The 56705-nt window shown below is 71.4% G+C and carries 49 protein-coding genes (2 of these 49 running past the window's edge); 18 read left to right on the top strand and 31 right to left on the bottom strand.

The features are described 5' to 3' along the window. Positions 1–1006, top strand: partial view of an FAD-dependent monooxygenase gene (locus ACIBI9_RS29940; protein WP_397226562.1) — the 3' portion only. It extends 401 nt beyond the left edge of the window; the window shows 1006 of its 1407 coding nt (coding positions 402–1407); its start codon lies off the left edge, out of view; it ends in the stop codon at positions 1004–1006. A 72-nt stretch (positions 1007–1078) separates the two neighbouring features. Here ACIBI9_RS29940 and ACIBI9_RS29945 read toward each other — a convergent pair whose 3' ends face one another. From ACIBI9_RS29945 to ACIBI9_RS29985, 9 genes are all read right to left on the bottom strand, one after another. After that, the gene (locus ACIBI9_RS29945) at positions 1079–1309 is read right to left on the bottom strand and encodes a hypothetical protein (protein WP_397226564.1); all 231 of its coding nucleotides are present in this window, start codon (positions 1307–1309) and stop codon (positions 1079–1081) included. A 168-nt stretch (positions 1310–1477) separates the two neighbouring features. Beyond that, entirely contained in the window at positions 1478–3772 is a 2295-nt protein-coding gene (locus ACIBI9_RS29950) for a discoidin domain-containing protein (RefSeq protein WP_397226566.1), read from the bottom strand. A gap of 56 nt (positions 3773–3828) precedes the next feature. Continuing rightward, the gene (locus ACIBI9_RS29955) at positions 3829–4920 is read right to left on the bottom strand and encodes a hypothetical protein (RefSeq protein ID WP_397226568.1); all 1092 of its coding nucleotides are present in this window, start codon (positions 4918–4920) and stop codon (positions 3829–3831) included. Continuing rightward, positions 4917–6329 carry an alpha-L-fucosidase gene (locus tag ACIBI9_RS29960; RefSeq protein ID WP_397226570.1) on the bottom strand — a complete coding sequence of 471 codons (1413 nt, stop codon included), beginning with the start codon at positions 6327–6329 and terminating at the stop codon, positions 4917–4919. The genes ACIBI9_RS29955 and ACIBI9_RS29960 overlap by 4 nt, the downstream gene beginning before the upstream one ends. Next, positions 6326–6505, bottom strand: a complete 180-nt coding sequence (locus ACIBI9_RS29965) for a DUF6903 family protein (RefSeq protein WP_397226572.1) — start codon at positions 6503–6505, stop codon at positions 6326–6328. The genes ACIBI9_RS29960 and ACIBI9_RS29965 overlap by 4 nt, the downstream gene beginning before the upstream one ends. Positions 6506–6534: 29 nt before the next feature. Continuing rightward, the gene (locus ACIBI9_RS29970; RefSeq protein ID WP_397226574.1) at positions 6535–7401 is read right to left on the bottom strand and encodes a carbohydrate ABC transporter permease; all 867 of its coding nucleotides are present in this window, start codon (positions 7399–7401) and stop codon (positions 6535–6537) included. An 11-nt stretch (positions 7402–7412) separates the two neighbouring features. After that, positions 7413–8318, bottom strand: a complete 906-nt coding sequence (locus ACIBI9_RS29975; protein ID WP_397226576.1) for a carbohydrate ABC transporter permease — start codon at positions 8316–8318, stop codon at positions 7413–7415. A 1-nt stretch (position 8319) separates the two neighbouring features. Beyond that, on the bottom strand, positions 8320–9642 hold the full coding sequence (locus ACIBI9_RS29980) for a carbohydrate ABC transporter substrate-binding protein (RefSeq protein WP_397226578.1): 1323 nt from the start codon (positions 9640–9642) through the stop codon (positions 8320–8322). A gap of 205 nt (positions 9643–9847) precedes the next feature. Beyond that, positions 9848–10861, bottom strand: a complete 1014-nt coding sequence (locus ACIBI9_RS29985) for a LacI family DNA-binding transcriptional regulator (protein WP_397226580.1) — start codon at positions 10859–10861, stop codon at positions 9848–9850. A gap of 91 nt (positions 10862–10952) precedes the next feature. Between ACIBI9_RS29985 and ACIBI9_RS29990 the strand changes: the two genes are divergently transcribed. Beyond that, positions 10953–12857 (top strand): glycoside hydrolase family 35 protein, encoded by a 1905-nt coding sequence (locus ACIBI9_RS29990; protein ID WP_397226582.1) that lies wholly within the window; start codon positions 10953–10955, stop codon positions 12855–12857. 12 nt (positions 12858–12869) lie between these two features. Here the strand turns inward: ACIBI9_RS29990 and ACIBI9_RS29995 are convergent, their stop codons facing one another. Beyond that, complete coding sequence (locus ACIBI9_RS29995) at positions 12870–14831, bottom strand: beta-N-acetylglucosaminidase domain-containing protein (RefSeq protein WP_397226584.1); 1962 nt, start codon at positions 14829–14831, stop codon at positions 12870–12872. Positions 14832–15015: 184 nt separating this feature from the next. On the opposite strand from ACIBI9_RS29995, the gene ACIBI9_RS30000 reads away from it, so the two are divergent. Further along, positions 15016–16833, top strand: a complete 1818-nt coding sequence (locus tag ACIBI9_RS30000; RefSeq protein ID WP_397226586.1) for a cytochrome c oxidase assembly protein — start codon at positions 15016–15018, stop codon at positions 16831–16833. A gap of 103 nt (positions 16834–16936) precedes the next feature. Here ACIBI9_RS30000 and ACIBI9_RS30005 read toward each other — a convergent pair whose 3' ends face one another. Both ACIBI9_RS30005 and ACIBI9_RS30010 read right to left on the bottom strand, forming a co-directional pair. Further along, complete coding sequence (locus ACIBI9_RS30005; protein ID WP_397226588.1) at positions 16937–17107, bottom strand: DUF305 domain-containing protein; 171 nt, start codon at positions 17105–17107, stop codon at positions 16937–16939. Positions 17108–17329: 222 nt separating this feature from the next. Continuing rightward, positions 17330–17941 carry a DUF3105 domain-containing protein gene (locus ACIBI9_RS30010; protein WP_397226590.1) on the bottom strand — a complete coding sequence of 204 codons (612 nt, stop codon included), beginning with the start codon at positions 17939–17941 and terminating at the stop codon, positions 17330–17332. Positions 17942–18288: 347 nt separating this feature from the next. Here ACIBI9_RS30010 and ACIBI9_RS30015 point away from each other — a divergent pair, with 347 nt between their 5' ends. After that, complete coding sequence (locus tag ACIBI9_RS30015) at positions 18289–18660, top strand: YciI family protein (protein WP_397226592.1); 372 nt, start codon at positions 18289–18291, stop codon at positions 18658–18660. Between the two features lie 43 nt (positions 18661–18703). Next, a complete protein-coding gene (locus ACIBI9_RS30020; protein ID WP_397226694.1) occupies positions 18704–19930 on the top strand; it encodes an RNA polymerase sigma factor in 1227 nt (408 codons plus the stop codon). 265 nt (positions 19931–20195) lie between these two features. Here the strand turns inward: ACIBI9_RS30020 and ACIBI9_RS30025 are convergent, their stop codons facing one another. Continuing rightward, positions 20196–21743 (bottom strand): PLP-dependent aminotransferase family protein, encoded by a 1548-nt coding sequence (locus tag ACIBI9_RS30025; RefSeq protein ID WP_397226594.1) that lies wholly within the window; start codon positions 21741–21743, stop codon positions 20196–20198. Between the two features lie 120 nt (positions 21744–21863). Between ACIBI9_RS30025 and ACIBI9_RS30030 the strand changes: the two genes are divergently transcribed. Next, positions 21864–22844 (top strand): aldo/keto reductase, encoded by a 981-nt coding sequence (locus ACIBI9_RS30030; protein WP_397226596.1) that lies wholly within the window; start codon positions 21864–21866, stop codon positions 22842–22844. A gap of 36 nt (positions 22845–22880) precedes the next feature. Here the strand turns inward: ACIBI9_RS30030 and ACIBI9_RS30035 are convergent, their stop codons facing one another. Genes ACIBI9_RS30035 through ACIBI9_RS30055 form a run of 5 tightly spaced genes read right to left on the bottom strand, consistent with a single transcriptional unit; the run spans position 22881 to position 26903 of the window. After that, the gene (locus ACIBI9_RS30035; RefSeq protein ID WP_397226597.1) at positions 22881–23570 is read right to left on the bottom strand and encodes an ABC transporter permease; all 690 of its coding nucleotides are present in this window, start codon (positions 23568–23570) and stop codon (positions 22881–22883) included. Between the two features lie 3 nt (positions 23571–23573). Then, positions 23574–24356 (bottom strand): ABC transporter permease, encoded by a 783-nt coding sequence (locus tag ACIBI9_RS30040; protein ID WP_397226599.1) that lies wholly within the window; start codon positions 24354–24356, stop codon positions 23574–23576. Continuing rightward, entirely contained in the window at positions 24353–25081 is a 729-nt protein-coding gene (locus tag ACIBI9_RS30045) for an ABC transporter ATP-binding protein (RefSeq protein ID WP_397226601.1), read from the bottom strand. The genes ACIBI9_RS30040 and ACIBI9_RS30045 overlap by 4 nt, the downstream gene beginning before the upstream one ends. A 54-nt stretch (positions 25082–25135) precedes the next feature. Continuing rightward, positions 25136–25789, bottom strand: a complete 654-nt coding sequence (locus ACIBI9_RS30050; protein WP_397226603.1) for a response regulator — start codon at positions 25787–25789, stop codon at positions 25136–25138. Then, complete coding sequence (locus ACIBI9_RS30055; protein WP_397226605.1) at positions 25782–26903, bottom strand: sensor histidine kinase; 1122 nt, start codon at positions 26901–26903, stop codon at positions 25782–25784. The genes ACIBI9_RS30050 and ACIBI9_RS30055 overlap by 8 nt, the downstream gene beginning before the upstream one ends. A gap of 291 nt (positions 26904–27194) precedes the next feature. On the opposite strand from ACIBI9_RS30055, the gene ACIBI9_RS30060 reads away from it, so the two are divergent. The 3 genes from ACIBI9_RS30060 (at position 27195) to ACIBI9_RS30070 (ending at position 28696) form a co-directional block, all read left to right on the top strand. Then, entirely contained in the window at positions 27195–27374 is a 180-nt protein-coding gene (locus ACIBI9_RS30060; RefSeq protein ID WP_397226607.1) for a hypothetical protein, read from the top strand. A gap of 173 nt (positions 27375–27547) precedes the next feature. Continuing rightward, positions 27548–27808, top strand: a complete 261-nt coding sequence (locus tag ACIBI9_RS30065; RefSeq protein WP_397226609.1) for an RICIN domain-containing protein — start codon at positions 27548–27550, stop codon at positions 27806–27808. A 225-nt stretch (positions 27809–28033) separates the two neighbouring features. Next, positions 28034–28696 carry a hypothetical protein gene (locus ACIBI9_RS30070; RefSeq protein WP_397226611.1) on the top strand — a complete coding sequence of 221 codons (663 nt, stop codon included), beginning with the start codon at positions 28034–28036 and terminating at the stop codon, positions 28694–28696. A 61-nt stretch (positions 28697–28757) separates the two neighbouring features. Here ACIBI9_RS30070 and ACIBI9_RS30075 read toward each other — a convergent pair whose 3' ends face one another. Together ACIBI9_RS30075 and ACIBI9_RS30080 are read right to left on the bottom strand one after the other, a co-directional pair. Further along, positions 28758–29549: an ArsR/SmtB family transcription factor gene (locus ACIBI9_RS30075; protein WP_397226613.1), complete on the bottom strand. Its 792-nt coding sequence runs from the start codon at positions 29547–29549 to the stop codon at positions 28758–28760. 135 nt (positions 29550–29684) lie between these two features. Next, entirely contained in the window at positions 29685–29981 is a 297-nt protein-coding gene (locus ACIBI9_RS30080; protein ID WP_364843262.1) for a DUF3817 domain-containing protein, read from the bottom strand. Between the two features lie 130 nt (positions 29982–30111). Between ACIBI9_RS30080 and ACIBI9_RS30085 the strand changes: the two genes are divergently transcribed. Beyond that, positions 30112–30750, top strand: a complete 639-nt coding sequence (locus ACIBI9_RS30085; RefSeq protein ID WP_397226615.1) for a pyridoxamine 5'-phosphate oxidase family protein — start codon at positions 30112–30114, stop codon at positions 30748–30750. A gap of 298 nt (positions 30751–31048) precedes the next feature. Here ACIBI9_RS30085 and ACIBI9_RS30090 read toward each other — a convergent pair whose 3' ends face one another. Further along, a complete protein-coding gene (locus tag ACIBI9_RS30090) occupies positions 31049–32320 on the bottom strand; it encodes a M1 family metallopeptidase (protein ID WP_397226696.1) in 1272 nt (423 codons plus the stop codon). After that, positions 32317–36156, bottom strand: coding sequence for a Pls/PosA family non-ribosomal peptide synthetase (locus ACIBI9_RS30095; RefSeq protein ID WP_397226617.1), 3840 nt, complete (start codon positions 36154–36156; stop codon positions 32317–32319). Before ACIBI9_RS30095 ends, ACIBI9_RS30090 begins: the two co-directional genes overlap by 4 nt. A 373-nt stretch (positions 36157–36529) precedes the next feature. Here ACIBI9_RS30095 and ACIBI9_RS30100 point away from each other — a divergent pair, with 373 nt between their 5' ends. Together ACIBI9_RS30100 and ACIBI9_RS30105 are read left to right on the top strand one after the other, a co-directional pair. Further along, entirely contained in the window at positions 36530–37999 is a 1470-nt protein-coding gene (locus ACIBI9_RS30100) for an RICIN domain-containing protein (RefSeq protein ID WP_397226619.1), read from the top strand. Positions 38000–38063: 64 nt separating this feature from the next. Continuing rightward, entirely contained in the window at positions 38064–39506 is a 1443-nt protein-coding gene (locus tag ACIBI9_RS30105) for a pectinesterase family protein (protein ID WP_397226621.1), read from the top strand. Here ACIBI9_RS30105 and ACIBI9_RS30110 read toward each other — a convergent pair. The 4 genes from ACIBI9_RS30110 to ACIBI9_RS30125 all read right to left on the bottom strand — a co-directional run bounded on the left by ACIBI9_RS30110 (position 39503) and on the right by ACIBI9_RS30125 (position 43701). Beyond that, positions 39503–40228: a FadR/GntR family transcriptional regulator gene (locus ACIBI9_RS30110; protein ID WP_397226623.1), complete on the bottom strand. Its 726-nt coding sequence runs from the start codon at positions 40226–40228 to the stop codon at positions 39503–39505. The genes ACIBI9_RS30105 and ACIBI9_RS30110 overlap by 4 nt on opposite strands. A 53-nt stretch (positions 40229–40281) precedes the next feature. Next, complete coding sequence (locus tag ACIBI9_RS30115; RefSeq protein ID WP_397226625.1) at positions 40282–41490, bottom strand: ROK family protein; 1209 nt, start codon at positions 41488–41490, stop codon at positions 40282–40284. Positions 41491–41544: 54 nt separating this feature from the next. Continuing rightward, positions 41545–42876: a cellulase family glycosylhydrolase gene (locus ACIBI9_RS30120; protein WP_397226627.1), complete on the bottom strand. Its 1332-nt coding sequence runs from the start codon at positions 42874–42876 to the stop codon at positions 41545–41547. 192 nt (positions 42877–43068) lie between these two features. Then, positions 43069–43701, bottom strand: coding sequence for a TetR/AcrR family transcriptional regulator (locus tag ACIBI9_RS30125; protein WP_397226629.1), 633 nt, complete (start codon positions 43699–43701; stop codon positions 43069–43071). An 85-nt stretch (positions 43702–43786) separates the two neighbouring features. On the opposite strand from ACIBI9_RS30125, the gene ACIBI9_RS30130 reads away from it, so the two are divergent. After that, positions 43787–44977 carry a family 1 glycosylhydrolase gene (locus ACIBI9_RS30130; RefSeq protein WP_397226631.1) on the top strand — a complete coding sequence of 397 codons (1191 nt, stop codon included), beginning with the start codon at positions 43787–43789 and terminating at the stop codon, positions 44975–44977. Next, positions 44977–46731: a beta-glucuronidase gene (uidA, locus tag ACIBI9_RS30135; RefSeq protein ID WP_397226632.1), complete on the top strand. Its 1755-nt coding sequence runs from the start codon at positions 44977–44979 to the stop codon at positions 46729–46731. Before ACIBI9_RS30130 ends, uidA begins: the two co-directional genes overlap by 1 nt. Here the strand turns inward: uidA and ACIBI9_RS30140 are convergent, their stop codons facing one another. Next, the gene (locus ACIBI9_RS30140; protein WP_397226634.1) at positions 46732–47970 is read right to left on the bottom strand and encodes an NAD(P)/FAD-dependent oxidoreductase; all 1239 of its coding nucleotides are present in this window, start codon (positions 47968–47970) and stop codon (positions 46732–46734) included. It lies immediately after the preceding gene. Continuing rightward, positions 47967–48140, bottom strand: coding sequence for a (2Fe-2S)-binding protein (locus ACIBI9_RS30145; protein ID WP_397226698.1), 174 nt, complete (start codon positions 48138–48140; stop codon positions 47967–47969). The genes ACIBI9_RS30140 and ACIBI9_RS30145 overlap by 4 nt, the downstream gene beginning before the upstream one ends. An 86-nt stretch (positions 48141–48226) precedes the next feature. Between ACIBI9_RS30145 and ACIBI9_RS30150 the strand changes: the two genes are divergently transcribed. Further along, positions 48227–48610: a GntR family transcriptional regulator gene (locus tag ACIBI9_RS30150; protein WP_397226700.1), complete on the top strand. Its 384-nt coding sequence runs from the start codon at positions 48227–48229 to the stop codon at positions 48608–48610. 7 nt (positions 48611–48617) lie between these two features. Here the strand turns inward: ACIBI9_RS30150 and ACIBI9_RS30155 are convergent, their stop codons facing one another. From ACIBI9_RS30155 to ACIBI9_RS30165, 3 genes are read right to left on the bottom strand one after another with little or no spacing between them, the layout of a single operon-like run. After that, entirely contained in the window at positions 48618–49421 is an 804-nt protein-coding gene (locus ACIBI9_RS30155) for an SDR family NAD(P)-dependent oxidoreductase (RefSeq protein WP_397226636.1), read from the bottom strand. A gap of 38 nt (positions 49422–49459) precedes the next feature. Next, positions 49460–52105 (bottom strand): family 78 glycoside hydrolase catalytic domain, encoded by a 2646-nt coding sequence (locus tag ACIBI9_RS30160; protein ID WP_397226638.1) that lies wholly within the window; start codon positions 52103–52105, stop codon positions 49460–49462. Next, positions 52102–53385, bottom strand: a complete 1284-nt coding sequence (locus ACIBI9_RS30165) for an MFS transporter (protein ID WP_397226639.1) — start codon at positions 53383–53385, stop codon at positions 52102–52104. Before ACIBI9_RS30165 ends, ACIBI9_RS30160 begins: the two co-directional genes overlap by 4 nt. 164 nt (positions 53386–53549) lie before the next feature. Between ACIBI9_RS30165 and ACIBI9_RS30170 the strand changes: the two genes are divergently transcribed. The 3 genes from ACIBI9_RS30170 to ACIBI9_RS30180 all read left to right on the top strand — a co-directional run. Then, positions 53550–54527: a LacI family DNA-binding transcriptional regulator gene (locus ACIBI9_RS30170; RefSeq protein ID WP_397226641.1), complete on the top strand. Its 978-nt coding sequence runs from the start codon at positions 53550–53552 to the stop codon at positions 54525–54527. Between the two features lie 135 nt (positions 54528–54662). Continuing rightward, positions 54663–56123, top strand: a complete 1461-nt coding sequence (locus tag ACIBI9_RS30175; RefSeq protein WP_397226643.1) for a serine/threonine-protein kinase — start codon at positions 54663–54665, stop codon at positions 56121–56123. Positions 56124–56326: 203 nt separating this feature from the next. Continuing rightward, on the top strand, positions 56327–56705 hold the 5' portion of the coding sequence (locus ACIBI9_RS30180; RefSeq protein ID WP_397226645.1) for a PadR family transcriptional regulator. It continues 167 nt past the right edge of the window; 379 of the gene's 546 nt are visible here — the first part of the coding sequence; the start codon lies at positions 56327–56329; its stop codon lies beyond the right edge, outside the window.

Genomic DNA, 56705 nt, shown 5'->3' on the forward strand with positions numbered 1-56705 from the left:
GAGCGTCGAAGGCCCCGACGGCCCGTACGCCGTCCGCGCCCGCTACGTCGCCGGGTGCGACGGGGCGGGCAGCACGGTGCGCCGCGCCGCGGGCGTCGACTTCCCGGGCACCGACGCCACGGTGTGGGGATTCCTCGGCGACGTCCACCTGGACGACCCGCCGTCCGGGCCCGCGATGTCCGCCCACACCGTCGACGGCGGGGTGATGGTCGTCGGGATGCCGGGCGGCTACCACCGCATCGTCGGCCTCGCGCCCGGCCGGCCCGACGGTGACCTGACCCTGGACGAGCTGCGCGCCACCGTCGCCCGGGTGATCGGGCGCGACCTCGGCATGCGCGACCCGGTCTGGCTCTCCAGGTTCGGCAACGCCTCCCGGCAGGCCGCGAGCTACCGCGCGGGCCGGGTCCTGCTTGCGGGCGACGCCGCCCACATGCACTTCCCGACCGGCGGCATCGGGCTCAACGTGGGCGTCCAGGACGCGATGAACCTAGGCTGGCGGCTGGCCGCCGTGGTCCGGGGCCGCGCCCCGGAGGCCCTGCTCGACGGCTACCACGCCGAACGCCACCCCGTGGGCGCCGACTTGCTGGAGAGCAGCAAGGCGCAGACGGCGCTGATCGCCGCGTTCACCCCCGAGGGGCAGGCGCTGCGGGCGCTGCTCGGCAAGCTCATCGCGGCGCACCCGGAGCTCTCGCTGGACCTCGCCGCCAGGCTGGCCGCGCTGAACGTCGCCTACCCGCCGGCCGATCCCGGCGCCCATCCGCTCACCGGCGTCCGCGTCCCCGACCTGCCGCTGCGCGACGGCCGTACCGTCTACGAACTGCTGCACGAGGCCCGTCACGTGCTGCTCGACCTGGGCGCCGGCATCCCCTCCTCGGTCGCCGGCCACGCCCGCGACCTGGGCGCGATCGCGTACGAGGGGGCGCTCGGGGACGACGTGCCCGCGGAGTGGCGAGCCGTCGGCGCGGCCCTGATCCGCCCCGACGGCCACGTCCACTGGGCTTTTTAGACGGCCCGACGGGAGCGGATCGAGCGGCTCAGGCGGCTCGGTGACCGCCGTCGGCCTGCGCGGCTGACCGCTTCATGGCCGAGCGGGGCTGAGCTCTCGGTTCCGGCCGATGGGGTCGCGGCGGCAGATCCGCTTGGTGGGGTGCCAGGTGCCGTGGCCGCGGGCGCAGTGGGGCCGGGGCGGCTGGAGGCTCGGCTGGGCGGGGGTCGGGACGGGGCTGAGGGCGGCGGTGACGAGGAACGTGGCGGTGGTCGTGAAGGCGCCGGTGATGACGGCGAGGGCTGCTCTCGTTCCAGTTCTCATGGTGCTCCCGGTGTTGTGGTCTGCCGGGTTTGATGCTCGGTTGTCGGTGGTTGTTCGGAGTGTTGTTGCAGGTCAGGCAAGATATCCGGGTTTGCGGCTTATGTCGGGGAGGGGTGCGTGGGTGAACGGGCGGGTTGGATGCCCACAGCATCCAACCCGCCCACGTCGCTAGGGGGCGTGGTAGACGGCGATCTCGGTCATCGTCGGGGTGTAGACCTCACTCGCCACCTTCCCGGTGAGTGACACCCGCAGCCGGGTGGTCGTGACGCTGCCGAAGCCGGTCACGGACCGGTCGTGCCCGATGCCGTCGGAGCGACTGGCGAACGTCACCCAGGCGCCCGTCCCGGCGTCCCATCGCTGCAGGTCGAATGTCTGGACCCGCGGGTTGGTGCCCGAGTCGGTGTACTCGTCCAGGTAGACCTCGTCGAAGGTGGTGGCCGCGCCGAAGTCGATGTCGAGCGTGATCGGGTAGGTCGCGTCGTCGGCCGCCGCCCAGCGGGTCGCAGGGTTGCCGTCGGTCAGGTTCTTCGCGACGAGCGTGCCGTTCGCGCCGGGGTGGGTCGAGCTCGCGGTGACCGGTTTGCCGAGGGCGAGGTTGACCCGGCCGTCGCCGGGCTCGTCCTCGATCGGGTCGTCGTCCACCGGATCGGTGACCTTCACGCCGATCGGGCTCTCCGCCATGCCGATGTCCGGCGCGTCGCCGTAGTAGATGTGGGTGCCGAGGAAGTCCTCGGTGCCCAGGTGGGGGTTGTAGCGGCCGGCGTCGATGAGCGGGGAGTCGTCGCGGAGCTTGAAGTGCGCCGCGGCCGTCCGGATCTGGTTCACGCCCGCTCCGGTGACGTACTTCGCCGGGTCGCCGACGAACTTCGGGTCGGCGCGCAGGCCGGCCCGGTCGGCCGGTTCCTGGGTGGAGTGGGTGCCGCCGGCCTCGTAGTAGTCGTTGTTGGAGAACACCGCCTGGCGCAGCGCGCCGGTACGGCGGTACCACGGCGTCGGCGTCGTGGAGGAGTTGTAGAAGATGTTGTTCAGGAAGTAGACGGTGCTCAGGAACGTCTCGTCGTGGACGTAGTCGAGGTCCGCGCCGTCGTACACGAAGGTGTTGTTCGTGAAGTAGGTCGGCGAGTAGTTCGTCGACAACATGTTCTTCACCAGCACGCCGTTGTCGTTGACGCTCAGGTTGTAGCGGGCGACCGAGTTGGAGCTGTTGCCCATGTACGCCATCCAGCCCGCGGCGTTGTCGTGCGAGTAGTTGAACTGGTAGGTGACGTTGAAGTTCGTGTACTCCAGGTCCCACGGGGTGCCGTCGAACTCGTTGTCCGGGCCGCCGTAGACCTCGTTGAACTGCATGACCGAGTCGGCCCCCGCCCACAGGTAGAGCCCGCAGGACACCGCGTTGTACCGCTTGAGAAAGCCGTTGACCTCGTTGTACTCGACCGTCATGTTCTTGGCGTTGGCGAACTGGAACGCGCCCTGGCCGATGCTCTCCGCGTAGTTGTGGCCGATGTAGACGTCACGGCTGTACAGGTCGCGGGTCCGCACCCAGAGCTGCTCCCAGCCCTCGTGGAACTTCCCGCTCTCGTCGTACTGGCCGGCGTCGGCTCCGTCGGCGGCGAACCAGTTGAACGAGAACTGCACGGCGTGCAGCTCCACCTTCACGAAGGTGTTGTTCTCGATCCGGACGTCCTTGAAGTAGTAGCCGCCGGTGCCGTACGACTTGTAGCTCTTGCTGCCGAAGACCTGGAAGTTGACGCCGCCGTAGTGGATCTTCTGCCAGGTGCTCGGGCCGTCGAGGTCGTGGACGTACACGTTGGAGACGCGGAAGTGGTCCATGATGCTGTCCGCGCCGGCCGGCAGCAGGTCGGCGTTGATGGAGACCATGATGCCGTCACGGACGTATGTCCCCGTGGTGATGTCGTTGGCGAAGTCGTCGTCGTTGGACAGCTCGACGTTGTCGATCTCGAAGTACTGCTGGTTGCGCAGCACGATGGCGCCGGTCCGGCCGACCGTGTCGGGGTTCTTCGTGCCGTCCGCCCGGAAGGGGCTCGGCACCCTGCCGTTCGTCGCGATGTACGGCCGGCGGGCCCGCGAGTCGCCGTAGGCGGAGATGGTGATCGGCCTGCCCGCGCTGCCCGAGCCCTTCGGCCACAGCTGCTCGTTGTTCCACTGCTCGCCGGCCTTGAGCAGGATGCGGTCGCCGGGCTTGAACGTCGTCGCGTTCGCCTTGGCCAGGGTGCGCCAGGCGGTCTGCGGCGAGGTCCCGGCCGCGCTGTCGCGACCGCTCGTGGCGTCGATGAAGTAGTCCTTGCCGCCCGTCGGGTTCGGCGTGTTGCCCGGGAAGTCCGCCTTCTTGGCGGCGGCGGGGGAGCGGTCCGGGGCCGTGGCGGCGGTCGCGGCGGGTGTGAGCGATCCCGCGAGCAGTGCGGCGAGCAGGGCGGCGAGGCCCATGCGGAGCGCTCGTGCCATGGGCCGCCGGCGGGCCGGCGCGGGTAATGCGGCGGGGGGTGCGGTACCGACAGGTTTCACTGTTGAACATCCTCTGCGTTGATGGCGTCCACCGCCGCCGTGTCGACCTTGAAGACGCTGCTGTCCACCCGGCGCTGGAGGAACTGGTCGAATTTCTCCTCGATGAGCGACTGCCGGATCCGCCGCGAGTACTCGGCGAACGCCGCGTCCTCGTCGACGGTCTTGCCGTTGAGCTGGTAGTAGGTGATCTGGCCGGTGCCCGGGACCGGGCCGGAGATCTGGCCCGGCGCGAGCTTGCTCAGCACGGCCATGAGCTCCTGGTCGTGGGCGGCCGAGCCGCCGCCGTGCTGCGTGGCGGTCGTGAGCCGGGCGCCGGGCTCGCGGTTCGCGAGCTCCGCCAGCCGGCCGGCGGCGGCCACCCGCCGCTGGAGGCCGGCCGCGTACCCGGCGGAGGCGCCGTCGGGCACCGGCACCACGAGCTTCGCGTACGTGTACGTGGTCGCGTTGGCGCTCCAGGCGTCCCGGTCGGCGTCGAACGCCCGCCGGACCTCGGCGTCGCTCACCCGGAGCGGGCCGTTCGCGCTGAGCCGCTGCTTCAGGCTCGTCGTGAGCCCGGTGAGCCGGTGCGAGTAGTACTCCTCGGGGGAGAACTCCGCCAGGCCGTAGACGACCTGGCGCCTGGCGATGGCGTCGGCGCGCCGCTCGTTCTCGGCGGCCAGCTCGGCGAGGAAGTCCGCGTGGTCGACGGAGCCGATCAGGTGCTGCTCCTTCGCGAGGATGAGCGCCGTCTTGTCCCGCCGGATCTCGTCGAGCGCGCGGGCCGCGAGCCGCCGGAGGGCGGTCTGGTCGCCGGCCTTGGCGTTCCAGTCGATCGCGCCCTGGAGCCGGTACTGGTTGCGTAACTCGTTCTCCACCTGAGGCGTCAGGCGGCGCATGTGGAAGAGCAGCTCGTCGCGGGTGACGGCGTGCCCGTCGAGGGAGGCGACCTCGTCGGTGCGATCGGCGAGCGCCACGCCGCCGATCACCAGCGCGGCGAGGGCGGCCACCACGCCGGCGACGAGGACGGCCGCGCGGGGTGACCGTCGACGGGCGGCGCTCTTTCCGGCGGCGTTCTTCCTGGCGGCGCTCTTCACGAGGACGGCCTTCATGGCGCTGCTCCGATCGCGGTCACGTGGGCGACGACGGGTGTGGCCCGGGCCTGCGGCACCTCGACCAGCACGGCGTCCACCTCGGCCGGCGGGAACGTCAGGACGCGCTGGTAGCCGACCGCGTTCGCCTCCGCGAGCGTCGTCCACCGGCCGTCCCGGCGGCCCCGCACGACGACGTGCTCGATCCGCTGCCCCTGCGTGATGTCCTCGCCCACGACGACCGCCTCGACCGGACGGGGGCCCGCGAACACGAGCTGCACGCCGGGCAGGGGGTCGGCGTCGTCCGGCCGCCACGGCGTACGGCCCCTGCCGGGCCACGCGGTCGCGACGTCGCCCGCCGTCCCGGACGACACCGTCGCGATCGCCGCCACGCGCCGCGCTCGGAAGCCCTCGACGAGCCGCCCGAGCTGCTCCAGCAGCGCCACGTCGGCGTCCCGCAGCAGCCCGTCGCGGGCGGGCGGGACGTTGAGCAGAAAACAGGAGTTGCCGCCGACGGCACGCAGGTAGATGCCGAACAGCTCGTCCGCGGAGCGGACCATGGCGTCCTCGGCCGGGTGGTGGAACCAGCCGGGCCGGATCGAGGTGTTCACCTCGGCCGGGTACCAGACCAGGTCGTCCTCGTGGCCCGCCAGGGCGGCGCGGCTGCCGAGGTCGAGGTCGTCGCTGCGGACGAGCCGGGCGAACGCGCCGTCGTCCGCCTGCTGCGAGCGGTCCGCGATCCGCTCGGCGTCCAGCAGGGCCCGCGGGACGACGCTCCACTCGTCGGGGCGGGTGCTCCCGGCCTCGTTGCCGCACCAGCGGACGTCGGGTCCGCACACGCTGATGACCGCGTCCGGCTGCAGCTCGCGGACCACCGCGTAGTACCGCTCCCAGTCGTACACCTGGCGCCTGCCGTTGGGGCCCTCGCCGTTCGCGCCGTCCAGCCACACCGTGAACACCGGCCCGTACCGGGTGAGCAGCTCGGTGAGCTGGGCGACGTAGAAGTCGTCGTACGCGCTCCCGCTGCCGTAGGAGGCCTCGGTGCGGTCCCAGGGCGACAGGTAGATCCCGAACCGCAGGCCGTGCCGCCGCGCCGCCTCCGCGACCTCCGCGACCACGTCGCCGCGGCCGCCGCGCCAGGGCGACGAGGCGACCGTGTACGTGGTGACGTCGCTCGGCCACAGGCAGAAGCCGTCGTGGTGCTTGCAGGTGAGGATCACGCCGGTCATCCCGGCGGCCTTGAGCGCCCTGATCCACTGGTCGGCGTCGAGCCCGGCCGGGTCGAAGGCGGCCGGGTCGTCGTGCCCCTCGCCCCACTCCCGGTCGGTCATCGTGTTCATGCCGAAGTGGATGAACCCGTAGAACTCCATCGCCTGCCACGCGAGCTGGCGCTCGCTCGGCCGGACCGCCGTCAGCGTCCGCGTGGTCACCGGAACCGCCGGTTGTACGAGGCCAGCACGGCCAGCAGCCCGACCAGTGCCGCGAGCATGATCGCGAGACTGCCCCACCCGATCGTCGTACGGGCGGCCACGACGACGGCCACGCAGCCGGCCGCGACGAGCGTGCGAGCGGTGACGAGCAGCAGGCTGCGCGTCGAATCCTTCATGACGGTTTCCTCTCTGGGAAACGGGCCGGTCAGCCCTTCACGCCGCCGGATGCCATGCCTTCGATGAGCCGGCGCTGGATGAGCGCGTAGAAGATGAGGACGGGGACGATCACGATGACCATGCCGGCGTACAGCCGCCCGTAGTCGGCCGCCGCCTTCTGCGCGGTCATCAGGTTGAGCAGGCCCACCTGCAGCGTCTTGCCCTCGCCGGGCAGCAGGGTGAGCGCGATGATGAAGTCGTTCCAGTAGGCCAGGAAGTTGAACAGGATCACGGTCGTGAGCGCCGGCCGCGCCATCGGCAGCATCACCCTGACCATGACCTGGAAGCGGGAGGCCCCGTCCAGGGCCGCGGCCTCCTCGTAGTCGGCCGGGATCGACCGGAAGTACGCGGTCAGCAGGTAGACGGTGAACGGGATCGACGTGGCCGCGTAGACGAGCGAGAGGACCCCGGGGTTGTCGATGAAGAAGCCGTCGGGGAACACGTCGGCGAGCGCGCGGTCCCAGCCGACGAGCATCAGGAAGATCGGCACGACGATGTAGTTGACGTTGACGAACAGCCCGGCCAGCATCGCGACCTCGACGAGGCCGCGGCCGCGGAACTCGTACCGGGCGATGACGTAGGCCGCCGGGACGGAGACGGCCACGACGAACACCAGCCCGAGCACCGTGACCAGCACCGAGGTGAAGAAGTACTGGCCCATGCGCGCGGTGACGAACGCGTCGGCGTAGTTCTGGAAGTGCAGGCCCTCCGGCAGCGTCCAGGGGCTGCCGTAGAACTCGCCCTTCTGCTTGAGTGAGGCGAGCAGCACCCAGCCGACCGGCACCGCGATGGCGAGGGCGATCGCGGTGACGAGGACGTAGGTCAGCGGCCTTCCGGCGCGCTTGATCGTGGTCATGGTGGCGGTCCTCAGAACTGGAGGGGCTCGCGCCGCGTCGCGCGGCTGACCAGCAGCGACACGAGGAACGAGAAGGCGAAGACGGCGACGCCGATGGCCATGCCGTAGCCGTACGACGAGTTCGTGTACGCCTGCTTGTACATGTAGTTCAGCAGGACCTCCGACGAGCCGTCGGGCCCGCCGCCGGTCATCGCGCGGACCAGGACGAAGCTGAGGTTGACCGCGCTCATGACGAAGAACGTCAGCGTCGTGCGGAGGTTCTGCCAGATGAGCGGCAGCGTGATGGCGAAGAACTGCCGCCCCGCGGACGCGCCGTCGAGCGCGGAGGCCTCGTAGATCTCCTCCGGGATGCTCGCCATGCCGGACATGTAGAGGACCATGTAGTAGCCGAGCGACTGCCAGACCATCGCGATCGCGACCGACCAGAGCACGAGCTGCTGGTCGCCGAGCCAGATCTGCTGCAGGCCGTCGAGCGACAGCAGCCGCAGGGTGCCGTTGAGCAGGCCGTTCCTCTGGTCGAAGATCGCGGAGAAGATCGCCGCGATCACGACCACGGACAGCACGCTCGGGACGTACAGGACGAACCGGTACACCGTCCGGCCCCGCAGCCGCTGCCGGGTCATGATCGCCGCGAGGAACAGGCCCATGCCCATCGTCACGACGGTCACGACCACCAGGAGCGCGACGGTGTTCTGGAACGCGCGGACGAACTGCGCGTCGTCGAGCAGCCGGGCGAAGTTGTCGAGCCCCACGAAGCGCATGTCCGGGGAGAAACCGCTCCAGGTGTAGAGGGACATACGGAACACGTTCAGGGTCGGGACGACCATGAACACCGCGAAGAGCACGAGCGCGGGCAGGAGGCAGGCGAGCACGAAGGCGCCGCTGCCCCGCCGCCGCGCCGGGCCGCTCTCGGGCACGTCAGCCACCCGCCTGGCGCAGTTTCTCGCTGGCGTCGTTGAGCGCGGCCTGCCACTGGGCCTCGGTCTTGTCGCCGCTGATGATGCTGTTGGCGGTGTCGAAGAGGGTGGCCTTGATGTCGACGCCCTCGACCGGCGCGGTGCTCGCGAACCCGCCGACGAGCGCCTCGACCGTCGTCTCGTCGTAGACCTTGTAGAACTCGGCGTTCTCCCCGGACAGGCTGCTCGCGATGCCCTTGATCGGCTGGATCGCGTTCGACTTGGCGAAGATCTTCGCCGCCTCGTCGGAGTACAGGTAGGCGACGAACTCCTTCGCCGCGTCCTTGTTCTTGGCGGCGCTGGGGATCCAGACCGACTCCACCGACGTCGTGATGTAGCGCTTGCCGCCCACGGTGACCGGCGGCAGCGGCGTCAGGCCCCACTGGAAGCCGGCGGCGCGAGGGGCGTCCTTCATCTCGCCGACGACCCAGGTTCCGTTCGGCATGAACAGCGTCTTGTTGTCCAGGATCGACTGCTGGTTCTTGGTGAAGTCCTGCTCGTTGGCGTACCCGACCGTGGTCGGCGCGGCGTACTTCAGCAGCCGGGTGGTGAGGTCGAGCGCCTGCTTGGCCTGCGGCGTCTGCCAGACACCCTGCTTGTACGTCATGACGTCGGTGTAGAACTGCTCCCCGCCGACGTCGGCGAGGAGGGCGAAGAAGTACGCGTCGAGGTATCCGGCGGTCGGGTAGGTGAACAGCGAGAACCCCTGCTTCTTGACCGACTCGCCCAGCGCGAACATCTCCTCCCAGGTGGCCGGGACCTTCCAGCCCTTCTGGGCGAACAGCCCCTTGTTGTAGAAGAGCCCGCTCGGCGCGTAGTACATCGGCATCGTGTACGTCTGGTCGGTGCCGTACGGGTTGGTGTTGAGGTTTCCGACGATGCCCTCGATGAGCTTGTCGCCCACGGTCTTGTCCTCGCCGGGGACCTTCGCCTTCAGCACCGGCGTCAGGTCCTCGAGGGCCTTGTCCTTGATGAGCGTCTCGGTGAGCGCGGCCTTGCGGCCCTGGCCGAGCACCACGACGTCCGGGAACCGCCCGGCCTTCATGTTCGGCGTGATCTCGTCCTCGATGCTCTTCGAGATCTGTAACTGCACGTCGACGCCGGGGTGGGAGGTCTTGTACGCCTGGATGACCTGGGCGTACATGTCCCGGCCGTAACCGCCTTCGAGGGCGGCGACGCTCAGGGTCGTCTTGCCGGAGCCCGAGCCGTCCCCGTCGGCCGAGCAGCCGGTGAGCAGTCCGAGCGCCGAGATCGCGGCGCTCACGAGGACGAGTGATCTCCTCATGGTTCTGGGGTCCTTCCCGTGGACATCTGCCCACCTGGGGTGGGGCGGAGGAACGAGTCCGGGTCCGGCCGCGTCGGAGGTCACGACGACGGGGCGCCGCGCCGCCGGCCGGGGATCTGGATCTCTCGGCAGGGTCCGGACGTTGTTACAGTGGCATCGATAACATGAAGGCGCAAGAGGCACTTTGCGACGACCGCGACATAGCTCAGTGGCGACGCGGCGGCGCCGTGGAGTCGCGCACCGACAGCGACGCCGTGGCGAGAGCGTCGGCGGCGTCCCCGCCCAGCAGCAGGGCGACGGCCGCGGCGCCGGAGCGGTAGAAGTCCTGCCGCACGGTCGTCAGCGGCGGGTGGCAGTAGGCCGCCAGGGCGATGTCGTCGACGCTCACGATGGACACGTCGCCGGGCACGGACCGGCCGTGCTCGCGCAGCGCGCGGATCACCCCGAAGGCCATCTCGTCGCTGGCGGCGAAGACCGCGGTCACGTCCGGGATCATCGCGAGGACCTGCCCCTGCCGGTATCCCGAGTCGGGCGACCAGTCGCCCTCCAGCGGGGGCGGCGCCTGGATCCCGGCCGCGGCCAGGCACTCCTGCCAGCCCTGCCGCCGCTGGCGGGCCTCGATCCACTCGTCGGGGCCCGACACGTGCCACACCTGGCGGTGCCCCAGATCGAGCAGGTGCTGCGTGGCGACGCGGCCCGCCTCTTTCTGGTCGATCCCGAGCACCCGGGCGCTCGCGGTGCGGGAGCCGTCGAGCGTGACGGTGGGGATGTCCCGGGTGATGTCCTCCATCTTCTGCGTCACGGAGATGAGCGGCACGGCGATCACGATGCCGTCCACGCCCTGGTCGGCGAGCTTGGACAGGGACCGCTCCATCAGGCCGGTGTCGAGCCTGGCGATGGTCGCGATGCTCACCGCGTATCCGGCCGCGCCCGCGGCCGCCTCGACGCCGGCGGTCACGGCCGAGCGCGAGTAGTAGCCGCCGGACTGCAGCAGCACGAGCCCGATCGTGTGGCTGCGCCCCGAGGAGAGCACCCGGGCGGCGTTGTTGAAGCGGTAGCCGAGCTGCTCCACCGCGGCGAGCACGCGTTTCCTGGTCTCCGGGTTGACGTTCGGCGAGTCGCGCAGCGCGCGCGAGACGGTCTGCGCCGACACCCCGGCGGCTCTGGCCACGTCAGCCATGCTCGGCTGCCTCGTGGGCCGCTCGGTGGCTTTCGTCATGGCGCTCCCCTCTTGCGGCCTGCCCGCGACGTCGTCAGCTGATCCTACCGCCCTTGTTACGTATGGCATCGATAACATAGGCTCTCCCACCGTGATCGAGCTGCCCGCGCCGGACCTCTCCCCGGCCCCGACGACGACCACGACCCCGACCCCGTCCGCTGGGAGCGCGCTCACCTGGCGCGGGCGCCGCCTGTACCGGCACGGCGTCCCCCATCGCATCCTGTCCGGGGGGCTGCACTACTTCCGCGTCCACCCCGACCTCTGGCGGGACCGCATCCGCCGGCTCGCCGACCTCGGGCTCAACACGGTGGACACCTACGTCGCGTGGAACTTCCACCAGCCCCGCGAGGACGAGGCGCCGTGCTTCGACGGGTGGCGGGACGTAGAGCGGTTCATCCGCACGGTGGGGGAGGAGGGTCTCGACGTCGTCGTGCGGCCCGGCCCGTACATCTGCGCGGAGTGGTCGAACGGCGGCCTGCCGAGCTGGCTCACCGGCCGCGACGTCGCGATCCGCAGCTCCGACCCCGCGTTCACCTCGGCGGTCGGCCGCTGGTTCGACGAGCTGGTCCCGCGCATCGCCGCGCTCCAGGCCGCCGAGGGCGGACCGGTCGTGGCGGTGCAGGTGGAGAACGAGTTCGGCAGCTTCGGCGACGACCAGGCCTACCTGCGGTGGAACCGCGAGGCCCTGGCCGAGCGCGGCATCGGGGAGCTGCTGTTCACCGCCGACGGACCCACCGAGCTGATGCTGGACGGCGGCACCCTGCCGGGAACCCTGACGGCCGTGACCCTGGGCTCCAAGCCCGACGCCGCCCGGGAGCTCCTTTCGGCGCGGCGGCCGGACGAGCCGTTCGTCGTCGCCGAGTTCTGGAACGGCTGGTTCGACCACTGGGGCGAGCGCCACCACGTCCGCGACTCCGGCAGCGTCGTGGACACACTCAAGCAGATCGTCGCCGACGGCGGCAGCGTGAGCATCTACATGGCGCACGGCGGCACCAACTTCGGGCTCTGGGCGGGCGCCAACGAGCACGAGGGCCGGTTGCAGCCCACCGTGACCAGCTACGACTCCGACGCGCCGGTCGCCGAGGACGGCACGCTCACCGCCAAGTTCTTCGCCGTGCGGGAGGCGCTCGGGGCGCGCGGACCCGTGCGGATGCCCACGCGGACGCCGACGCTGCCGCCGGCGAGTGTCCCGCTCGTCCACCGCGCCGATCTGCTCGCAGCCCTGCGCGCCGTGCCGGCGTCCACCTCGACCGGGCCGCGCCCGGCCTCGTTCGAGCGGCTCGGGCTCGACGCGGGTATGGTCCTGCACAGCGCGCGCCCGCGTGTCCCGGCGGGCGAGCACCGGCTCGTCCTCACCGACGTACGCGACCGGGCCCTGGTCTTCGCCGACGGCGCCTTCCTCGGCGTCGCCGGCCCCGACCAGCGGGAGCTGCCGATACGCGGGACCGGCGCCGTCGTCCACCTGGAGGTCCTGGTCGAGAACCTCGGCCGGGTGAACTACGGGCCCGGCATCGGCCGGCACAAGGGCCTGATCGGCCCGGTCCTCGTGGACCGGCGGATCGTGCAGGGCTGGGACAGCACGCCCATCGCCCTGCAGGAGTGGTCCACCACCGAGCTGACCCGCGCCCTCGCCGCGGGCCCCGCGTCCGAGCACGCGGGCCCCGCGTCCGAGCAGGCGGGCCCCGCGTCCGAGCACGCCGGTCCCGCGCCCGAGCAGGCGGGGTTCGCCGTGGCGACGGTCGATGTCGACACGCCCGCGGACACCTTCCTCGCCCTGCCGGGATCCCGGCGGGGCCTCGTCTGGGTCAACGGGTTCCTGCTCGGCCGCTACTGGGACATCGGCCCGCAGGTCACGCTGTACTGCCCGGCGCCGCTGCTCCGTGCCGGTCAGAACACCGTGACGGTCCTCGAGCTGGAACGGCTCGGCGCGACCCTGGAGCTGCGAGACCGCCCCGAGCTGGGCCCGCCGGAGGAGTACGTCGAGGAGTTCGGCTGACCCGCCGGCCGCTCACCCCTGGAGCCGGGCGTCGGCATCGGCCAGGAAGACGTCGAGCACCCCGTCGCCGATCTGGGGCTGAGCCGCGCCCCAGCGGTTGCGCGGCGGGCTGACCCGGACGGCCCGAGCCTGCCGCTGCAGGTCGCGCGACTCGGCGAGCAACGCGGCGGCCTTGGCCTCGTCCCCGGCCTCCCGGGCCTGGAGCGCGTCGAGCATGTCCACCATCGCCCTGCCCCACAGCTCGGTGGCGTCCAGCCAGGACGCGGCGTCATCGGCGAAGCCCTTCTCCACCGCTCCGCCGCGGATGGTGGCCGGCGCCGTGGCGATGGCCTTCGCGTACGGCCGCAGCGCGCTGATCGCCTGGGCGCGCCGCCCGGCGTCCCACGCCTGCCAGAACGCGGCCACCCGCGCGGCGAGCTCGGGCGCCTGGGTCTGCCACGGGGTGCCGCCGAAGGTCGGAGCCATGTGCTCCAGGTCGCCGAAGACCAGCAGGGCCGCGGTGGCCGCCTGGTCGCCGCCGGCGAGATAGGCCATCGCACGCGGCCAGCTCTTCTTCGCGTCGTACGCCTTGTCGTTCCAGGTGAAGTCCGCGGCGCCGAAGACCGCGACCTTGCTCGCGTACGGCTGGTTCATCGGGTTGGCCACGATGCCGGACAGGTGCGCGGCCAGGCCGCCCTCACGCTTGTCGTAGGGCGCCAGCAGCAGCCGGCCGCTGGTGTTGCCGTAGTCGTTGACCGGGTAGTTGTCCCAGACGAAGACCTTGCGCCCGAACAGCTGCGCCGCCTTCTCGGCCTGCGCGTTGGTGATCTCCGGCGGCACGGTGTCGGTGCCGGTCCACATCACCTCGACCGCGGGATCGAGGGAGGCCCGCATGGTCTGCTTGTACGTGGTGTCGGTCAGGTCGCCGTACTCGGTGGGCACCATCTGCAGCGGCTGGGCGCCTTCGTGGGTGGCGATGAAGTCGCGCTGCAGGTCGTTGAGCAGGTCGACCTGGGCCTTGGCCGCGGCGGTGCGCCCGGCCGCGCCGTACGCCGTCTCGTCCGCCGTGCAGTTCCAGCGAGTGTAGCTGATGTCGTCCAGCGGGATGGAGAACGCCCTGGCGCCCAGGTCGTAGAGCGCCTGCAGCTTCCGCTTGAGGATGTCGCGGTCCGCGCGGTCGGAGTAGCAGATCGACACGCCCGGGGAGAGCGCGAAGGTGAAGCGGACGTGGTTCGCGCCGGCGCGTGCCACCAGCTCGCCCAGCTCTGCGAGCTTGTCCGCCGGGTAGGGGTCGCGCCACTTGTCGCGGTGGTAGGGATCGTCCTTGGGGGCGTAGATGTAGGTGTTGGCCTTGACGTCGCCGTAGAAGTCCATCTGGTCGAGGCGTTCTGCGTGGGTCCACGGCGCGCCGTAGAAGCCTTCGATGGTGCCGCGCAGCGGCATGGACGGGAAGTCGCTGACCTGGACCCCCGCCACCTTCCAGCCGCCCCCGGACGGGACGAACAGCTGGCGCAGCGTCTGCACGGCGTAGAACTGGCCCGCGGCGTCCTTGCCGCCGAGCGCGATCTGGCGCGGCGTGCCGCCCGAGACCCGCAGCGCGTATCCCTCGGCCTGGCCGGGGACGACCGTGCCGCCGAGCGCCTGGGCGATGTCCGGGCGGGCCGCGGGGCCGAGGCGCACCTTGAGCAGGCCGGACGTGCCCGCGGGGATCTGGTCGGGGGCGACCGTGTCCACCCGGCCGGCGCCGTGCGTTTTGAGCTCCCGTACGAGGCGGTCGCGGGCGGCGGGGTCGGTCTGGGCGTCCGCGACCACGAGCACCCGGCCGGTGACGGCGGCGGCGGCGCCGACGCCGGTCAGCGACTGCGGGGTCGGCGACACCGGGGGTAAGGGCGGGGCAGGAGCGGCATGGGCCGCGGGGACGGGCAGGAGCGCCCCTGCACACAGGGTCGCGGCCAGCGCGAGGCACGCCGCAGGGGTGATCTTGCGTCTTCTCACGAAAGTCTCCACTGGTCTATACCCATGACGGGTGGGGGGCTCGCGCTTTCTTATCGCGGTCTAGACCGGCAATCTGATCATCAGCCTAATATCGGCATCTTTACTGTCAAGAGTTGCAATGCAGCACATGTCCGGCAAAACATCCCAATGAACCGGCCTGCGCCCCTCCGCGTATCCGATGAATATGAGGGCAGCGACGCGGATCTACGCCGGCTGGGTGGTGGCGGCGGGCGTCGTGGTGCTGGTCGCGGCCCTGCGGTTCGGGGGTGCGAGGGCGGAACCGGCGATCGCCGGCCTGCCCACCGCCGGCCCGGTCACCGAGTGGGGCCTGCCGCTGGTCAAGCTCTGCTACGACCTGTGCGCGGTGGCCACCCTGGGAACGCTGCTGGCCGCCGTCGTCCTCGCTCCGGCCGGCTCGCCCGAGAAGGCGGCCTGCCTGCGGGCGGCCCGGTGGTGGGCGCTGGGGTGGGCGGTCACCGCCGCCCTGAGCTACCCGCTGACCATGTCGTACGTGCTGCCGCTGCCCGTCACGGACCTGGTCGCCGATCCCGGCCTGTTGCGCTACGGCCTGACCATCCCGCAGGCGCGGGCGCTGCTGCCGGTGCTGGGCGCGATCACCATGGTCGTCCTGGCCACGCGGCTGCCGCGCCTGCCCGGGTGGATCGCGCTCGCGGTCGCCGCGTTCGGGCTGCTGCCCCCGGCCTATGTCGGGCACGCCGCCTCGGCCGCCGACCACGACATCGCGGTCTCCGCGCTGACGGCTCACCTGATCGCGGTGTCGTTGTGGGTCGGCGGGCTGGGCGCCGTCCTCATCCACTTCCGCCGCGCCGGTGACCTGCGGGCCGTGCTGGCACGGTTCAGCACGATCGCCTTGTGCTGTTTCGCGGCGGTGGCCGTCTCCGGGGCGGTGGGGGCGTGGGTGCGGCTGAGCGCGGTGTCCGACCTCTGGCGGACCGAGTACGGGCAGTTCCTGCTGGCCAAGACCGCCGCGCTCGCCCTGCTCGGCCTGTTCGGCTGGACCCACCGGCGCCGTACGGTCGCGCACGTCGCCGACCGGAGCGCGCGCCACGTCTTCGTCCGGCTGGCGGCGGGCGAGATGATCGTGATGACGACGGCCATGGGCCTGGCCGTCGGCCTGTCCCGCACCCCGCCGCCGCCGCCCCCGCCGGGCGTCGCCGACGCGCATGAGCGCCTGCTGGAGTACGACCTGCCGCCGTTCACGCCCGGCGCGCTGCTCACCGAACTCCGCCCGGACTCGCTGATCCTGCTGCTCCTGGTCTTGCCCGCCGTCGGCTACCTGGTCGGCCTGCGCCGCGTGGGGGACTGGCCGCCCGGCCGCACGCTCGCCTGGTACGCCGGCCTGGCGCTCCTGGCGCTGGTCCTGCTCAGCGGCATCGGCGGCTACGCGCGGGCGATGCTGTCGGTCCAGGCCCTGCAGCACGTGGTGCTCGCCGTCGTCGCTCCACTGCTGCTCTGCCTCGGCGCCCCGCTCACCCTCGCCGCCCGGGCCACCACCGAGTCCTCCCAGTACGGCGACCTCGGCGCCTGGCTCCGGAAGCGCAGAGTGACCTTCCTGGCCCTGCTGCCGGCGGCGTACATGGTGGCGTTTCCGCTGCTCTACCGCACCGGCTGGCTGGTCTGGTCGCTCGCCGGCCACGCCGCCCACCTGCTGACCATGGCCCTGTTCCTGGGCGGCGGGCTGCTGGTCTTCTGGATGCTGGTCGGCGTGGACCCGACGCCGCGCCCCGTCTCCCGGCCGCTGCGCGCCGGGCTGCTGGGCGGCGTGCTGCTGGTGCAGCTCGCGGTGGGGGTGTTTCTCCTGCTCGGCCCGCCGGTCGCGGCCGACTGGTTCTACCTGGTGGGCCCCGACGGCGCGCCGGACCTCTTCACCGACCAGCAGTTGGCCGGGGCCGCCCACCTGCTCGTCCCGCTGCTTCCGCTCGCCTTCCTGGCCGTACGGCTGGCGCGGCACGTTCCAAGTCCGCAATGCTCGGAGCCGTGACAGCCGCGGCCTTGTCGCCACTGGCGTCCACCGGCCCGGCCATCGCGAAAGCCAATGACGGGACCCGCGTGTCCGGCACACCCGGCTTCGACGCCTCCCGCGACTACGTGGCGATGCGGGACTCGACGGCGGGCGCCGCCAGCATGCGCCGCATCAGGTCGATCTCGGCCTTCTGGGCGGTCAGGATGGCGCCGGCCATGCGGCTGACCTGCGGCTGCTCGCTCCGCACGGCCGCTTGAGCCATCCGCACGCCGCCCTGATGATGCGGAATCATCAGGCGCAGGAACAGGACCTCGGCGTCCTTCCCGGACGATGAGCGCCATCTGGACGGCCTGCGCGTGATGAGCCTGCATGTCACGGGCGAAACCCGCCTCCACCGAGGTGTCCGCGGGCGGCCGGGGGTGGAGCAGCGCGAGGCCGAAGGCGGCCACCGCGAACGCCAGCGCGGCGGTCGCGGGCACCAGCACGCGCCGCCGCCGCAGAACGGCCGGCAGCCTCATGCTGACGGCTCCCCGACCCCGCCGGTGCACGTCGCCCCCGGCTCGGGCGTCCCAGGGCCGTTGATGTTGGCTTTCAGGAACGCCGGCAGCCGCGGATCCTCGGCGCTGTCGAGCTTGAGCTGCTTGCCCCAGGAGCTGAGCGCGACCGCGGACGACAGGCCCGGGTAGGGGGACAGGAGGACGAAGTCGCGTCCCCTGGCATGGTCGAGCAGCATGTCGAGCTGCTCTTTCGGCAGTCCCGGACGGTAGGCCACCCAGACCGCTCCGTGCTCCTGACTGTGGACCGCGTTCTCGTTGCGGACCGGATCGGTGTAGACGCCGCAGTTCTGCCAGGCCGGGGAATGATCCCCGCCGACGGGCGGCGCCTGCGGATACTTGACCGGATCGCTGGTGTGGTTGCGCTGCGTCACGTTGATCGTCTGCACCGCGTCCAGCGACGTGCGGGCACGGTCGTTGAGCCAGAACACCGCCCCAGCCGCGGCCAGCGCGCCCACCCCGGCCACCGAGACGCCGATCATGACGGCCCGGCGCCGCACCTCCTGCCGCCGCTGCTGAGCCTGCAGCGCGGAGAGCCGCTCCTTGATCGTGCCCTGCGGTTTGTCGCCCATTCGACTGCCTCTCCGTGCGAACTTCTACGTTGCGTAGAAGTTCTACCGCATGTCGAATATAGGGGGCATAAGGGCAACGGCCCCCTATGTCATGCGTTCAACCCCGTGCTTTCCCGGATCTGCGTGAGCGTCGCCGCCTTCCGAAGATGCGGCGATAAGCTTTCTGATCAGCAGGGCGTCCGCGTCAGCCATCGCTCAGGGGCCGCTCTGACGGGCGAAAAACGGGTCGGAGGGATCGGCCGCGTCGCGGCGAGAGATTTCTCCGGGGCCGTGTCGATCCGCGAGCCGCTCGTTCGACGTGTGGGTGCGAGGGCCGAGAGGCGGCTCCGCCGGACGAGGAGAACGCGATGCCGAAGTACTTGCTGATCATGCGGGGCACCGACGAGTCGAACGCGGCCATGATGGCCAACATCGACGAGATGATGGCCACGACCCGCCAGTTCATCGAGGAGATGGTCAAGGCCGGCGTTCTCCTCGCGGCGGAAGGGCTGGACGATCCGGGCCAGGGCGTCGTGGTCGACTTCAGCGGCGATGCCCCCGTGGTCACGGACGGGCCGTACGGCGAGACCAAGGAACTGTTCGGGGGCTTCTTCCTGCTCGACGTCGCCTCGAAACAGGAGGCGGTCGAGTGGGCCAAGCGGGTCCCGGCGGCCCCCGGGGCCAAGATCGAGGTCCGGCGGGTGCCCGGGAGCGACGAGGTCCCGCAGGCCGGCCAGTGATCACCAAGGGCTGGGCCGGGTGCGAGAGCAACGGCCGGATCTGATGGGTACGGCCGATGTCGAGGCCGTCTGGCGGATCGAGTCGGCGCGGATCGTCGCCGCGCTGACCCGGTTCACCGGCGATTTCGGGCTGGCCGAGGACGCGGCCCAGGAGGCGGTGGCCGAGGCGCTGGTGTCGTGGCCGCTCGCTTCTCCTGCGAATCCGGCCGGCTGGCTGATGGCCACGGCCCGGCGGCGGGCGATCGACGCGATCCGCCGCCGGACCACCCTCCAGGACCGATACGCCCTGCTCGCGGCTGACTTGGCGGCCGACTCGGCGGTTGACGAAGAAATCGATCCCGACAAGATCGATGACGACGTGCTGGCGCTGATGTTCATCAGCTGCCACCCGGTGCTCTCCCCCGAAGCCCGGGTGGCGCTGACCCTGCGCGTGGTCGGCGGCCTGTCCAGCGAGGAGATCGCCCGCGCGTTCCTCGTACCCGTGCCGACCGTGCAGGCCCGCATCACCCGGGGCAAGAAGACGATCGCGGCGGCCGGGGTGCCGTTCGAGCTGCCGCCGGCCGCCGAGCGCCGGGAGCGGCTGGGCGGCGTGCTCAGCGTCCTCTACGTGATCTTCACCGAGGGGTCGACGGCCACGTCGGGCGACCGGCTGATGCGCCCCGAGGTCGCGTACGAGGCGATCCGGCTGGCCCGCACGCTGGCCGCGCTGCAGCCGGACGAGCCGGAGGTGCACGGCCTGCTGGCGTTGTGCGAGCTGACGGCCGCGCGTTTCCCGGCCCGGACCGGCCCGGACGGTTCGCCGGTCCTGCTCGACGAGCAGGACCGGCGGCGGTGGGACCTCTCGGCGATCCGCCGTGGGCTGGCCGCGCTGGCCAAGGCGTCGACTCGCGGCCTCGGCCCCTACGGCCTGCAGGCCGCGATCGCCGCCACCCACGCGTCGGCGCCCTCGGTCGAGGCGACCGACTGGGACCGGATCGTGGTGCTCTACGAGGCACTCGGCCGGGTCGCACCCTCGCCGGTGGTCGAGCTCAACCGGGCCGTCGCCGTCGCCATGGCCTCGGGCCCCGCGCAAGCCCTGGCCATCGTGGACGAGCTGATCGCCTCGGACCGGCTCCCCGGTTCGCATCTGGTCCCGACCGTACGCGGTGAGCTGCTGGCCCGACTCGGACGGCGACCGGAAGCGCGCGCCGAGCTGGAGCTGGCGGCCCGGCTCTGCGCCAACCAGCGCGAACGCTCAGTGCTGCTGCGCAAGGCGGCCACGCTGAGCTGACTTCTCCAGCTCGGCCGGCCGTCGATCGCATCGGCCCCGACGGCCGAATCCCGGATGCGGACACCGGGAGCGCGGCGAACCAGGGAGGTCGGCGCGTAGACCTCGTCCGGGACTGATCGTGGCCCGGGTGCTTTGTCAGGCCAGGGTGGCAGCAACGGTTCGATCAGATCCCAGCGGCCGCAGCCACACCTCGGTAACCGTGGGGAAGCTCGGTCACGGCGGTGGCGCGGGTTCCCACGCGGGGCGATGATCCTTTCGGGCTCCTTCAGCGCTGATCGCCATCGCCGCCCAGCCCGGCCCGCCGGCTGCGGGCGCTCTGCGCGGACGCGGTCAGTGAAGCTGCGAGGCGGTGAATGGCGGAGACGATGTAGGGCTCAGGTGTCGCTGCGTGGCCGAGGAGTAGTGCGGGGCGTTTGGCCGGTTCCTGGGCGTGCGCGGACAGGGGCTGCACGTCCACGCCATACGCCGCGGCCCGGAGGGCTGCCGCTCTATCACCCAGGTCTTCGGGCAGCCAGCCGATGACGTGCAGGCCCGCATGGGCGGGCGACACCGACAGGATGCCGTCGAGCTCTTGGCGCGCCGCCCGGACGAGGGTCGCCCCGCGTTCCGCGTACAGGGTGCGCATCCGCCGGACATGCCGGGCGAAGTGCCCGTCGGCGATGAAGTCGGTGAGGGCGGCCTGCTCCAACGCGGGGACGTGCGCAGCCGCGAACCGTTGCCCGGCCGTGAAGGCGTCCACCAGTTCGTCGGGCACGATCAGGTATCCGATGCGCAGCGCGGGGAACAGCACCTTGCTGAAGCTGCCGACGTACACCACTCGTCCGGCGCCGTCGAGGCCCTGGAGCGAGGGAAGCGGATCCCCGACGTAGCGGTACTCGCTGTCGTAGTCGTCCTCCACGACATAGGTGCCGGCGGTGCGGGCCCAGTCCAGCAGCGCAAGTCGGCGGGGCAGGCTCATGGTGACGCCCAGCGGGAACTGGTGCGAGGGGGTCACATAGGCGATGCGGGCGTGGGGCGCCCGGGCTTTCCCTGCGTCGATGTCCAGGCCGTCGGCGTCGACGGGCACCGGGACGGGGGTGGCTCCGGCGGCGATGATCGCTCCGCGAGCACCGTAGTAGCCCGGGTCCTCCATCCACGCGTCGTCACCCGGGTCGAGGAGAAGCCGGGCGGCCAGGCTGAGGCCGGCCTGCGCGCCGCCCACCACCAGCACCTGTTCAGGGGTACAGTGCACCGCCCGGGCCATGCCGACGTACGCGGCGATGGCCTCGCGCAACGGCTGGTATCCGGCGGGATGCTGGTAGCGCAGGAGGGAACCGGCTGACCGGCGGGCTCGCCGTGCCACCACCTTGCCCCAGAGCTCGGCCGGGAACGCGTCGATCGCCGGTCGGCCGACCGGGAACGCCGGCGGGCCCGAACCGGGGCCGTCCATGGTGTGCCTCATCCGCCACCGCACGCCGGCCAGGGCGGCGCCTTGGGCCGACAACCGCGGCGGCTGTCGTGCGTCCGGTGGTTCGTGGACGGGAGCCACCGCGGGATGCGGGATCTGCAGGAGTGCCACAGTGGTGCCCGCGCCGACCCGTCCGTCCAGGTAGCCCTCGTCACGCAGCCGCTCGTACGCGGTGACCGTGGTGGTACGCGACACACCCAGCTCCGCCGCGAGCGCACGCGAGGACGGCAGCCTGAGCCCTGGCCCGAGCTGGCCGGACAGGATGGCATCGCGGATCCGCTCATAAAGGTGGCGCGAGATCCCAACGGCCGGGGCGGGGGCGAGCGTGATGCCGACCGCGGCGAGGGAGGGGGATTGCTTGGGCATGATCGGCCAGGAAATGGACTTGCCGGTTGACGAAGAATTGGCTCTTCAGACGGTACCAAGTGCGGGCCTACAGTGCGCAGGCGGGCGAACCGCATGAAGATCCGTTGAGGAGTAAGTGAGATGACCATCTTGACCAGGAAGCTCGGACAGACGGGGCTGGAGGTCAGCGCGATCGGGCTGGGTTGCTGGGCGATCGGCGGGCCGTTCCTGCTCTGCGGCATGCAGGACGGCTGGGGGGAGGTGGACGATGACGAATCCGCTCGCGCGATCAACCGCGCCGTCGAACTGGGCATCACCTTCTTCGACACCGCCGACGTCTATGGCACCGGCCGCAGTGAGCGGGTCCTCGGCCGTGCCCTGCGGGACCGGCGCGACGCCGTCGTCATCGCCACGAAGTTCGGCTACACCTACGACGAGGCGCGAAAGGAGATCACCGGCACCGACACCTCCGCCGCGTACGTCCAGCGCGCATGCGAGGCGTCCCTGGCCCGTCTGGGCACCGACTACATCGACCTCTACCAGCTGCATGTGGGAGACGTCGACACCGCCGCCGAGGACGTCTTCGCCGCGCTGGAGAGCCTGGTCGACAAGGGCATGATCCGCAGCTACGGGTGGAGCACCGACGATCAGGAGCGGGCCCGCCGACTGGCCGGACGGCGTGGGGCGGCGGCGGTGCAGTTCGCCGTCAACGTGCTCAGTGACGCACCCGGCATGATCGAGGTCTGCGGGGAGACCGAACTGGCCGGCCTGGCTCGTTCGCCGTTGGCGATGGGTTTGCTGACCGGCAAGTTCACCGCCGAGTCGCGGCTGCCCGCCGATGACGTACGCGCCAGCGGGCACTCTTGGGTGAACTATTTCCGCGACGGACGTCCCGACCGGGACTCCCTCGACCGACTCGCCGCCATCCGGGAGATCCTCACCAGCGCCGGCCGGTCTCTCGCCCAGGGCGCCCTGGCATGGATACTCGCACGAGGTGACCAGATGATCCCCATTCCTGGGTTCAAGTCGATCGCTCAGGTGGAGGAGAACGCGGCGGCCCTCGATCGTGGCCCACTGGCCCCGGATCAGATGGGCGAGATCGACGCATTGCTGGCTCGCTGATCCGAAGGAGCTGCTGGAAGCCCAGGTCCCCTCGCATCAGGCGTCCCGCCTGGCGAAGGCGAGTGCGGCGCCGGCCAGCCCGACCGCCAGCCAAGCCCCCAGCACCAGCCCGCCCTCCACCGGCGTCAGCCCCGGCCCCTGCTGGTACATCCGCGCCCCCGCCGCACCCGGCAGGTAGTCGGCCAGGGTGGTGACGCGGCCCAGGACCGGCGGCAGAATCAGGACCAGCACGAGCGCGGCGCCAAGCGCGGCGACGACCTCCCTGGTCAAGGTCGCTGCCACCGCCCCGAGCAGGCCGATCAGCACCAGATAGGCGGCGGCGCGCAGCAGGCCGGCGACGTCCACGTCAGGTGGCGGCGCGCCGTCGGCGAGGCGGGCGGCGAGCACCGCACCGGTGACCGTGAGCAGGGCGGTGAAGGACGCGACCACCAGGTACGCGACGAGCTTGCCCGCCATGAGCGGCATCCGCCCTGGGACGGCGGTGAGGGTCGTACGGATCTGGCTCCCGGCGTACTCGGACGCCACCGACAGGACGCCGAGCACGAGCAGGCCGGCCTGGGCGTAATCGACGCTCCTGAACGCCGACGCCATCGCGGACGGCGGCCCGGCGGCGAGGACGGCGGCGAGCCCGGCCGGGACGAGGACGGTCCCGCAGACCGCGGCGAGCGCCGCCGGGAGGGTGACGAGCTTGATCACTTCGGCGGCGACAGTGTTGCGCAGGGCCATGGGTCACGCGTCCCTGCGGACGAACACGCCCGCGGCCACGGCGAGCAGCACGGCCGCCCACGCCGCCATGACCAGGCCGCCGGTCGGCGGCTCGAACCTGACCTCGGCCGGGTAGCTCCTGACGAACATCTGCGCGCCGGCCACGTCCGGAAGGTACTTCGCCAGCGAGGTGACCCTGCTCAGCAGGAAGGAGACCGACACGACCGAGGTGTTGACGATGAAGACGACCATCGGCACGATGCCGCTGCGGGTCAAGACCGTGACGGCGAAGGCGATCAGCGCGGTGAGAACCCAGTAGACGACGGCCCCGAGCGGCCGCCAGCCGAGCGCCGCCAGCACCGCACCGGGCGAACCGGCATGCCCGCCGAGCAGGACCAGCGAGATCAGGATGCCGGCGCCGACGGTGACGATCGCGAGGGCGCCGCTGACGAGGGCGAGCACGATCGCCTTCGCCGTCAGCAGGACACCGCGGTTGGGGGTGGCGGTGAGGCTGACCGCGATCTGCCTGCCGCCGCCCGCGTCCTTGGTGGTGGAGGTGTACTCGCTGCTGATGATGACGACCCCGAGCACGATCACGCTGATGACGCCGAAGGCCGCCATCTCCAGGACGAGGTCGAGTGTGCGGCCGTCCTCCGGCACCCCGCCGTCCAGCTTGCTGCGCCTGCTCGCCATGGCCATGGCGGTGAACGTGAGCGTCAGCCCGGTGCCGGCCACGGTCGCGACCAGCGCGGCAGGCAGCAGGACGAGCTTCCTGAGTTCGGCGGCGATGGCGTTCAGCACGGTCACGACCTGCTCTCGGCGTCGCCGGAGCGGTGCGCCGGATCGGTCAGGGCGAAGAACGCCTCCTCCAGCGAGGCGTGCCCGGCGGTGACCTCGGCGAGCGGCCCGGAGGCGACGATCCGCCCCGCGCTGATCACGATGAGGTCGTCGGCGACCTCGGCCATCTCGCTCATCAGGTGGCTGGAGATCAGCACCGCGCCGCCGCCCTTGGCGTACTCCTTCAGCAGCCGCCGCATCCAGCGGATCCCGTCGGGGTCGAGGCCGTTGACCGGCTCGTCGAGCACCAGCGCCGCGGGTTCGCCGAGCAGCGCCGCCGCCAGCCCGAGCCGCTGCCCCATGCCCAGCGAGAACGTGCCGACCCGCTTGCCCGCGACGTGCGCGAGCCCGACCTCCGCCAGCGCCTGCGCCACCCGCTGCTTGGGGATACCGTTGCTGCGCGCCACCCAGGACAGGTGGGCGCGCGCGGTGCGGGAGCGATGCGCGCCGCTGCCCTCCAGCAACGAGCCGACCGTGCGCAGCGGGTCGCGCAGCTTGCGGTACGGCAGGCCGCCGATCAGCGCGGTGCCCGCGTCGGCACGGTCAAGGCCGAGCAGGATGCGCAGCGTGGAGGACTTCCCCGCCCCGTTCGGGCCGAGGAACCCGGTCACCCGCCCGGGCGCGACGGCGAAGGAGACGTCGCTGATGGCGACTTTGGCGCCATGACGTTTGGTGAGGCCGACAACTTCGATCATGGCCTGCAGCGTTCCAGCCGGGGCCGGACGGCCGCATCGGCCAAAGGTTGACAGCTACCGCAGGCCGTCCACGAAGCCGGACTCGTAGGCCAGGATGACGAGCTGGGTACGGTCGCGTACGCCGAGCTTGAGGAAGAGCCTGCTCAGGTACGTCTTGACGGTGGCCCGGCTGAGGAACAGGGCGGCGGCGATCTCCTCGTTGGACATCCCCTGGACGACCGCGGTCACGACGTCGCGCTCGCGCTCGGTCAGCCCGGCCAGGCGGGCCGCGTCCGGGCGGGGACGGGCGTAGCCGGCGATCAGGCGCTTGGTCACCTCGGGGGCGAGCATCGCGTTGCCGTGGTGAACGGTGTGGACCGCCCTGAGGATCTCGTCAGTGCCGGCGTTCTTCAGCAGGAAGCCGCCGGCGCCGGCGCGCAGGGCCTCGTAGACGTACTCGTCCAGGTCGAACGTCGTCAGGATGACGACCTTGGCCTCCGGGCGGGCCGCGCAGATGGCGCGGGTCGCCTCCAGGCCGTCCATGACCGGCATGCGGATGTCCATCAGCACCACATGGGGGCGTACCCGTGCGGCGGCCGCGACCGCCTCCCGGCCGTCACGCGCCTCGCCCGCCGCCGTCAGCGCGGGGTCGGCGTCGATGAGCTCCACGAGCGAAGCCCGCAGCAAATCCTGGTCCTCGGCGACCAGCACCCTGATCGGCTCAGTCACGCGCCACCTCCGGCATGGGGATCACGGCACGCAGCTCGAACCCGGCCCCCTGCCGGTGTCCCGCGGTGAAGGCGCCGCCGAGCAGCTCGACCCGCTCCCGCAGCCCGACCAGCCCGAACCCGGGCTCACTCCGCCCAGCGGACGCACCGCCGCCGTCGTCGATGACCGCGACGCGTAACTCGCCCTCCGCGCCGCTCACCGTGACCGTGCAGCGCGCACCCGGGGCGTGGCGGGCGACGTTCGTCAGCCCCTCCTGGACGATCCGGTACGCCGCCAGCCCGGCTCCCGCCGGAACCCCATCGGCATCCGTCACCGTCAACGTCACCGGAACACCGCTCTCCCGCATCCGGTCCGCCAGCGCGGCCAGGTCGCCGATCCCTGGCGGCGGACGGCGTGCGACGGGCTCTCCTCTCTCACGGACGGCGCCGAGGGTCGTCCGCAGTTCCTCCATCGCCTGCCTGCTCACCTGCTCGATCTGGCCGAGCCTGCCACGCATGCGCCCTACGTCGTCCGCGCGGGCCGCGACCCCGGCGGTGACGGCGATCGTGCCGAGCGAGTGGGAGACGACGTCGTGAACCTCCCGCACCACGCGCAGCCGCTCCGCCGTCACGGCCCCATGACGCTCGGCCAGCATCGCGTGCTCGGCCTCCAGCGCCGCGCGGCGCGTCGTGGCGCCCAGCACCCAGGCCGAGGCCAGCGCGAACAGGCTCAGCATCGTGTAACGCACGGCGCTCCCCGCGTCGGCGGTCCCTAGGAACGCCACCGCCGCGATGGTCACCCCAGCCGCCCCCGCCACGGTGTTGAGCGACCTGGCGGTGCCGTACCTGAGGGCGACGCGGTAGAGCACCCACGCCGAGGCGACGAACGGGTCCTGCGTCATCCCGAACGCGGTACCCGCCAGGGTCGTGGCCCCGACGAGGCCCAGCGCGACGAACGGCCGCCGCCCGCGCAGCAGCATGCCGACGAGCAGCAGCGCGATCAGCCCGGCGTGAACCCACGCGGCGCGGCCACCGCTGTCGATCGGCAGCCAGAACACCAGGACGCACAGCGCCACGGCCGCCAGGTCCCAGCCGGTGGGGCCGGACCGGTTGGGGTCGAACCAGTGCTGAGCCATACCGCAGACCCTAACGAGTTGGCCGCTCCGCGGTGCGAGCAGTTCATCGACGCCACAGTCCGGAACGGTGCAGATGACGTCGAGCTCGTCGAGCTTGATGCGCCACATCGGATACCGGTCTCGATCTCTTGGACCGAGACCGACGCGAGCCCGTAGCCGTCGTGAACGTCTGCGGGTGCGAGGGCCTGTCCGGTTGTGGCCACTCGGCCATTCTGGGGTGGACGGGCGGGGATGTAGCACTGATGCTGGTGGGCAGTACTGTCATGATCATCGGCCGACTGGGAGAGCCGTATGAAGACCCGTACCTGGACTCGCCGTGCTGCCGCTTCGGCCGCCGGCATGGCCGCCGTGCTGGTGCTGGGCATCACTCCTGCGCATGCGGATACCGTGATCCGCAAGCCGCAACAACCATCACCGCAAGGGGCCATGGTGCTGGCCGACGGCGAATCGGGTGCCAAGCGCCCGGTGTGACGCGCGGCGGTCCATTGTCCCCCTGTCCGGCAGGACGGGGGACGTTCCGTCTTCATGGCCACTCGTCCGACGGCGGGCAGACCGTGGCTCGTGGCCGTGGTCAGCGTTGCGAGGGCACACATTGAGTACGAGGTACTCAAGCCATGCCGGCCCCACGCTCGCACGCTGGTCACATGAAGTCACACATCCTTCGCGCGGCAGCCGTCATCGCCGGCCTCCTCGCCCTCGGCACGACCACCGCCACCCCCGCATCCGCCGCGCCTTCGTCCACGGCCGTCTGGGCGGCGTCGAACGTCCACCTCGTGAACTGGCAGACCGGCAAGTGCCTGACCATCGCTGGCGGCGTCAGCACCGAGAACAACGTCCACGCCGTCCAGTACACCTGCGACGGCCACCCCTCCCGCTTCTGGGAAATCCGCGACTACTACGGCTGAGCCCCACTTCCGGACCTGTGCCGTGGTGCGGCACGGCGATTCGGTCACGCTTGCAGGCTCGGGGGAGCCTGCAAGCGTGACCTTGTCCGCTTGAGGACGGGGTTTCTTGATGGTGGTCGGTAACGATGTTCTGCCCGGCACATGAGTAGGGGCTACTCATGCCATGTCCGCCATCGACGGCAACCATCGAGTGGACTGCCGACCTCCGGTGCCGGAAGGACTCCCATGTCCCATCGCTCCACCCTTGGCAAGCTGCTGGCGGCCATCCTCGCACTGAGTTTCGTCACCGCGTGCGAGGACTTCCCTCAACAAGGCCCGCCCCCTCAGGCAGCACAGACGAAGGCGCCGCCCAAGAAGGGCTTCTGCCCCGCCGCAGGCCCGATCACCCGGTCGTTGCTGCCCTCCCCGGAGGGAGTGGAGCGGGTCGCCACGAACCCCTGCCTCGGTGTGAACGGCCTGATCGGCCTGGCTCTGGACGCCATCCCGGAGCAGAAGATGGCCGACGAAGCCGAGCTGCGCACCTTCCGTCAGGGGCTCAGGACCTTCGCCACCCGGGTGACTGTGGCCGCCGACGCGGTGGACTGCGCCTACGAGAACGACCACCTGGCTGTGTCGATCTACCAGGACCCGAAGTACGGTTGGTCGCTGGGCCTGGTCGCAGTGGTGCGCGGGGATCTGGAAGCCGCGGCGGAGGATGCCGTCTGCCTCCTGCTGAAGCAGGTGCCGTTCCTCCCGGACGTCGGCTTCCGTGCCGACGGCCCGCCGACACCGAAGTTCTGCGCCGACGCCGAGTCCAGAGAAGCCCAGGGATACGACTTCATGATCATGTGGATCGCTGACTCGGACGCCATGTGCCGCAGCCTGACGGACACCATCCGCGCGACCTGACAACTCAGGCGAGCCGGGTAGCACATCCGATTCCCTGCTCGTCGAGCCGTGATCGGGGAGGTCACGCATCGTCCGGCAGCGGTTCGCCGGTCTCCAGCAGCGACTTCAGGCTCGACACCACGTTCGGCCAGCCGTGGCTGACCATCTCGGCCATGCTCGATCCGGGCTCGAAGCCGTCGTGCACGACGGTGAGCTTCACGACCTGCGCGGCCTCCTCGATCGTGAAGGTGACCTTCGAGCGGGCCTCGCCGGACAGCCGGGCGAGCATCTCCTCGTCCCAGCCGAAGCGCTTGGCGAGCTCCGGGGTGATGGCGTGCCAGGTGTAGGAGAGCCGGCTGTAGGGCTCGGCCTCCAGCACGACCTGTTCCGGGTCGCTGATCAGCACGCCGTGGTTGTCCCAGGTCATCGGCGAGCCGACGGACCAGTCCGTGGTGAACTCCGTGGCCCAGTAGCGGCGGGTGAAGGCGGGCTCGGTCAGCGCCTGCCAGAGCTTCTGCGGGGTGGTGCGGATGTAGGTGGTGTAGACGAAGGTCGGCGCGTCCATCGGGGTCTCCTCCAGGGCGAGTTTCAGGTCCGCCAGGGCTTGGACCCTGGCCTGGTCGTAGCGGCTGATCCACCGGTGGGCGATCTCGTGCACGGGCGCGGCGTTGAGGTAGTGCAGCTTCTCCCGGCCCCGCCGCACGGTGGCGACGAGCCCGGCCTCCTCCAACACCGCGAGGTGCTTGCTGACGGACTGCCTGGCCATGTCGAGTCCGGCGCACAGCTCGCGCAGCGTCTGCCCGTTGCGGGCGTTGAGCGAGTCGAGCAGCGCGCGCCGGCTCGGATCGGCCAGCGCCTTGAACACCTCGTCCATGTCCGCCCCCGCATCCAGGTTGTCGCCTGTCGATATGCAGCCTTCCGGCTGCCTTTAATTTAGGCAGCCAGATGGCTGCCTGTCAAGAAGTGCGGCTACGACGGCGGGCACCCTCAACCGAGCCCGCCTCCAGGGTCAGGCGAGCTGCCCGGCCGCCGTGCGCGCCGCCATCCGCCGCTCGAACCACACCGAGGTGAACGGCGGCACCGCGCACACCAGGCCCAGCACCACGGCGCCCCGGCTCCAACCGGCCTCCCGCGCCGAGAGCATCACCCCGGCCGCGTACAGCACGAACAGCGCGCCGTGGATCGGCCCGAACACCTTGACGCCGAGCTCGCCGGTCTCGGTCACGTACTTGAAGAACATCCCGACCAGCAGGCCCGCCCACGAGCACGCCTCGGCCACCGCCACGAGTCGAAACCAGCGCAGCACAATCCACCCTTTCGTCCGATTACTGCGCTTACTCTACAAGCTGTAGAGCGCAACCCGATCATTGGTCGGACCCGTCGCCGAGTGGCGCTGCCTCCCCCTACCGGTAAAGTTAGGCTTACCTTATTTTGGGATGATGGTGAATCCTTCTGAGATCCGTACGGTGACGACCGAGGCCGAGCTCCGCGAGATCGTGAAAGAGCCGCCGCAGACCATCTGGGACAAGGACATCGCCCGGATCGACGAGCACGCGCGCACGATCATCGCCCACTCGCCGTTCGTGCTGCTGGCGACCTCGAACTCGGACGGCATCTGCGACGTCTCCCCCCGAGGGGACCCCGCCGGGTCGGTGCTGGTCCTCGACGACCACCGGCTGGTGCTCGCCGACCGCCCCGGCAACCACCGGCTCGACAGTTTCCGCAACGTGCTGGACAACCCCCACGTCGGGCTGCTGTTCATCGTGCCGGGGATGAACGAGACGCTGCGGGTGAACGGCCACGCGACGCTCGTGTCGGACGCGCCGTTCTTCGACGACCTGGTGGTCCGGGGCAAGCGGCCGCAGCTGGCGGTCCTCGTCGATGTCGAGGAGCTGTACATGCACTGCGCGAAGGCGTTCCTGCGCTCGTCCCTGTGGAAGCCCGAGACCTGGCCGGACCGCAAGAGCCTGCCCACATTCGGACGGATCGCCAAGGACCAACTGGGCATCAAGGGAGTCCCGGCGAAAGTGATCGACGCGGGTCTCGCCATGGACGCCAAGCTGAACCAGTACTGACGGCCTTCGGCCGGTGTCTGCGCACAGGGCTACTGGTTGCCGCCACCAGCACGGTCCTGATTGCACCGGTCGGCATCGCCCACACGCATGTCCTGCCGGACGGTCCCTCTGCCGGGCAGCGCGGCGCGGACGTCCTTGCCCCCGTATTCGCTGTTCCGGCGGAGGGCGTGTCGAGCGTGAGTGGTCTCCTGAACCGTGGTCTTGGGCTGTAGCTCCGGGTGGATCATGAGCAGCGCAAGGGTATGGCCGCCGCCGTACCCTTCGGGACCGGCCCCCGAAGGCGCCCCCGTGGAGCCCGTCAGGGGAGCGGGGGCAGTGGCTTGTCGTGGAGCCAGGCCGACAGCAGCGGTCCCACCGGCTGGGTGGTGTGCCGTTGGACGTGCGCGGCGAAGTCCTGGGTGGTGACGTTCGCGTGCCGGCGCCCCGCCGTCCAGGCGCGCAGCATGGGGAAGAAGGCCTCGTCGCCCAGCGCCCGGCGCAGCGCGTGCACGGTCAGCGCCCCCCGCTTGTACACGCGGTCGTCGAAGAGCGTGCCCACCCCCGGGTCGGTCAGCACGAAGTCCTGCGGGAGGGCGGTGAGGCGCTGGTGCCAGCGCCGGGCGTGGGCGGCGGCGGGCTGTTCGCCCGAGGCCTCCGACCAGAGCCATTCGGCGTAGGTGGCGAACCCCTCCTGCAGCCAGATGTCGCTCCAGCAGGCCACGGTGAGGCTGTTGCCGAACCACTGGTGCGCCAGCTCGTGCGCGACCAGCCGTTCGGACCCGCGCCGCCCGTCCACGTGGTTCCTGCCGAAGATCGACATGCCCTGCGCCTCGACCGGGATGTCCAGGTCGTCGTCCGCCACGACGACGACGTAGCCGCCGAACGGGTAGGGCCCGAAACGGTCGGTGAACGCCGCCATCATCTCGCCCTGCCGTCCGAAGTCGTGCCGGACGCGGGTGGCCAGGCGCGCCGGATGGGCCACCTGGGTGCCCGCGACCTCCGCGACCCGGTAGCGCCCGATCTGCACGCTGGCCAGATAGCTCGCCATGGGCTCGGGCTGGTCGTAGACCCACGTCGTGTTCCCGCCCGCGCGGCGCTGGTCGGTGAGCACCCCGTTCGCGACGACCCGGTACGGCGACGCGGTCGTCACCGAGATCCGGTACGACGCCTTGTCCCCGGGCCGGTCGTTGCACGGGAACCAGGAGGGCGCGCCGATGGGCTGCCCGGCGACCAGCGCGCCGTCGGACAGCTCCTCCCAGCCCAGCCCGCCCCACGGGCTCGACACCGGCACCGGCCTGCCCGAGTAGCGGACCTCGACACCGGCGACGGCGCCCGCCGGCAGCGACCAGGGCAGCGTCACCCGCAGCTTGCCCTGGCCGTGCAGATGGCGGGCGGGAATGCCGTCCACGGTGACGCCTTCGACCCGGAAGCGGCCGAGGTCCAGGTCGAGCACGCTGAGGGGTTCGGCGGCCGTCACCGTCAGCAGGGCCGTGCCCTCGAGCCGGTTGTTCGCCAGCCGGTACTTCAGCGTCAGGTCGTAGCGCGACACCATGTAGCGGTGGTCGCCGTGCCCGGGGAAGTACGGTGTCATCGCCACGCCGAGATGGGATTGCCGAACCATCGCGTACGGCCCGGCACCGACTCCCCGCGCATGACGAGCGAGGCCGGCCCGATCGTGGTGTCGGCGCCCACCCGCGCGGCCGGCAGCACCACGCCGTGCGGCCCCAGGGTCGCGCCCGTCTCAAGCGTCACGGTGTCCATGTTCATGACCCGGTCGTGGAACAGGTGGGTCTGCAGGACGCAGCCCCGGTTGACGCAGGCGCCATCACCCAATGTCACCAGATCCGCCTCTGGCAGCCAGTACGTGTCACATGTGACCCCATGCCCGATATGCGCCCCGAGTGAACGCAGCCACACGTTCAGCGGCGCGGTCCCCAGCCACGGCTGCGCGAACCAGGGCGCCGCCAGCACCTCCACGAAGTTGTCCGCGAGCTCGTTGCGCCACACGAACGAGCTCCACAGTGGCCGGCTGCCCGCCCGGATCCGGCCGACCAGCACCCACTTGGCGGCCGTCGCGACCAGGGCGGCGGCCACGCCCGCGGCCAGCAGCACCACACCGCCCAGCGCGAGCGTCACGGCGAAGCCGTGGCTCGCCGCGAGCCACTCGAAGGCGGCGGCGACCAGGACGGCGAGCGCGACCGCGCACATCGCGGGCACCACGCGGCACGCCTCGACCAGCGCCCTGGCCGCCTTGTACCGGGCGGGCGGGTCGTAGGTGCGGCTCCGGTCGGCGTCCTCGGCGGTGCGGCGCAGCTCCATGGGCGGCATGCCCACGTACGACGAGCCGGACCTGGCCTTCTTCGGCGTCGCCGACAGCACGCCGACCAGGCCGTCCTTGGGCACCTTGCGGCCGGGCGCGGTCATTCCCGAGTTGCCGAGGAAGGCGCGCTTGCCGATCCGCGCGGAGGCGATGCGCATCCACCCGCCGTCCAGCTCGTACGGTGCCACCATCGTGTCGTCGGCCAGGAACGCGCCGTCGCCGACGGACGTCATCGTGGGCAGCGCGAGAACCGTGGACAGCTCGACGCCGCGGCCCACCTTCATGCCGAGCGCCCGCAGCCACACGGGCGTCAGGACGCTGGCGTACAGGGGGAACAGCCAGACCCGCGCCGAGGACATCAGCCGTCCGGTCGCCCACGCCTGCCACGCCTGGCGGCTGTGCACCGGATGACGGCCCGCGTGCAGGCGCAGCCCGAGCAGCCGCACGCTGACCAGCGTGACCAGGGCGAAGGCCATCATGCCCGCCAGGGTCGCGGCCGGCACGCCCGGCAGGGCGGCGACCAGGGCCTCGCCGATCGTGCGCGCGTCACCGGCGAACGCCGCCAGGACCGCGAGCCCGGCCCCGGCCGCGACAGCGGGGAGCAGGCTGAACACCATGGCGCTCACCCCGTACACGGCGGCCCAGAACCGGGAGCGGGCGGGCCGCTCCGCCGGGCGCGACCGGCGGGACTTGCCCTGCCGGAACGCAGGTGCTCCGGCCCAGTGTTGGCCCGCCGGCACAGTGCCGGCGACCGCCGATCCGGGAGCGATCTGGGCGTTCTTCCCGATCCTGGTGCCGGGCAGCAGCGTCGAACGGGAGCCGACGGTCGCGCCCGCGCCGATCCTGATCTCGCCGACGCGTAGCAGGTCGCCGTCGTACCAGTAGCCGCTGAGGTCGACCTCCTGCTCGACCGAGGCGCCTCTGCCGAGCTTGAGCAGCCCCGTGACGGGCGGCGGCGAGTGCAGGTCGGCGTCGGCGCCCACCTGGGCGCCGAGCAGCCGGGCGTACCACGCCATGTACGGGGCCCCGGCCAGGTCGGGCACGCCGAGCCTCTCCGCGAACCGTTCGGCGAACCACACCCGCAGATGCACGCCGCCACCGCGCGGATAGGCGCCCGGCCGCACGCCGCGCAGCACCAGCCGGGCCACGGCCGCGGACAGGCCCATCCGCCCCGCGGGGGTGACGAACAGCAGCGCGCCCAGCGCCACCCACCACCACGACAACGCCGGGGCCCACGGGGGCGCGAGCAGGTTGCCGAGCGCGGCGAGCAGCACGATCCAGCGCGCCGCGCCGGCGCTCAGCAACACGACCATGAGCGCGGACTGGGCCAGCTCGGCCCGCCTGGGCATCGGGGTCACCGGCCGCCGCTCCGGCTCGGCCTCGCCCCTGCCGGACAGCAGCCGGGCCAGGCCGCCGAGCGTCGGCTGGGCGTACACGTCGCCCACGGCCACGTCGGGATGGTCGGCGCGCAGGACCGACACCAGCCGGGCCGCCGCCAGGCTGGTGCCGCCGTCGGTGAAGAAGTCGGCGTCGGGGCCGCTCGGCGGCACGCCGAGGACGGCGGTCCAGTGCCCGGCCAGCCGCGCCTCGGCCGGGCTCAACGCGACCTCCGCGGCGGCCGGCTCGGTCAGCGGCCACGGCAGCGCGGCCCGGTCGATCTTCCCGGAGGTCCTCGTGGGCAGCGAGTCGACCGGCGCCAGGCGCGGCACCAGGGCCGCGGGCAGCATGTCCGCGAGCCGTTCGCGCGCCTTTCCGAGGTCGAAGCCGGGCTCGGTGACGACGTAGCCGACGAGCACCTGGTGGCCGCCGCCGGCGGTGCGGACGGCGGCGGCCGCGCCCGCGACCCCGGGCAGCGCCTGCAGCGCGGCGTCCACCTCGCCCAGCTCGATCCGGCGGCCGCCCAGCTTCACCTGGTCGTCCGCCCGGCCCGCGAAGACGAGCCCCTCGGGTTCGGCGCGTACCAGGTCGCCGCTGCGGTAGGCGCGCTGCCAGCCCAGCGAGGGCAGCGGCGCGTACTTCTCGGCGTCCTTGACCGGGTCCAGGTAGCGGGCCAGGCCGACGCCGCCGATCACCAGCTCGCCGGTCTCGCCCATGGCCACCGGTTCGCCCGCGCCGTCGACGACCGCGAGGTCCCACCCGTCGAGGGGCAGGCCGATGCGGACCGGGCCGTCGCCGGTGAGCCGCGCCGCCGTGGCCACCACGGTGGCCTCGGTGGGCCCGTACGTGTTCCACACCTCGCGCCCCGGTACGGCCAGCCGCTCGGCCAGCTCGGGCGGGCAGGCCTCGCCGCCGAAGATGAGCAGCCGGATGCCGTCGAGGTGCTCGGCCGGCCAGAGCGCGGCCAGCGTGGGCACGGTCGAGACGGCGGTGATCCGGTGGGCGGCCAGCCACGGGCCCAGGTCCATCCCGGTACGCACCAGGGCTCTGGGCGCGGGCACAAGGCAGGCGCCGTGCCGCCACGCCAGCCACATCTCCTCGCAGGAGGCGTCGAAGGCCACCGAGAGCCCGGCCAGCACCCGATCGCCCGGGCCCAGCGGCCGCTCCTGCAGGAACAGCCCCGCCTCCGCGTCCACGAACGCGGCGGCGGACCGGTGGGTCACCGCGACGCCCTTCGGCTTGCCGGTCGAGCCGGAGGTGAAGATGATCCACGCGTCGTCGCCGGGCTCCGGCGGCGCGGGAGCCCGGCCGGGCGTGCCGGTCACCGTGAGCTCCCCGGAGACGATCGCGTCCACGGCGGCCTCGGCGAAGACCGTCTCCGCACGTTCGGCCGGGTCGTCGGCGTCGACGGGTACGTAGGCGGCGCCGGCGGCGAGCACGGCGAGGATGGACACGTACAGCTCGGCGGTCCCCGACGCGAGTCGCACGCCGACCCGGGAGCCGCGGCCGACGCCGGCGTCGGCGAGCCCGGCGACCAGCCGGTCCACCTCGGCGCGCAGCGAGCGGTAGTCGAGGACCACGGTGCCGTCGTCGATCGCCGGCGCGTGCGGGTGGCGGCGCGCGGTCTCGTCGAGGACGTCGATGAGGGTACGGGGCGGCGGGGCCAGGACGCCCGCGGGGTAGACCGCGGTCGCGGCCCTCAGGCGTAAATCGGCCGGATTGCTGCGCAAGCGGTGCTCCCTGGATGGACGACGGGGACATGCCAGAGTACGCCCACCGCGTCGTGGATCAGGCCGCCGGGTGGCCGAGGAAAGTTTCAGATCGGCGCGCCGTCGAATCATCGAAATTTTTCGGATGACGGCCCGTCGCCCTTCCCCCCGGGTCATGCAATGACCAGCGAAAAACGCCGGAAGGACGGGCTGACCACCCGCCAGCGGCGCTGAAAACGAGGGTTCGACCAGGTGCCGCCCGTTTGTTTCATGGATTGACGTAATCGGAAACGCGGCCGTAACCTCAGCCCACTGACGCGGAGGGCGGCGATTTAGTCAAGCGCGCTGATTCGTCCGATGCGGAGATTCCTCTCGACCTTCGAGGATGCAATCAATGAATCTGCTCTCAATCATCAAAACCCGATCGATCGTCGTCCCTGCGGCTGCCGCCCTGGTCACCGCCACCGCGCTGGTGGCGTCCGCCGGACCGGCGCAGGCGGCGGCCCCGTCCGACGGTGGCATGTACACGCTGGCGTCGGGGTCGAGCGGCAAGTGTGTGGAGGTGACGGGCGCTTCGGCCGACAACGGCGCCCTGCTCGTCCAGACCGCCTGCGTCCCTTCCGCCGCCGATCAGCAGTTCAGGGCGGTGGCGCGGGGGAGTGCGTTCAATCTGGTCAACGGCGGCAGCGGCCGGTGCATTGACGTGCCGGGCGCGTCCACGGTCTCCGGTACGCAGTTGCAGCAGTGGGGTTGCGGCGACGGCAGCAAGACCAACCAGCAGTGGACCTTCACGCCCTCCTCCACCTCAGGCAAGTACCTGGTGAAGAGCGTCGCGACCGGGCTGTGCGTGAGCAACAAGGACGGCTCCACCGCGGGCAACAACCCCATCGTCCAGGAGACCTGCTCCGACGTCGCCCGCATGCAGTGGTCCGTCAACTCCCCCTCGTCCGGCGACCGGGTCTGGTCCAACAACGCCGACGGGTTCGCCGCCACCAGCGGCAACGGCCTGACGACCACCACCGGAGGCGCGGCCGGCGCCACGGTCACCGTCACCACCTACGCCGACCTGGTCAGGTACGCCACCGCCGCCGAGCCGTACGTCATCAAGGTCAACGGCGCCATCACCGTCACGCCGTACGGCACCGAGATCAAGGTCGCCTCCAACAAGACCATCGTCGGCGTCGGCACCCGGGGCCACATCGTCAACGGCGGCTTCTTCCTCGGCGCGGGCGTCAGCAACGTCATCATCCGCAACCTCACCATCCGCGACACTCGCATGGCGGACGACGATCCCGACGACAAGCTGTACGACTACGACGGCATCCAGATGGACACCGCCCACCACATCTGGATCGACCACAACACGATCACCCGGATGAACGACGGGCTGATCGACAGCCGCAAGGACACCAGCTACCTCACCGTGTCCTGGAACGTCCTGTCGGAGAACAACAAGGCGTTCGGCATCGGCTGGACCGAGAACGTCACGTCGCGGATGACGATCCACCACAACTGGATCCACGACAACAACCAGCGCAATCCCAGCACCGACAACGTCGCCTACGCCCACCTGTACAACAACTACCTGCAGAACATCACGGGCTACGGCAACTACTCGCGCGGCGCCACCAAGATGGTGATCGAGAACAGCTACTACGACAACGTCAAGGACCCCTACTACAGGGACGACGCCGCCGGGCTCCGCCAGAGCGGCAGCATCGTGGTCAACTCGACGGGCCAGCGGGAGACCGGCGGCTCCGCCTTCACTCCGTCCTCCTTCTACTCCTACACGCTGGACCCCGCGGCGCAGGTCCCGGCGCTCCTTCGCACCTACGCGGGCCCGCAGGCCGACATCGGCCTGTGACCGACCCCTCGGGCCGGTCCCAGGGCCGGCCCGAGGTACCCCCCACCTCAGGAAAGGACCGATCATGCGCCACGGCATCCAGGCACCGTCACGCGCCGCGAAGATCGCGGTCGTCCTGGCGATGCCCGTCACCGTCCTGACCATCTCCACCGGAGTCAGCTCGGCCGCCGCGGCCCCTTCCGACGGCGGCGTGTACACGCTGGCGTCCGGGGCGAGCGGCAAGTGCGTCGAGGTGACGGGCGCTTCGGCCGACAACGGCGCCCTGCTCGTCCAGACCGCCTGCGCCGCCTCCGCACTCGATCAGCAGTTCAAGGCGGTGGCGCGGGGGAGTGCGTACAACCTGGTCAACGGCGGCAGCGGCCGGTGCATCGACGTGCCCGGGGCGTCCACGGTCTCCGGTACGCAGTTGCAGCAGTGGGGTTGCGGCGACGGCAGCAAGACCAACCAGCAGTGGACCTTCACGCCTTCTTCTGCCGCGTCCGGCAAGTACCTGGTGAAGAGCGTCGCCACGGGGCTGTGCGTGAGCAACAAGGACGGCTCCACGGCAGGCAACAACCCCATCGTCCAGGAGACCTGCTCCGACGTCGCCCGCATGCAATGGTCCTTCAACTCCGTCTCCGGATCGGCCACCCCGACGGTGGCCTCCGACGGCACCGGCCGCTACCGGACGGTGCAGGCGGCGATCGACGCGGTGCCTGCCGGCAACGCCAGCCAGGTGATGATCACCATCAAGCCGGGCACCTACCGGGAGATCGTCACCGTCAACAAGCCGTACGTGACGCTGCAGGGCCTGGGCTCGTCCCCGTCGGACACCCTCATCGTGAACAACCGCTCTGCCTACACCCACGGCACCTCCGGCAGCTACACCGCGCTGATCTCGGGACGTGACGCCGCCGCCACCAACCTGACGATCTCCAACGACCTCGACGAGAGCACCGTCCCCAGCGGCGCGCAGGCCGTCGCGCTGCGGCTGGACGGCGACCGCACCACGCTGACGAACGTCCGCATCCTGGGCGACCAGGACACCCTCCTCGTCAACGACTCGGCCCGCGCGTACGTCAAGAACTCCTACGTCGAGGGGACCGTCGACTTCGTCTTCGGCGGCGGCACGATCGTCTTCCACAGCTGTGACATCTACGAGAAGCGCAGCACGGGCGGACCCGTCACCGCGGCCAGCACGGCGGCGGCCAAGACGTACGGCTTCCTGTTCTACAAGTCGCGCATCGCCGGCGCCGCGAACAACGTGACCACCCTCGGGCGGCCGTGGCGCCCCGACGCGCAGGTGCTCTACCGGGAGTCGACGCTGAGCGCGACGATCGCGACCGCGCAGCCGTGGACGGACATGTCATCGAACTCCTGGAAGAACGCCCGCTTCCTCGAATATCGGAACAACGGCGCCGGCGCGACCACCAACGGCAACCGCCCGCAGCTCAGCGACGCGCAGGCGGCGAACTACACACCCCAGAAGTACCTGGCCGGCGGCGACGGCTGGAACCCCGCCGGCTAGCGCCGGTGGTCGGCCTGTTCGGCGTGGATCTTCTTGGCGATGTCGACGTCCGCGATCGAGCGCTCGATGAGCGCTCGCATCGCGGTCTCGGCCGCCTTCGGGCGCTGCCGGCGGACGGCCAGCAGGACCTCGGCGTGCTTGTCGGCGGACTCGCTGGTGAGGGTCGCGTGCACGAACTGGTCACGCAGCCGCAACCCGGCCTCGATCGCGGTCGCCATCTGGGCCATCAGCTCGTTGTGCGCCGCGCGCAGCAGGGCGTGGTGGAAGGCCAGGTCGGCCTCGACCTGGTCGCCGGTCGGCCGGCCGGCGGCCTCGCGCATGGCGGTCAGGGCGTCCTCGAGCGCGGCCAGATCCCGGTCGGTACGCCGCAGCGCTGCCATGCGTGCCACCGCGGGCTCGATCGTCAGGCGCACCTCGCCCAGCTCGTCCAGGAACACCTCGTCGACCTGGGCGGCGAAGCGCCAGCGCAGCACGTCGGCGTCGAGCAGCGACCACTGCTCGCGCGGCGCGACGAACGTGCCGCGCCGGGGCCGCGCGCCCACCAGACCCTTGGCGGCGAGCACGCGCAGTGCCTCGCGCACCGCCGTCCTGCTCACCCCGAACCGCTCCTGCAGCGCCGTCACGTCGAGGTCCTCGTCGGGGGCGATGACGCCGTTGACGATGGCCGTGCCGAGACTGACGACCACGCGGTCGTGGGCGCCGGCCCTTCCGATCTCCTCCATGCCGGAATCATGCCATGGCCGAACCGCCTGTAACAAAAAAGTAATCATACTAATCAAGGCGATCCCGCCGTGGAGGCCAGCTCCAGGACGGCCAGCTCGCCCTGCAGGACGAGCACGGCACCGCCGATCGCGGCCGCGTCCGAGCCGCTGACCGAGGTGACCACCCGCACCGGGTGCGCGCGCCGGGCGAAGGTGCGCCGCCGCACCTCCTCCTGGACGACCGACTGGTAGATCGGGCCCGCCGCGGCGAGGCTGGGCCCGGCGAGCACGATCGTGTCGAGGTCGAACAGGCTCGTCATGGTGACGGCGGCGGTGCCCAGATGCCGGGCGGAGCGCTCGATGAGGGTGCGTGCGGCCGGGTCTCCGGCCTGGGCCGCGGTCGCGATGCGGCCGAAGGCGGCCATGACGTCGGTGTCGGCGGGGTCGAGCCCCAGCCGCGCGCCGAGGGGCGATGCCTCCAGCGCCTGCTTGATCACCGCGGTGGGGTCCGCGTAGTTGCCGAGGCAGCCGTAGTTGCCGCACCCGCACGGCCCGCCGTCGAGGTCGATGGTGATGTGGCCGATCTCGACGCCGTTGGAGGAGCTGCCCCGGTACAACTCGCCGTCGACGACGACGCCCCCGCCGATGCCGCTGGCCATGTAGATGCACCCGAACGCGGGTGCCTCCACCGCCCCCAGCCAGTACTCCCCGATCGCCGCGGCCGCCGCGTCGTTGTCGAGCAGCACCGGCAGGCCCAGGATCTCCGACAGGCGCGGCGCGACGGGGTAGCCGAACCATTCGGCGGTCGGCTGGTGGGTCAGCAGCACGCCCGCCCGCCGGTCCTGCGGTCCGTACGTCGCCAGCCCCACGCCGAGCACCTTCCCGCGATCGACTCCGGCGGTGTCGAGCAGGGCGTTCACGCGCGAGGCCACCAGCGTGAGGCCTTGCCCGGGAGGCAGCAGCGCCGTGCCCGGGAACGAGGTCCGCGCGACCGGCCGGCCCGTCAGGTCGACGAGGACGACGACGCAGGTGTTGCGTTCGAACAGGACTCCCACCGCGTACCGGGCCCGCGGGTTGAGCTGCAGCAGCGTCCGGGGCTTGCCGCCGGTCGAGGCCCCGCGCCCGACCTCGACGACCAGCCCGTGGTCCATGAGCTCACGAACCACCTGGGTGATGGTGGCCGGCGTGACCCCGGACTCGGCGGCGAGCTCGATCCGGCTGATGGTGCGCGCCGCCCGGATGCGGTTGAGCACGATCCCGCGGGTTCGGGGCCTCCCGGCCACTCGGTCTCCCTTACTTCGGGTGCCAAAGAAAGTACGGCCAGGGCCGTTGTCCCGTCAGCGGGTGGCGCAGGACGGCGTGGGGACGCTGTTGCTGCCGTTCCACGAGCCCAGGAATCCGAAGGTCGTACTGGCTCCGGCGCCGAGGCTGCCGTTGTAGCTCATGTTGCGGGCGGTCACGTTGGACCCGCTGCTGCTGACCGTCGCGTTCCAGGCGTTGGTGACGGTCTGGCCGTTGGCGAAGGCCCACGTCACCGTCCAGCCGCTGATCGGCGAGGTGCCCGCGGTGACCCGGACCTCGGCCTGGAAGCCGCCGCCCCACTGGCCGGTCACCTGGTAGGTGGCCGAGCAGGCGCTGGGGGAGGGGGTGGGAGTAGGCGTGGGGGTGGGGGTGGGCGACGGGGTCCCGGTCGAGCCGCCGTAGATCGTGGCCTCCTTGGCGGTCGCCTTGATGCCGTTGGCGCCGTTGAAGATCCGCTGGCCCCAGGTGGTGAGCTGGTTCGGGTCGAAGCCGGTCGCCATGTCGAGGATCGGGTCGGTGTTGCCGCTCCAGGACCAGCCGAGGTAGCCGAGGCCGCGCGACTGCGCCTCGGCCAGGATCGTCTCGTGGTCGACCTCGTTGGAGCTGAAGCGCCAGCCGAACTCGCCGACGACCAGGGGCCATCCGTTCGCCTGGAACCGGTTGAGGTAGTCGACGATGCCGGCGGCGGTGTTGAAGACGCTGTACATGTGGATCGACAGCACGGTGTTGTGCCGGGTGTCGGCGTCGAGGATCGTCTGCGCGTTGTCGCGCATGACGTACTGCCAGTCCTGGCCCCAGTTGGGGGCGTCGACCATGAGCAGGTGCTCGAAGCCGTTGCTGCGCATCTTCTTGATCGCGTTCGCGGTGGCGGCGGTCCACTGGCCGGCGTTGGTGTTGCCGATGGGCTCGTTGCCGATGTTGATGACGACGTGGTTCTCCTGGCCGACGAGCGCGCTCTTCTGGCTGATCCAGTAGTCGGCAGCCTCGTCGAGCGAGGCGGCGGCGCCCTCCTCGCCGTACCCGGTGGTGTCGTGCACCTCCAGCACGCAGATCAGCTTGTTCTGCTTGCACAGCGAGATCACGTTGGCGACGTCGGTGGACGGGCCCCACCGCTTGCCGCTGCCGAGCACGACGCGCACGGTGTTGGCGCCGAGCGCCTTGACGTTGGCGAATGAGCTGGTCTGGCCGGTGAACCAGACGTGGGGGTGATTGACGCCCCGCATGATGAATTCCCGGCCGTTGGCCTCGACGATCTTCGTGCCGCTGACGTGCAGGCCCACGGCCGCGGACGCGGACTGGACGTACACGAAGATCGACGCGACGGCCGCGAGCACGGCAGCGGCAAGGGCGAGAAGCCTTCTCCTCATGACCTACCTCGTGGTCGGGCCCCGGCCATCCGGGGCGGAAAGCGCCCCAAACGCTATAGAGCCGCCGAAGCTCGGAGAAGCCACGGGAGATCACGCCCGGCTCGCGCGGATGTCGATCCATGCCCCTGCCTGCGACGACCGGCTCGGGGGAGGCAAGGGATCGCCTGAAAGTTTCAGCCGTTAAATAAGTCCCTACGACAAGGCCTCGCGGGGCAGCCCCGGAATGACCGAGAGGAAGAACTCGCGGATGGCGGATTCGACCTTCACGGAGTCGCGGTCGAAGAGCCACTGCGCCTGCAGGCCGTTGATGAGGGAGATGGTCATGGTGGCCAGCGTCTCGGGGTCGATCGCCGGGCGCAGTCCGTCGCGTTCGGCCAGGGCGGTGAAGGTGCCGGCGTAGAAGCGGCGGAGATTGCGGTAGCGGTCGGCGTAGTAGGCGTGCGCGGGGTGGTCGGGCGAGGTCGCCTCACCCGACACGACGCAGTGCAGCTCCATGAGCCCCGGCTGGAGCTCGTTGTCGACGATGACGGCGATCATGCCTTTGAGGGTCTCGATGGGGTCGGCCGCCGGGTCCAGCACCTTGGCCGATTCCAGGAACTCGGTGCCGCGTTCGTCGCGCAGCTCCAGCACCCCGAGGAGCAGGTCCTCCTTGCGCGGGAAGTGGTGCAGCAGCCCGGTGTGGCTGATGCCGGCGCGCTTGGCGATGTCCTTCATGGTGGCGCCGTAGAAGCCGGTCTCGCCGAACGCGTCCACGCAGGCTTCAAGGACGCGCCGGCGCACCGCCGCCGTTTTCGCGTACGGGCCGCGGTTGCCGGATGCCATCATGGACGCCCCTCCAAATTAGTATCGCGATTCGGTTTTCATGCTAGCGTGTCGCCGACACCCATGGTCTCGAGCAAGGAACTCAACCATGCCCCAGCTCCCCTCCGGTTTCCTCTGGGGTGCGGCGACCGCGCCGCACCAGGTGGAAGGCAACAACGTCAACAGCGACTGGTGGGCCCTCGAACAGCAGATGCCCGGCATGCAGCGCAGCGGCGACGCGGTCGACAGCTACCACCGCTTCGCCGAGGACATGCGCCTGCTGGCCGAGGCCGGGCTCAACGCCTACCGCTTCGGCATCGAGTGGGCCCGCATCGAGCCGATTCCGGGGGAGTTCTCCCGAGCCGAGCTGGCCCACTACCGCCGGATGATCGACACGGCCCTCGACCTGGGCCTCATCCCCGTCGTCACCCTGCACCACTTCACGAACCCGCGCTGGTTCAGCTGGCTCGCCGACGACGCCGTCCAGCGGTTCCAGACCTACGTACGGGAGGCCGCGAGCATCCTCGACGGCGTCGAGTGGGTGTGCACGATCAACGAGCCCAACATGCTCGCCCTCATGATCGGGATGGCCCGGGACGCGCAGGCCACCCAGCGGTCGACCGAGGAGTGGATGAGCCCCACCGTCGAGGGCGCCGCACGGCCGGTGCTCCCCGACCCCGACCCGAAGATCGGCGAGCGGCTGGCCGAGGCGCACCACGCGGCCCGCGCGATCCTGAAGCAGCACACCGGGGCGGCCGTCGGCTGGACGGTGGCCTGCCAGGCGCTCACCGCGACCCCGGGCAACGAGGACAAGCTGCGCGAGGTGCGGTATGTCCGTGAGGACCTCTACCTGGAGGCGGCCCGCGGCGACGACTTCATCGGCGTGCAGTCGTACTCCAGCCAGGCCGTCGACGAGAACGGCGTCGTCCCGCACCCGCAGCACCCGGACAACACGATGACCGGCAACGCCTACCGGCCCGACGCGCTCGGCATCGCCGTCCGGCACGCCTGGGAGACGACCGGCCGCACGCCGATCCTCGTCACCGAGAACGGCATCGCCACCCCGGACGACACGCGGCGGATCGCCTACACCTCCGAGGCGCTCGGCCACCTGTTCGCCGCCATGGACGACGGCATCGACGTGCGCGGCTACCTCCACTGGACCGCGCTGGACAACTTCGAGTGGGGCCACTGGGAGCCGACCTTCGGCCTCATCGCCGTCGACCGCACGACGTTCGAGCGCCACCCCAAGCCGAGCCTGGCCTGGCTGGGCGACGTCGCCCGCCGGGGAGAGATCTGATGCTGAAGCCGCGCTCCACCCCCACCCGCGAGCTGGTCAATCTCGACGGGCTCTGGCGGTTCGCCCTCGACGGCGGCCCCGGGCCGCTCGACACCACGCTGGAGGCGGCGGTCCCGGCCAGCTACAACGACCTGTTCACCGACAGCGCGATCCGCGACCACGTGGGCTGGGCCTGGTACCAGCGGCAGGTACGGGTGCCGCGCGGCTGGGCCGGCGAGCGCGTCGTCCTGCGCGTCGACGCCGCCACCCACCGGGGCCGGGTCTACGTCGACGACGTCCTGGTGGCCGAGCACGTGGGCGGCTACACGCCCTTCGAGGCCGACGTCACCGAGCACGTACGCGCCGGGCAGGAGTTCCGCCTCACCATCGGGGTGAACAACGAGCTGACCGACACGACGATCCCGCCCGGCACGATCACCGTCACCGCCGACGGGCGGCGCCGGCAGACGTACCTGCACGACTTCTACAACTACGCGGGCCTGGCCCGCTCGGTGTGGCTCTACAGCCGCCCCGCCGTCCACGTCGAGGACATCACCATCGTCACCGCCATGGACGGGACGGTGGAGTACTCGGTGCGGACCAGCGCGCCCGCCCCGGTCCGCGTCCGCGTGCTGGACGCCACCGGCACGCAGGTCGCCACGGCCGACGGCGCGAACGGCAGCCTGCGCATCGAGGGCGTGCGCCTGTGGCGGCCCGGCGCGGCCTACCTCTACGACCTGGTCGCCGAGGTCCTGGACGGCGAGCAGGTCGTCGACAGCTACACCGAGCCGTTCGGCGTGCGGACGGTGGAGGTGCGCGGCACGCGGTTCCTCATCAACGGCGAGCCGTTCTACTTCACCGGCTTCGGCAAGCACGAGGACTCCCCGGTGCGCGGCAAGGGCCACGACAACGCCTACCTCGTGCACGACTTCCAGCTCATGGACTGGATCGGCGCCAACTCCTTCCGCACCTCGCACTACCCGTACGCGGAAGAGGTGATGGAGTTCGCCGACCGGCACGGCATCGTCGTCATCGACGAGACCGCGGCCGTGGGCCTCAACCTCGCCGTCGCGTCCGGGCTCACCGGCGCCCCGCCCCGGCCCACCTTCTCGCCGGACACGTTCGGCGAGGCCACCCGCGAGGCGCACGCCCAGGCGATCCGCGAGCTGGTCGCCCGCGACAAGAACCATCCCAGCGTCGTCATGTGGTGCATCGCCAACGAGCCGGCCTCCAACGAGGAGGGCGCGCGCGAGTACTTCGAGCCGCTGGTGGAGCTCACCCGCAAGCTCGACCCCACCCGCCCGGTGAGCTACGCGGCCGTGCTCTTCGCCACGCACGAGAACGACCGCATCGCCGACCTCTTCGACGTGCTGTGCATCAACCGCTACTACGGCTGGTACGTCGCCACCGGCGACCTCGCCACGGCCGAGACCTACCTGGAGCACGACCTGCGCGGCTGGGCCGACAGGTTCGGCAAGCCGATCATGATGAGCGAGTACGGCGCCGACACCCTGCCCGGCCTGCACTCGGTGTGGGACACGCCGTGGACCGAGGAGTACCAGCAGGCCTACCTCGAGATGAACCACCGCGTGTTCGACCGGATCGAGGCGTTCGTCGGCGAGCACGTGTGGAACTTCGCCGACTTCCAGACCTCCCACGGCATCCACCGCGTGGACGGCAACAAGAAGGGCGTCTTCACCCGCGACCGCCGGCCCAAGGCCGCCGCCCACGCGCTGCGGGCCCGCTGGAGGTCGCTGGCCGGTCGCAAACCGTAGTCACTCCAGGGCGAGACGCACCGGGCCGCCCGCGGGGTCGGCGCCCGTCACGAGGGAGAAGGGGACGCGGAAGACCCGGCCGGGGGCGGCGGGCCACGGGAGCCGGGTGCGGCCGAGGACGCGTCCGTCCTGGAGGGCGGTGACCCGTGGAACCGTCCGGAAGGCGTCCGTCCACAGCAGGAGCCTGCCGCGGGAGGGCGGTGGCCCGCCGGGGCGGACGAGCTGCGGCGCGACCCAGCGCAGGGGCGCCTCGACCATCATCGGCACGCCGCCCACGGGGGCGGGATCCCCGGCCAGGTGCCGCAGGACGGCCGAGGCCACGTGGCGGCCGTCGAGCGCGGCGACGTCGGCGGTGTCGACCGGGTGCAGGAGGTTCCCGGCCGCGAACACCCCGGGCAGGCTCGTCGCCAGGGAGGTGTCCACGCGCGGCCCGAGCGTGGCCGCGTCCATCTCCAGGCCGCCGGTACGGGCCAGCTCGTGGTCGGGGATCCAGTCGCCGGTGGTGATCACCGTGTCGCAGGGGACGCGGCGGCGCCTGCCGGTGGCGAGGTCCTCGATGTCGACCGAGGTCACGCGGCCCCGCCCGTTGATGGCGACGACCCGGGTCCGGGCCCGGACGAGCACGCCGAAGGCCAGCCGTCCCGGGAGGTGGAAGGCCGTATAGGCTTCGGGCCGGTCGTACTCGCTGGTCATCAGCACCGTGCGGCAGCCCGCCTCCCGCAGGGTCAGGACCGCCGACCAGCTGACCAGCTCGGCGCCGACGACCACGGCGCGCCGCCCGACCTCGCGGTGGTGCAGGTGGACGAGGTTCTGCAGCTGGCCGGTGGTGTAGACGCCGTCGGGACGGTCGCCGGGGATGAGCCGGGCCGGGCGGGGCCGCTCCCGGGCGCCGGTCGCCAGGACCACCGCCTCGGCCCGGACGAGGCGGCGGCCGTTCGGCGAGGTCACCTCCAGGGTCCGCGGTCCGGCCCAGCCGGTGACCATGGCCTCGGTCTCCAGCCGGGCGCCGGCGTCGCGGGCGTGGCGGGTCAGCCGGCGCGCGTACGCGGGCCCGGAGATGAATCTGCGCAGGTCGCGGAGGCCGTAGCCGGGGTGGTCGCTGTGCCGGGGGATGCCGCCGGTCTCCGGCTCGCGCTCCAGGACCAGGACGTCGCCGTCCACGGCCGGGGCCAGCGTGGCGGCGGCGGTGAGCCCGGCCGGGCCCCCGCCGATCACGGCCACCCGTACCCGCTCGGTCATTGCCTGCCCCCTTCGAAGATCTCGCGTACCTGGGCTCCGCAGTAGAAGCCCTGGCAGCGTCCGTTCATGGCTCTGGTACGGCGGCGCAGGCCCTCCAGCCCGGCGGGCGGGATCACCGACGCCAGGGCGTCGCGGATCTCTCCCTTCGTCACCCGCTCGCAGAAGCACACGACCCTGCCGTACTCGGGGTCGGCGGCGATCGCTCATCTGGGCCGAGGAGCGCCCCCCGACCCCTTCGGCCAGGGAGGCGCTCGACCTGGCCGGCGACGAGACCGTGCACGCCCTGCACCGGCTGCGCTTCGCCGACGACGAGCCGATCGCGCTGGAGACCACCTACTTCCCCAGCGCCCTCACGCCCGGACTCCTGGAGCGGCCCCTCACCGGCTCGCTCTGGCACATCCTGCGTGCCCACTACGGCGTCGTGCCGGCCGACGCCTCCGCCGTCATCGAGGCCATCGTCATCGACGACGCCTCCTGCGCCCGGCTGCGGGTCCGCAGCGCCTCCAGCGGGATCCTCCTGACCCGCCGCACCTACACGGCCGAGGGGCGCTGCGTCGAGTTCGCGCGCGACGTGTACCGGGCCGATCGCGCGTCGTTCAAGGTGGAGGCGCGGATCCCGGTACCCGTCGAAGGCGCTTGAACGCGCGTCAGGCGGTGTCGCCGCCGTCGGCCAGCAGCGTGCTGCCGGTCATGAAGACGGACAGGTCCGACGCGCAGAACAGCACGACGCGCGCGATGTCGTCGGGGACGCCGACCCGGCCGATCGGGCCGTTCAGCATGAGGTCGGTCGGCGGGAGGTCGGCCATCGCGGCCGCCGCCATCATGTTGCCCTCTGTGGGGACGTAGCTCGGCGCCACGCCGAGCACGCGGATGCCCAGCGGGGCAAGTTCGAGGGCCAGCTCGCGCGTGAGACCGCGTGCGGCGTGCTTCGAACCGACGTAGGCGGCCAGGCCCGGCGCGCTCCCGCGGAAACCCGCGGTCGAGATGATGTTCACGATGACACCGCCCGTGTCCGCCGCTGACATCCGCCGCGCCGCCTCACGCGCGCCGACGAAGACGCCGCGGGCGTTCACCGCGAACACCGCGTCCCACGTCTCGTCGCTCATCTCCAGCAGCGGGACGCTCGGGAAGATCCCGGCATTGTTCACCCAGATCTCCAGTCCGCCGAGCTCGGCGACCGCGAGGTCGGCCGCCGCGGCCACGGACGCCGCGTCGGTGACGTCCATGGCGGCGCCCACCGCGCGTACGCCGTGGCGTTCGGCGAGCTGCTCGGCGGCGGTCACGGCGAGCTTTTCGTCGATGTCGCCGATCAGCAGGTCGGCGCCCGCCTCGGCCAGGCGGAGCGCGATCGCCCTGCCCAGCCCGCGACCGCCGCCGGTCACGACCGCACGCCGCCCTCGCAGGGAAACGAGCTCGGCCAGGGACTTGCCCGACACATCGGCAATGGACATGAACGCTCTCCTTCTGTTGTTCAGGAAATTCAGGAAATTCAGGAAATGGGGCGGCGCCGGGTGAAACGGCCCGGGCCGGTGTGGAACGTGCTGCCGTCCGGGAAGCGGATCCGCGCCTCGGAGCCCCCGGGAACATCGACCGAGATGGTCAGGTGATCGTCCTCGACGCGCCAGTCGACGGCGATCCGTCCCCGCGGGCCGTCGAAGGTGCCCGTGGCCCAGGTGATCGCCTCGTCGATCACCGGCGCGACCACGAAGGACTCCCAGCCGGCCGAGCCCGGCGCCTGCCGCAGGCCGAGGGTGTGGGTGTGCAGGAAGCGGATGACCGCGCCCTTGCTGTAGTGGTTGAGCGACGCCGTGGCCGTGCCGTCCTCGGACACCCCGTCCCAGTCCTCCCAGATGGTCGTCGCGCCCCGGTCGAGCATGCCCAGCCACGAGGGGGACGACCGCTGGTACAGCACCCGGTAGGCGACGTCGGGACGGCCGGAGTCGGCCAGGACGGGGAGCAGGTCCGCCGTCGAGAGGAAGCCCGTGCCGAGGTGCCCGCCGGCCGCGTCGATCAGGCCGACGAGGTGCCGGGCCGCCTGCTCGCGCAGGTCCTCGGGCACGAGCTCGAAGGCCAGGGCGCGCACGTAGCTCGCCTGCGTGCCGGCCTTCGTCCGGCCCTCGGCGTCCAGGAACTCCGTCTGCCACGCCCGGCGTACCCGCTCCGCCGTCTCGCGGTAGCGGGCCGCCTCGCCGGCGTGACCCAGCACGTCCGCGACGTCGGCGAGGGTACGGACGGAGCGGAACAGGTACGCGGTGCCCACCTCGCCCTTGTCCGCCATGTACCACGCCATGGGATCGCTCATCACGGGATCGACGAGGGACCCGTCCGCCGCGCGTCTCTTCGGCTCCAGCCATTCGCCCCAGTGGAAGGAGCCGTCCCAGACGAACTCCTCGTGCGCGAGCGGCTCGGCCGAACGTTCGACGCGGGAGGGATGCCGGGCGTCGCGCGCGGTCGCCAGCGCCCACTCCACCCACCGCCGCATCGCCGGCCAGTTCTCGGCGAGGGCGGCCGTGTCCCCGTAGGTTGTGTAGAGCACCCACGGGACGAGGACGATCGCGTCGCCCCACCCAGCCGAGCCGGTGATCCCGTTCGCCATCGGCTCGTCGTGGACCTTCAGCCGGTTGGCGTCGGGCGAGGAGTTCACCACGCGGCCGTCGTCCAGCTGGTCGTCGCGGACGGAGCGCAGCCACTTGCGGCTGAAGCCGTCGACGTCGTACAGGCGCGCCGCGGTCGGCGCGAAGATCTGGTAGTCGCCCGTCCAGCCCAGGCGCTCGCGCGTGGGGCAGTCCGTCGGGACGTCCACGGCGTTGCCGCGAAAGCTCCAGCGCGCCACCTCGTGCAGCCGGTTGAGGTCGTCGTCGCTGCAGGCGAACGTCGCCGTCGGGCGCAGATCGGTGTGCACGACCTGCATGGTCACGCTCGCCGGGTCCACGGCGCGGGAGAGGCGTGCGTAGCGGAAGCCGTGCACGGTGTGCCGGGGCTCGAACACCTCGCCGGGCCGTCCTGAGGAGACGACCTCGTCGCGCTGCGCGAACGGGATCGCGGCCTCGCCCGGTCTCTGGCTGTCCAGATGCGTCGTGGTCAGGTCACCGGCCGGATCCAGGTGCTCGCCGTAGTCGATCACGGTACGGGTGCCGGCCGGGCCCAGGTCGGCGAGGGCGATCCAGCCGGACGCGTTCTGGCCGAAGTCCACGATCCACGCGCCGTCGTTGTGCCGGGTCACCGAACGCGGGGCGATCCGTTCGACCCGGCGCACCGGCGGGGCCGGTGACCAGCTGATCGGCGGCGCGGTGACCGCGTCGACCAGGACGGGCCGGGCGGCGCCGGGCGGGGCCGTGAAGTCGGTCGTCTGGCCGTTCATCAGGTCGGCCGCGAGGATGGTGCCGCGGCGCGAGGTCCAGTCCGCGCCCGTGACGGCGACCGCCTCGGTGCCGTCGGCGTAGCGGACGTGGAGCTGGAGCCGGGCCGCGGTGGTCGTGCCCCACGAGTCGCGCCTGCGCCAGGTGCCGACGCTGCCCCGGTACCAGCCGTCCGACAGCAGGATCTCCAGGTCGTTGACGCCGCCGCGCAGCAGCGCCGTGACGTCCGCGGCCTGGGCGTACAGCGTGTCCCCGTACGAGGTGGAGCCCGGCGCCAGCTCCGCCGCACCCACCCGGGTGCCGTTGACGAACGCCTCGTAGACGCCGAGGGCGGTGGCGTAGAGCCGGGCCTGGGCGATGTCGCCGCGCAGGTCAGCGCTGCCTGCCAGGACGTAGGCCGGGCGGGAGCCATCGCCGTCCTCCTGCGGGGAGATCCAGCGCGCCGACCAGTCCCGCTCCAGCAGGCCCGACTCGAACGCGTGCCAGGACGACCAGTCCGAGCACCGCCCGCCGCGACGGGTGCGGACCCGCCAGGACACGGACTGCCGGCTGCGCAGCGGCGGCAGCGGCCACTCGACGAACAGGTGCCGGGCGGAGACGACGTCCTCCACGCTTCGCTCGACGCCGTCCACGCGGAGCTGGAGGTCGTAGCCGTCCTGGCCGCTCCACGTCCGCGGCAGCTTCCAGGACAGCGGCGGCCGCTCCTCGGCGACCGGGAACTGGTCACCCCCACTGGCGATCCGCAGGTCGTACGGCGCGTGCTCGCTCCTCCTCATCGCACCGACCGCACCCGGGTGAACACCAGCGACCCGCCGATGAGCGCCAGCACCGCACCGGTGAGGTAGAGCAGCGTGTAGTTCTTGTCGCCGCCGCTCGCGCCGATGCCGATGACGAACGGGGCGATGAGCGGCGCGATCGCGCTCGGGAGCTTGTGGGCGAACGACACCACGGCCATGTACCGCCCGGCCTCCTCCCGGCTCGGCAGCACCGCGAGCACGATCGCCTGGTCGACCGCGCTGAAGAACGCGATCGCGAGCTGCATCAGCACCGACCCGATCATCAGCATCGGGAAGGAGTACGCGAAGGCCTCCACCAGCGCGCCCGCGACGAAGAACAGCGCGCCGACGAGGGCGAACAGCTTGCGCCGCCGCAGCTTGTCCGACAGGAAGCCGCCGCCGATCGCGCCGAGGGCCGCCGCGGCGACGCCGAGGATCCCGATGAGGGCGGCCGCTCCGGCGACCTCCCGCACCGGCACGTCCAGGCGCTGGGCGTAGAAGAACGTGGTGAACGTCGTGTTGAAGTACAGCCCCATGAAGAACATCAGGCGCCCCAGCCAGTTCCAGCCGAAGTCGGGGTACTTGCGGGGGTTGAACACGTAGCTGGACGCCAGCGTCCGCACCGACACGGGCGTCGTGTGGACGGCGCCGCGCGTGTCGTCCTCCTTGCCCACGACGAGGAAGACGCCCAGCAGCACCGCGCCGACCACGCCGGGCAGGACGAAGACGAGGAACGTGTTGCCCGTCACGGCGGTGGTGATCCCGATGCCGACGATGGGGGCGATCTGGCCGGTCAGCCCGGTGAGGCCGCCGATCTTGCCGCGCTGGGCCTCGGGGATGCGGTCGGCCTGCACGTTGAGGATCGCCTGCGAGGCGGTCGCCCAGCCCAGCATCGCGAGGATCCAGCCGGCTCCCACGAGCAGCAGGCTCGGCGCGACCGCGATGCCGACCAGCGCCGCCAGGCCCAGGACCAGGCCGGCGAGCAGGAACGGGCGGCGGCGGCCGAGGCGGCTGCGGGTGCGATCGCTCCAGACGCCGAGCAGGGGACTGAGCACGAGGTAGATGGTCTGGGCGGTGCCCGTGACGTACCCGAGCACCTCCTCGTGCCCGGGGGCGAGCTCGTCGATCCGCACCGCCAGCGAGAAGGACAGCGGGACCACGAAGGCCATGGAGATGCCGAAGTTGGCGGCCATCATCCAGAAGATGTAGCTCGCACTGGCCCCCGGCAGATCGCCGGAGGTCCGGGTGTCGAGCGGTCCGAGAGAGGGGGGAGTGGCCATGAACACCCTTCCCAAAGCAGTCAGGGCCGAAAGTGCAGCTCATTACTTAAGCGCATCAGTAACCTACCGTTGGCCGCCGCACAGCTGGCAAGACGTCTTCCCGTAACAAGTACGCAACGGAGACCCGGTCACACAGGTGGCCGGCAATCTCCTACGATGCCGACATGAGACGCCAAGCGAAGCGGGTCACCAGCGCCGACGTCGCCCGAGCAGCCGGCGTCTCCGCCGCGACCGTGAGCTACGTGCTCAACGACACCCCGGGGCAGTCGATCCCCGAAGAGACCAGGCGCCGCGTCCTGGACGCGGTCAAGCAGCTCGACTACCGCCCGCGCGGCTCGGCCCGCTCCCTGGCCGCGGGGCGCAGCGACGTCGTCCTGCTGTCCATCCCGCACCTGTCGATCGGCCCCGGCATCAACCGCTTCGTCGAGCAGTTCGCCACCTCCCTGGCCCACGCCGGCCTGACCCTGGTCACCCACCTGGCCGGAGCGCCGGGGCGGCCGCTGCCCGACGTCTGCGCGGCGATCGACGCCTCGGTGGTCGCCAGTCTCGACCCGCTCGACGACGAGACCGCGCAGGCCCTGCGCCGGGCGGGCGCGGACCTCGTCTTCACCACCGAGGTCGAGGCCCATCCCACCATGCGGCTCATGGGACGCCTCCAGGCCGAGCACCTCATCGCCCTGGGCCATCGGCGCCTCGGCTACGCCATGCCCGAGCACCCGCTGCTCCGCAAGATCGCCGACGACCGGCTGGCCGGGGTCGCCGAGGCCTGCGCGCACGCCGGCATCGACCCGCCGACGGCACTCGACCCCAAGCTCGACGCCGCCGCCATGGCCCGCGCCGCGAGGCGCTGGCGCAGGGAGTCCGTGACCGCCGTGTGCGCGTACAACGACGAGGTCGCGATCGCCCTCCTGATGGGCATGCGCCGCGCCGGGCTCACCGCCCCCGGCGATCTGGCGGTCATCGGCACCGACGACATCCCCCTCGCTCAAGCGGCCGACCCGCCGCTCAGCACGATCGCCTTCGACCTGGAGAAGGTGGGCCGCTCCCTGGCCGACGCGGTCGTGGCGAACCTGTCCGGCCGCAAGCCGCGCCTGACGCCGGCCTCGTTGTCCCCGCACGTCATTCAACGCGCCTCCACCTGAAACCTCCGGGAGCGCCGCGCTCGCGCCGATCTTCGCTTACTGTGCATCTCGGGGGAAACGCTGCGGGAGAATGTCCGGGCCGGCGCGTACGGAAGCGCGGCGTACCGGGGGAAAACACGGAGGATGACGTCGGGGATGAGCACGCAGACGCACGAGAATCTCGGCCCTTACCGGGTGATCGGGAAGATCGGCGAGGGTGGCATGGGGGTGGCCCACCTCGGTCTCGACGGCGCGGGCCGCGAGGTCGCGATCAAGGTGCTGCACCCGCACGTGGCCGCCGATCTCAAGTCGCGTGACCGGCTGTTCCGCGAGGTGGAGACGATGCGGCGGGTGCGCAGCCGGTACGTCGCCGAGGTGATCGACGCCGAGCTGGCGGGCAACCGGCCCTACGTGGTGACCCGCTTCGCCGCCGGCCGCACGCTGGAGGACACCGTGCTGGCCGACGGTCCGCTGGAGGCGCACGAGGTCATCAGGCTCGCCCAAGGGCTGTGCCAGGCGCTGGTGGACATCCACGCGGCCGACGTGATCCATCGGGACCTCAAGCCGGCCAACGTCATGCTCGTCGACGGCGAGCCGCTGGTCATCGACTTCGGCATCGCGCATCTGGTCAACGCGGCCCGGCTGACGCAGACCGGGATGTTCGTCGGCACGCCGGGCTACCTGGCGCCGGAGATCATCCGTGACTCGCAGATCTCGCAGGCGGTCGACGTCCACGCGCTGGCCTCGACGGTGTTCTTCGCGGCCACCGGGCTGCCGCCGTTCGGGACGGGGACGTTCGAGGCGATCTGCTTCAACACCATGGAGGGGCGGGCGCAGATCGACAAGGCGCCGAAGTGGCTGCGAGCCTGGCTGAGCCGGGCGATGCAGGTCGATCCGGCGGCGCGGCCCGGCGCGGCGGAGCTGCTGCGGATGGCCAGGGCGCTCGATCCGGCGGGCCGCCCCGACGGGACCAAGCGGCTCGCAAGCGGCACGCTGACCATGGACATCGTCTCCGACCTGCTCCCGCCGGTCCAATACGCCCCGAGCCGCCAGGAGGAGCAGCCGCCGCCCTACGTGCCCGCCCCGGCGCCGACCCTCCAGGCCGACCGGCCCAAGGAGCCCCGCCCGGCCCCGCCTCCCGCGGAACCTTTCGAGCTAAAGCGGTTCCTGGCCGGCAGCGGGTTCGTCGGGGTGCTGGTGCTCGTGACGCTGGTGGCGGCGACCGTGGTCATGCCGGTCGCTGTGGGTCTGGTGGCGGCGGCCCTCTCGCTGGCGTTGCGCGCCGGCGATCACTACTTCGCCGAGACCCGGCAGCCGTTCGGCAGGGCCGCGCTCGTCGCGGTGGGCCACCTGTTCCTGTCGCTGGCGTTCGGCATCGTCGTCGCGAGCCTCCTGCACTTGTCCGGCCGGTTGAGCGCCAGCCAGGCGGAGTCCCTGGCCGCCGGCGCGTTCACGCTGGGGCTGTTCGTGCTGCCCGGCGCGGGCGTGGTGCGGCAGGTCGCCTCGCGCACCCTCGCCCGCCTCCTGCCCGGCCGCAACGCGACCGTGGTGACGGTGGCCGTGATGGGGCCGGTCGCGCTGACCTCGGTGATCGTGGCCCTGGTCCAGGGGCTGTAGGGCGCGGACCGCTCAGCGGCGGTCGCAGAGGGCGCGGTCGATCAGGTCGCCCGCCGCCTTCTCCTGCTCCAGCGACCCCGGGACGTCGTCGGAGGTCCCTGACCAGACGGTACGGCTCAGCCCCGAATCGGACCGGCACTCGAGTACTCCTTTTTGAGTACTCGCGCTTGCGCCGGACAGGCTACTCGTGTTTGAGTACTCATATGCGAGCAACACGCCTCTTCATTCTCGGCGCCCTGGCCGACGGCGGACCCATGCACGGGCACAAGATCCGGGCCGCCGCGCAGATGGACCGGGTCGAGCTGTGGGCGGACGTCAAGCCCGGCTCGTTGTACGGCGCGCTGCGCCGGATGGCGGACGAAGGCGTCGTCGAGGTGGTCCGCACCGAGCAGGAGGGCAACCTGCCCGCCCGCACGGTGTACGGCATCACCGGCAAGGGCCGGACCGAGCTGGTCTCGCTGATCAGGTCCGTCCTCGAGGACACGAAGTTCCGGCCGGACCCGATCCAGCTGGTGCTCCTGCACAGCGGCGAGATCGGCCCCGACGAGCTGCGCACGGCCGTCCAGCGGCGGCGTGACGCCT

The organism is Nonomuraea sp. NPDC050451 (assembly GCF_044458585.1).

What these genes read in the sequence shown, in the direction of transcription:
- ACIBI9_RS29945 (WP_397226564.1), bottom strand. Translation starts at nt 1,309, where the DNA reads ATGAGAACTGGAACGAGAGCAGCCCTCGCCGTCATCACCGGCGCCTTC.
- ACIBI9_RS29950 (WP_397226566.1), bottom strand. Translation starts at nt 3,772, where the DNA reads ATGGCACGAGCGCTCCGCATGGGCCTCGCCGCCCTGCTCGCCGCACTG.
- ACIBI9_RS29955 (WP_397226568.1), bottom strand. Translation starts at nt 4,920, where the DNA reads ATGAAGGCCGTCCTCGTGAAGAGCGCCGCCAGGAAGAACGCCGCCGGA.
- ACIBI9_RS29965 (WP_397226572.1), bottom strand. Translation starts at nt 6,505, where the DNA reads ATGAAGGATTCGACGCGCAGCCTGCTGCTCGTCACCGCTCGCACGCTC.
- ACIBI9_RS29970 (WP_397226574.1), bottom strand. Translation starts at nt 7,401, where the DNA reads ATGACCACGATCAAGCGCGCCGGAAGGCCGCTGACCTACGTCCTCGTC.
- ACIBI9_RS29980 (WP_397226578.1), bottom strand. Translation starts at nt 9,642, where the DNA reads ATGAGGAGATCACTCGTCCTCGTGAGCGCCGCGATCTCGGCGCTCGGA.
- ACIBI9_RS29985 (WP_397226580.1), bottom strand. Translation starts at nt 10,861, where the DNA reads ATGACGAAAGCCACCGAGCGGCCCACGAGGCAGCCGAGCATGGCTGAC.
- ACIBI9_RS30000 (WP_397226586.1), top strand. Translation starts at nt 15,016, where the DNA reads ATGAGGGCAGCGACGCGGATCTACGCCGGCTGGGTGGTGGCGGCGGGC.
- ACIBI9_RS30005 (WP_397226588.1), bottom strand. Translation starts at nt 17,107, where the DNA reads ATGATTCCGCATCATCAGGGCGGCGTGCGGATGGCTCAAGCGGCCGTG.
- ACIBI9_RS30010 (WP_397226590.1), bottom strand. Translation starts at nt 17,941, where the DNA reads ATGGGCGACAAACCGCAGGGCACGATCAAGGAGCGGCTCTCCGCGCTG.
- ACIBI9_RS30015 (WP_397226592.1), top strand. Translation starts at nt 18,289, where the DNA reads ATGCCGAAGTACTTGCTGATCATGCGGGGCACCGACGAGTCGAACGCG.
- ACIBI9_RS30020 (WP_397226694.1), top strand. Translation starts at nt 18,704, where the DNA reads ATGGGTACGGCCGATGTCGAGGCCGTCTGGCGGATCGAGTCGGCGCGG.
- ACIBI9_RS30025 (WP_397226594.1), bottom strand. Translation starts at nt 21,743, where the DNA reads ATGCCCAAGCAATCCCCCTCCCTCGCCGCGGTCGGCATCACGCTCGCC.
- ACIBI9_RS30030 (WP_397226596.1), top strand. Translation starts at nt 21,864, where the DNA reads ATGACCATCTTGACCAGGAAGCTCGGACAGACGGGGCTGGAGGTCAGC.
- ACIBI9_RS30035 (WP_397226597.1), bottom strand. Translation starts at nt 23,570, where the DNA reads ATGGCCCTGCGCAACACTGTCGCCGCCGAAGTGATCAAGCTCGTCACC.
- ACIBI9_RS30045 (WP_397226601.1), bottom strand. Translation starts at nt 25,081, where the DNA reads ATGATCGAAGTTGTCGGCCTCACCAAACGTCATGGCGCCAAAGTCGCC.
- ACIBI9_RS30055 (WP_397226605.1), bottom strand. Translation starts at nt 26,903, where the DNA reads ATGGCTCAGCACTGGTTCGACCCCAACCGGTCCGGCCCCACCGGCTGG.
- ACIBI9_RS30060 (WP_397226607.1), top strand. Translation starts at nt 27,195, where the DNA reads ATGAAGACCCGTACCTGGACTCGCCGTGCTGCCGCTTCGGCCGCCGGC.
- ACIBI9_RS30065 (WP_397226609.1), top strand. Translation starts at nt 27,548, where the DNA reads ATGAAGTCACACATCCTTCGCGCGGCAGCCGTCATCGCCGGCCTCCTC.
- ACIBI9_RS30070 (WP_397226611.1), top strand. Translation starts at nt 28,034, where the DNA reads ATGTCCCATCGCTCCACCCTTGGCAAGCTGCTGGCGGCCATCCTCGCA.
- ACIBI9_RS30075 (WP_397226613.1), bottom strand. Translation starts at nt 29,549, where the DNA reads ATGGACGAGGTGTTCAAGGCGCTGGCCGATCCGAGCCGGCGCGCGCTG.
- ACIBI9_RS30085 (WP_397226615.1), top strand. Translation starts at nt 30,112, where the DNA reads ATGATGGTGAATCCTTCTGAGATCCGTACGGTGACGACCGAGGCCGAG.
- ACIBI9_RS30090 (WP_397226696.1), bottom strand. Translation starts at nt 32,320, where the DNA reads ATGACACCGTACTTCCCCGGGCACGGCGACCACCGCTACATGGTGTCG.
- ACIBI9_RS30100 (WP_397226619.1), top strand. Translation starts at nt 36,530, where the DNA reads ATGAATCTGCTCTCAATCATCAAAACCCGATCGATCGTCGTCCCTGCG.
- ACIBI9_RS30105 (WP_397226621.1), top strand. Translation starts at nt 38,064, where the DNA reads ATGCGCCACGGCATCCAGGCACCGTCACGCGCCGCGAAGATCGCGGTC.
- ACIBI9_RS30110 (WP_397226623.1), bottom strand. Translation starts at nt 40,228, where the DNA reads ATGGAGGAGATCGGAAGGGCCGGCGCCCACGACCGCGTGGTCGTCAGT.
- ACIBI9_RS30120 (WP_397226627.1), bottom strand. Translation starts at nt 42,876, where the DNA reads ATGAGGAGAAGGCTTCTCGCCCTTGCCGCTGCCGTGCTCGCGGCCGTC.
- ACIBI9_RS30125 (WP_397226629.1), bottom strand. Translation starts at nt 43,701, where the DNA reads ATGATGGCATCCGGCAACCGCGGCCCGTACGCGAAAACGGCGGCGGTG.
- ACIBI9_RS30130 (WP_397226631.1), top strand. Translation starts at nt 43,787, where the DNA reads ATGCCCCAGCTCCCCTCCGGTTTCCTCTGGGGTGCGGCGACCGCGCCG.
- uidA (WP_397226632.1), top strand. Translation starts at nt 44,977, where the DNA reads ATGCTGAAGCCGCGCTCCACCCCCACCCGCGAGCTGGTCAATCTCGAC.
- ACIBI9_RS30140 (WP_397226634.1), bottom strand. Translation starts at nt 47,970, where the DNA reads ATGACCGAGCGGGTACGGGTGGCCGTGATCGGCGGGGGCCCGGCCGGG.
- ACIBI9_RS30155 (WP_397226636.1), bottom strand. Translation starts at nt 49,421, where the DNA reads ATGTCCATTGCCGATGTGTCGGGCAAGTCCCTGGCCGAGCTCGTTTCC.
- ACIBI9_RS30160 (WP_397226638.1), bottom strand. Translation starts at nt 52,105, where the DNA reads ATGAGGAGGAGCGAGCACGCGCCGTACGACCTGCGGATCGCCAGTGGG.
- ACIBI9_RS30165 (WP_397226639.1), bottom strand. Translation starts at nt 53,385, where the DNA reads ATGGCCACTCCCCCCTCTCTCGGACCGCTCGACACCCGGACCTCCGGC.
- ACIBI9_RS30170 (WP_397226641.1), top strand. Translation starts at nt 53,550, where the DNA reads ATGAGACGCCAAGCGAAGCGGGTCACCAGCGCCGACGTCGCCCGAGCA.
- ACIBI9_RS30175 (WP_397226643.1), top strand. Translation starts at nt 54,663, where the DNA reads ATGAGCACGCAGACGCACGAGAATCTCGGCCCTTACCGGGTGATCGGG.